This is a genomic window from Actinoplanes sp. NPDC051411 (genome assembly GCF_040682075.1).
Lineage (GTDB): Bacteria > Actinomycetota > Actinomycetes > Mycobacteriales > Micromonosporaceae > Actinoplanes.
The window spans coordinates 1-50732 of sequence record NZ_JBFBAD010000075.1; the positions used below are offsets into that span (position 1 = coordinate 1).

The 50732-nt window shown below is 72.1% G+C and carries 44 protein-coding genes and 2 pseudogenes; 16 read left to right on the forward strand and 30 right to left on the reverse strand.

The genetic code is table 11. From position 1 onward, the window contains the following. Nucleotides 1–1464: 1464 nt before the first annotated feature. Nucleotides 1465–1869: a winged helix-turn-helix domain-containing protein gene (locus AB0M88_RS33715; RefSeq protein WP_364109650.1), complete on the forward strand. Its 405-nt coding sequence runs from the start codon at nt 1465–1467 to the stop codon at nt 1867–1869. 44 nt (nt 1870–1913) lie between these two features. Here the strand turns inward: AB0M88_RS33715 and AB0M88_RS33720 are convergent, their stop codons facing one another. Further along, complete coding sequence (locus AB0M88_RS33720; protein ID WP_364109652.1) at nt 1914–2324, reverse strand: DUF6636 domain-containing protein; 411 nt, start codon at nt 2322–2324, stop codon at nt 1914–1916. A gap of 207 nt (nt 2325–2531) precedes the next feature. On the opposite strand from AB0M88_RS33720, the gene AB0M88_RS33725 reads away from it, so the two are divergent. Then, a complete protein-coding gene (locus AB0M88_RS33725; RefSeq protein WP_364109655.1) occupies nt 2532–3467 on the forward strand; it encodes a tyrosine recombinase XerC in 936 nt (311 codons plus the stop codon). 17 nt (nt 3468–3484) lie between these two features. Then, nucleotides 3485–4654, forward strand: coding sequence for an aminotransferase class V-fold PLP-dependent enzyme (locus tag AB0M88_RS33730; RefSeq protein ID WP_364109657.1), 1170 nt, complete (start codon nt 3485–3487; stop codon nt 4652–4654). A 120-nt stretch (nt 4655–4774) separates the two neighbouring features. Here the strand turns inward: AB0M88_RS33730 and AB0M88_RS33735 are convergent. The 13 genes and pseudogenes from AB0M88_RS33735 to proS all read right to left on the reverse strand — a co-directional run. Then, nucleotides 4775–5143, reverse strand: a pseudogene (locus tag AB0M88_RS33735) (M23 family metallopeptidase); the annotation flags it as partial. Between the two features lie 275 nt (nt 5144–5418). Further along, nucleotides 5419–5742: a DUF2469 domain-containing protein gene (locus AB0M88_RS33740; RefSeq protein ID WP_020517955.1), complete on the reverse strand. Its 324-nt coding sequence runs from the start codon at nt 5740–5742 to the stop codon at nt 5419–5421. Beyond that, nucleotides 5739–6578 (reverse strand): ribonuclease HII, encoded by an 840-nt coding sequence (locus tag AB0M88_RS33745; RefSeq protein WP_364109661.1) that lies wholly within the window; start codon nt 6576–6578, stop codon nt 5739–5741. The genes AB0M88_RS33740 and AB0M88_RS33745 overlap by 4 nt, the downstream gene beginning before the upstream one ends. Continuing rightward, nucleotides 6578–7030 (reverse strand): NUDIX domain-containing protein, encoded by a 453-nt coding sequence (locus AB0M88_RS33750; protein ID WP_364109663.1) that lies wholly within the window; start codon nt 7028–7030, stop codon nt 6578–6580. Before AB0M88_RS33750 ends, AB0M88_RS33745 begins: the two co-directional genes overlap by 1 nt. A 48-nt stretch (nt 7031–7078) precedes the next feature. Beyond that, nucleotides 7079–7732, reverse strand: coding sequence for a signal peptidase I (gene lepB / locus AB0M88_RS33755; protein ID WP_364109665.1), 654 nt, complete (start codon nt 7730–7732; stop codon nt 7079–7081). Next, nucleotides 7729–8604, reverse strand: a complete 876-nt coding sequence (lepB, locus tag AB0M88_RS33760; RefSeq protein WP_364109738.1) for a signal peptidase I — start codon at nt 8602–8604, stop codon at nt 7729–7731. Before lepB (AB0M88_RS33760) ends, lepB (AB0M88_RS33755) begins: the two co-directional genes overlap by 4 nt. A gap of 171 nt (nt 8605–8775) precedes the next feature. Further along, nucleotides 8776–9132, reverse strand: coding sequence for a 50S ribosomal protein L19 (gene rplS / locus AB0M88_RS33765; RefSeq protein ID WP_364109667.1), 357 nt, complete (start codon nt 9130–9132; stop codon nt 8776–8778). A gap of 137 nt (nt 9133–9269) precedes the next feature. Continuing rightward, complete coding sequence (gene trmD / locus AB0M88_RS33770) at nt 9270–10028, reverse strand: tRNA (guanosine(37)-N1)-methyltransferase TrmD (RefSeq protein ID WP_364109669.1); 759 nt, start codon at nt 10026–10028, stop codon at nt 9270–9272. 2 nt (nt 10029–10030) lie between these two features. After that, nucleotides 10031–10600, reverse strand: coding sequence for a ribosome maturation factor RimM (gene rimM, locus AB0M88_RS33775; RefSeq protein WP_364109740.1), 570 nt, complete (start codon nt 10598–10600; stop codon nt 10031–10033). A gap of 6 nt (nt 10601–10606) precedes the next feature. Further along, nucleotides 10607–10864 carry an RNA-binding protein gene (locus AB0M88_RS33780; protein WP_014447131.1) on the reverse strand — a complete coding sequence of 86 codons (258 nt, stop codon included), beginning with the start codon at nt 10862–10864 and terminating at the stop codon, nt 10607–10609. After that, nucleotides 10842–11390 carry a 30S ribosomal protein S16 gene (gene rpsP, locus AB0M88_RS33785; protein WP_364109671.1) on the reverse strand — a complete coding sequence of 183 codons (549 nt, stop codon included), beginning with the start codon at nt 11388–11390 and terminating at the stop codon, nt 10842–10844. The genes AB0M88_RS33780 and rpsP overlap by 23 nt, the downstream gene beginning before the upstream one ends. Before the next feature lie 203 nt (nt 11391–11593). Continuing rightward, the gene (locus AB0M88_RS33790) at nt 11594–12247 is read right to left on the reverse strand and encodes a DUF402 domain-containing protein (RefSeq protein WP_364109673.1); all 654 of its coding nucleotides are present in this window, start codon (nt 12245–12247) and stop codon (nt 11594–11596) included. 2 nt (nt 12248–12249) lie between these two features. Next, entirely contained in the window at nt 12250–13656 is a 1407-nt protein-coding gene (gene proS / locus AB0M88_RS33795; RefSeq protein WP_364109675.1) for a proline--tRNA ligase, read from the reverse strand. A 79-nt stretch (nt 13657–13735) separates the two neighbouring features. On the opposite strand from proS, the gene AB0M88_RS33800 reads away from it, so the two are divergent. Together AB0M88_RS33800 and AB0M88_RS33805 are read left to right on the forward strand one after the other, a co-directional pair. After that, nucleotides 13736–14227, forward strand: a complete 492-nt coding sequence (locus tag AB0M88_RS33800; protein ID WP_364109677.1) for a SigE family RNA polymerase sigma factor — start codon at nt 13736–13738, stop codon at nt 14225–14227. Then, nucleotides 14217–15650 (forward strand): hypothetical protein, encoded by a 1434-nt coding sequence (locus AB0M88_RS33805; RefSeq protein WP_364109679.1) that lies wholly within the window; start codon nt 14217–14219, stop codon nt 15648–15650. Before AB0M88_RS33800 ends, AB0M88_RS33805 begins: the two co-directional genes overlap by 11 nt. Nucleotides 15651–15654: 4 nt before the next feature. Here AB0M88_RS33805 and AB0M88_RS33810 read toward each other — a convergent pair whose 3' ends face one another. The 4 genes from AB0M88_RS33810 to AB0M88_RS33825 form a co-directional block, all read right to left on the reverse strand. Continuing rightward, nucleotides 15655–16731 (reverse strand): amidohydrolase family protein, encoded by a 1077-nt coding sequence (locus AB0M88_RS33810; RefSeq protein ID WP_364109681.1) that lies wholly within the window; start codon nt 16729–16731, stop codon nt 15655–15657. A gap of 25 nt (nt 16732–16756) precedes the next feature. After that, nucleotides 16757–17386: a Uma2 family endonuclease gene (locus AB0M88_RS33815; RefSeq protein ID WP_364109683.1), complete on the reverse strand. Its 630-nt coding sequence runs from the start codon at nt 17384–17386 to the stop codon at nt 16757–16759. A 102-nt stretch (nt 17387–17488) separates the two neighbouring features. Continuing rightward, nucleotides 17489–19048 carry a signal recognition particle protein gene (gene ffh / locus AB0M88_RS33820; protein ID WP_364109685.1) on the reverse strand — a complete coding sequence of 520 codons (1560 nt, stop codon included), beginning with the start codon at nt 19046–19048 and terminating at the stop codon, nt 17489–17491. A 63-nt stretch (nt 19049–19111) separates the two neighbouring features. Then, entirely contained in the window at nt 19112–19342 is a 231-nt protein-coding gene (locus tag AB0M88_RS33825; protein ID WP_364109687.1) for a hypothetical protein, read from the reverse strand. 275 nt (nt 19343–19617) lie between these two features. Between AB0M88_RS33825 and AB0M88_RS33830 the strand changes: the two genes are divergently transcribed. Together AB0M88_RS33830 and AB0M88_RS33835 are read left to right on the forward strand one after the other, a co-directional pair. Then, nucleotides 19618–21453, forward strand: a complete 1836-nt coding sequence (locus tag AB0M88_RS33830) for a stealth family protein (protein WP_364109689.1) — start codon at nt 19618–19620, stop codon at nt 21451–21453. 45 nt (nt 21454–21498) lie between these two features. Beyond that, on the forward strand, nt 21499–22761 hold the full coding sequence (locus AB0M88_RS33835; RefSeq protein ID WP_364109692.1) for a nucleotide sugar dehydrogenase: 1263 nt from the start codon (nt 21499–21501) through the stop codon (nt 22759–22761). Between the two features lie 10 nt (nt 22762–22771). Here the strand turns inward: AB0M88_RS33835 and AB0M88_RS33840 are convergent, their stop codons facing one another. Further along, nucleotides 22772–23728, reverse strand: a complete 957-nt coding sequence (locus AB0M88_RS33840; RefSeq protein ID WP_364109694.1) for a glycosyltransferase family 2 protein — start codon at nt 23726–23728, stop codon at nt 22772–22774. After that, complete coding sequence (locus AB0M88_RS33845) at nt 23725–25296, reverse strand: hypothetical protein (RefSeq protein WP_364109696.1); 1572 nt, start codon at nt 25294–25296, stop codon at nt 23725–23727. The genes AB0M88_RS33840 and AB0M88_RS33845 overlap by 4 nt, the downstream gene beginning before the upstream one ends. Nucleotides 25297–25371: 75 nt before the next feature. Here AB0M88_RS33845 and AB0M88_RS33850 point away from each other — a divergent pair, with 75 nt between their 5' ends. Then, nucleotides 25372–27486, forward strand: a complete 2115-nt coding sequence (locus tag AB0M88_RS33850) for an acyltransferase family protein (protein ID WP_364109698.1) — start codon at nt 25372–25374, stop codon at nt 27484–27486. A 5-nt stretch (nt 27487–27491) separates the two neighbouring features. On the opposite strand, the gene AB0M88_RS33855 is transcribed toward AB0M88_RS33850, so the two are convergent. Both AB0M88_RS33855 and AB0M88_RS33860 read right to left on the reverse strand, forming a co-directional pair. Further along, a complete protein-coding gene (locus tag AB0M88_RS33855) occupies nt 27492–28166 on the reverse strand; it encodes a hypothetical protein (protein WP_364109700.1) in 675 nt (224 codons plus the stop codon). A gap of 1 nt (nt 28167) precedes the next feature. Then, entirely contained in the window at nt 28168–30381 is a 2214-nt protein-coding gene (locus tag AB0M88_RS33860) for a glycosyltransferase (RefSeq protein ID WP_364109702.1), read from the reverse strand. A gap of 207 nt (nt 30382–30588) precedes the next feature. Here AB0M88_RS33860 and AB0M88_RS33865 point away from each other — a divergent pair, with 207 nt between their 5' ends. Next, a complete protein-coding gene (locus tag AB0M88_RS33865) occupies nt 30589–31071 on the forward strand; it encodes a CAP domain-containing protein (protein ID WP_364109704.1) in 483 nt (160 codons plus the stop codon). Here the strand turns inward: AB0M88_RS33865 and AB0M88_RS33870 are convergent. Next, nucleotides 31031–32053, reverse strand: coding sequence for a class I SAM-dependent methyltransferase (locus tag AB0M88_RS33870; protein ID WP_364109706.1), 1023 nt, complete (start codon nt 32051–32053; stop codon nt 31031–31033). The genes AB0M88_RS33865 and AB0M88_RS33870 overlap by 41 nt on opposite strands. Before the next feature lie 86 nt (nt 32054–32139). On the opposite strand from AB0M88_RS33870, the gene AB0M88_RS33875 reads away from it, so the two are divergent. Together AB0M88_RS33875 and AB0M88_RS33880 are read left to right on the forward strand one after the other, a co-directional pair. After that, the gene (locus tag AB0M88_RS33875) at nt 32140–32553 is read left to right on the forward strand and encodes an AraC family transcriptional regulator (RefSeq protein WP_364109708.1); all 414 of its coding nucleotides are present in this window, start codon (nt 32140–32142) and stop codon (nt 32551–32553) included. 4 nt (nt 32554–32557) lie between these two features. After that, the gene (locus AB0M88_RS33880) at nt 32558–32962 is read left to right on the forward strand and encodes a VOC family protein (protein ID WP_364109710.1); all 405 of its coding nucleotides are present in this window, start codon (nt 32558–32560) and stop codon (nt 32960–32962) included. Here AB0M88_RS33880 and AB0M88_RS33885 read toward each other — a convergent pair. From AB0M88_RS33885 to AB0M88_RS33895, 3 genes are read right to left on the reverse strand one after another with little or no spacing between them, the layout of a single operon-like run. Next, entirely contained in the window at nt 32937–34565 is a 1629-nt protein-coding gene (locus tag AB0M88_RS33885) for a hypothetical protein (RefSeq protein ID WP_364109712.1), read from the reverse strand. The genes AB0M88_RS33880 and AB0M88_RS33885 overlap by 26 nt on opposite strands. 12 nt (nt 34566–34577) lie before the next feature. Further along, entirely contained in the window at nt 34578–35195 is a 618-nt protein-coding gene (locus AB0M88_RS33890; RefSeq protein WP_364109714.1) for a hypothetical protein, read from the reverse strand. Next, nucleotides 35179–37197 (reverse strand): glycosyltransferase, encoded by a 2019-nt coding sequence (locus tag AB0M88_RS33895; RefSeq protein WP_364109716.1) that lies wholly within the window; start codon nt 37195–37197, stop codon nt 35179–35181. The genes AB0M88_RS33890 and AB0M88_RS33895 overlap by 17 nt, the downstream gene beginning before the upstream one ends. A 142-nt stretch (nt 37198–37339) precedes the next feature. On the opposite strand from AB0M88_RS33895, the gene AB0M88_RS33900 reads away from it, so the two are divergent. From AB0M88_RS33900 to AB0M88_RS33920, 5 genes are all read left to right on the forward strand, one after another. After that, complete coding sequence (locus AB0M88_RS33900; protein ID WP_364109718.1) at nt 37340–39616, forward strand: glycosyltransferase; 2277 nt, start codon at nt 37340–37342, stop codon at nt 39614–39616. 264 nt (nt 39617–39880) lie between these two features. After that, a complete protein-coding gene (locus AB0M88_RS33905) occupies nt 39881–40195 on the forward strand; it encodes a hypothetical protein (RefSeq protein ID WP_364109720.1) in 315 nt (104 codons plus the stop codon). Then, nucleotides 40192–41295: a hypothetical protein gene (locus AB0M88_RS33910; RefSeq protein ID WP_364109722.1), complete on the forward strand. Its 1104-nt coding sequence runs from the start codon at nt 40192–40194 to the stop codon at nt 41293–41295. The genes AB0M88_RS33905 and AB0M88_RS33910 overlap by 4 nt, the downstream gene beginning before the upstream one ends. Next, nucleotides 41295–42035 carry a hypothetical protein gene (locus tag AB0M88_RS33915; protein WP_364109724.1) on the forward strand — a complete coding sequence of 247 codons (741 nt, stop codon included), beginning with the start codon at nt 41295–41297 and terminating at the stop codon, nt 42033–42035. The genes AB0M88_RS33910 and AB0M88_RS33915 overlap by 1 nt, the downstream gene beginning before the upstream one ends. Further along, nucleotides 42032–42718, forward strand: a complete 687-nt coding sequence (locus tag AB0M88_RS33920; protein WP_364109726.1) for a hypothetical protein — start codon at nt 42032–42034, stop codon at nt 42716–42718. Before AB0M88_RS33915 ends, AB0M88_RS33920 begins: the two co-directional genes overlap by 4 nt. Here the strand turns inward: AB0M88_RS33920 and AB0M88_RS33925 are convergent, their stop codons facing one another. The 4 genes and pseudogenes from AB0M88_RS33925 to AB0M88_RS33940 all read right to left on the reverse strand — a co-directional run. Then, nucleotides 42719–43723, reverse strand: a complete 1005-nt coding sequence (locus AB0M88_RS33925; protein WP_364109729.1) for a class I SAM-dependent methyltransferase — start codon at nt 43721–43723, stop codon at nt 42719–42721. It lies immediately after the preceding gene. Nucleotides 43724–43777: 54 nt separating this feature from the next. Next, entirely contained in the window at nt 43778–45916 is a 2139-nt protein-coding gene (locus tag AB0M88_RS33930) for an acyltransferase family protein (RefSeq protein WP_364109731.1), read from the reverse strand. After that, on the reverse strand, nt 45913–48372 hold the full coding sequence (locus tag AB0M88_RS33935; protein ID WP_364109735.1) for a glycosyltransferase family A protein: 2460 nt from the start codon (nt 48370–48372) through the stop codon (nt 45913–45915). Before AB0M88_RS33935 ends, AB0M88_RS33930 begins: the two co-directional genes overlap by 4 nt. Nucleotides 48373–48410: 38 nt before the next feature. After that, nucleotides 48411–50594 (reverse strand): annotated as a pseudogene (locus AB0M88_RS33940) ([protein-PII] uridylyltransferase); the annotation flags it as partial. Between the last annotated feature and the right edge of the window lie 138 nt (nt 50595–50732).

Below are 50732 nucleotides of genomic sequence, written 5' to 3' on the forward strand. Positions count from 1 at the left end.
CCCCTGGCGAAGGCGCCGCACCACAGCCCTTGGCGGCCGGGCGACCACCCGGGCACGGCTTTGCGACCGATGAGCGGCCTGGGTCTGGCCGCCGGAGCACGCACGGCCAGTTCAGCAAGGCGACGCGGATCGAGAAGCAGAGTTGAGCGGCACGGCACGGCTTGCCGGACCGACCCGGCCCCTGGTCGGTCCGGCCGAGCTGGCTGGCTCGGCCGGCCCTGAGCTGGTTCGGCGGCGCAAGTCGGTGCTGGCCCGGCCCGGGCTGGCTCGGCTTGGCCAGACTCGGCCCGGCGGCCCGGCCCGGCGGCCCGGCTCGACTCGGGGGCTTGGCTCGGCGGCTTGGCTCAGCCCGGGTTGGTGCGGGCTCGGCGCCCCGGCAAGGCTCGGCTCAGCTCGGTGCGGGCTCGGCTCGGCCCGGCTCGGCCCGGCCCGGCTCGGCGCGGCCCGGCTCGGCTTGGTGCGGCTCGGCTTGGCCCGGCTCGGCCCGGCCCGGCTCGGCCCGGCTCGGCCCGGCCCGGCTCGGCTTGGTGCGGCTCGGCCCGGCCCGGCTCGGCTTGGTACGGCTCGGCTTGGTGCGGCTCGGCTTGGCCCGGCTCGGCCCGGCCCGGCTCGGCTTGGTGCGGCTCGGCCCGGCCCGGCCCGGCTTGGTACGGCTCGGCTTGGTGCGGCTCGGCTTGGTGCGGCTCGGCCCGGCCCGGCCCGGCTCGGCTCGGCTTGGCCCGGCTCGGCTCGGCTTGGCCCGGCCCGGCCCGGCTCGGCTCGGCTTGGCCCGGCCCGGCTCGGCTTGGTGCGGCTCGGCTTGGTACGGCTCGGCTTGGTGCGGCTCGGCTTGGTGCGGCTCGGCTTGGTGCGGCTCGGCTTGGCTCGGTGCGCGGCTCGGCCGGGCTCGGTGCGGGCTCGGCCCGGCTCGGCTCGGTGTCGGCCCGGCCCGGCTCGGTGCGGACCGGCGGCCCGGTTCAGCCGGCGGGACCGGCTCGGCGAGCAGGCTCGGCTCGGCGGCTTGGCCCAGCCCGGCTTTGTGCGGGCTTGGCGGCCCGCGCCAGCAGAGCGGCCTGGGCCTGACGGCCGGAGCACGCATGGCCGGTTCGGCGAGGGCCGCACGGAACCGGGAACCAAGGGTTGAGCGGCGCGCAACCCGTTCGAAGCGACGTCGCAGCAACGACATTCGAGACAATCGCGGCCGGCGCCCTGCGGGAAATGCCAAGCACACCAAACGAGAAAGGCACGCAGTCTCCACCGTGGAGAGATCCGCGCGAGCCGCCAACGGGACGTTGACGCTCCGGAGGGTGGCCCTCCGGAGCGGAAGAACGGGCGACGACCAGGCCGCAAAGCGACCCTCAAAGGTCGCCGCCCGCCCTGCCGCCCGATCAAGTCTTGGCCTTCTCAGTGCGGCAGGTACATCATACCGACATGACGCTGTACGGACAATGCGATGGAGCATCGTGGCCACGTAAAGTGGGCTGCATGATCGATCCTTCCGCGGACCGTGCGGTGTTCCGCCAGCTGGCCGATCTGCTGCGCAACCAGATCGAGTCGGGCGAGCTCGGTCCCGGGGAAGCGCTGCCCAGCGAGCTGCGACTCGCGCAGGAATATGGCATCAGCCGCACCACCGTGCGCCAGGCGATCGGGCAGCTCCGCACCGAAGGTCTGGTCACGGTCGACCGGCCGCGCGGCACCTTCGTGCGGGTGCCGGAGGCGACCGAACTGGTCACGCTGGCGCGGGGCGAGCGGGCGAGCGCCCGCATGCCGACCGACGCCGAGCGGCGCAAATATCGCCTCGGCGAGGGCGTGCCGGTGCTGGTCGTGACCGCGGCCGACGGCACCGAGACCGTCCACCCGGCCGACCGTGTGCGGCTCACCCGCCCCTGACCGACTCATGCCGGAAGGCTACGGCGGGGGTATGACAAGAATTCTCAGAACAGGTTGTAGTCGGCGACGGCCAGCGTGAACCCGTGCTGCGACGTCTCGTCGATGCAGCGCATGGCCGCGTTGCCGCTGTAGCACTGCACGCTTCCGGCTCGCAGCGCCGACCCGTACGGCAGCACCTCCGACGCCGTCCCGATCACGGTGTCGCCGGCGCAGACGAAGTCGGCCTTGCCGTTCGCGATGGACATGCCGTGGCCCCAGCCGAGCTGACAGCTCGCGGGTCTCGGCGGCGGCTGCCAGTCGCGCTTGACGATCTCGCAGCGTACGGCGCCGGTCGTCAGATCGCAGGTGATGTTCTTGGACGGCGACTGGAAGTTCGCTTCGGTAACGACGCTCACCGGCTCGGTGGGGCTCGGCGCCGCGCCCAACCCGACCTCGGAGGCGGGGGTGGACGACATCCGGACATCGGCTGATGAATCAGGCGAACCGCACCCGGTTAACACCGCGACCAGCACCAAAACCGTGAGCTTGGGGTTGACCGCCATAGTGAGCGGTAGTCTAGGTGCCGACGGCAAGGCCGACGACACAGCCGCCGCCAGCAAGGGGCGGCGACACACCGGGCCGAGACTTGACCCGGGCAGCCGCAGCGATGACCGTCGACGACGATGGACACCCGGGAGATGCACGAACGACTGCCACTCGCGATACGGCAGGCGGTGGACGACTTCGGCGATCATCTCGCGCGCGTCGACAATCGGTCGGCCCACACCGTACGCGCGTACGTCGGCGACGTCGTCTCCCTCCTCGACCACGCCGCGCGGGCCGGCTGCGCCACTCCGGAAGACCTCGACCTGGGAGTCCTGCGGTCCTGGCTGGCCGCGAAGCAGCGGGAGGGCGCCGCCCGTACGTCTCAAGCCCGCCGCGCCGCGGCGGCCCGCACCTTCACCGGGTGGGCCCATCGCACCGGCCGGGTCGCGGCCGACCCGGGCGCCCACCTGGCCAGCCCGCGCGCCCACCGCGAGCTGCCGACCGTGCTCCGCGCCGACCAGGCCGCCGACCTGGTGACCAGCCCGGCCGGCGACCGCCCGGGCCATGACCCGGAGGCGCTGCGCGACCGGGCGGTGCTCGAACTGCTCTATGCCACCGGCGTACGCGTCAGTGAGCTCTGCGGCCTCGACCGCGCCGACGTCGACGAGGCGCGGCGGCTCGTCCGTGTCTTCGGCAAAGGCGCGAAGGAGCGGGCCGTCCCCTACGGCGTCCCCGCCCAGCGCGCGCTCGACGACTGGGTGCGCCACGGGCGGCCGGCGATGATCAAGGACGGAAGGGCGGACGCCCTCTTCGTCGGCGTCAAAGGCGGACGTCTTCAGCCAACCGTCGTCCGCCGGATCGTCCGCAACGCCGCGCTCGCCGCCGGCCTGCCGCACACCAGCCCGCACGACCTGCGCCATTCGGCCGCCACCCATCTGCTCGACGGCGGCGCCGACCTGCGCGCGGTGCAGGATCTGCTCGGCCACGCCGCGCTGTCGAGCACGCAGATCTACACCCACGTGTCGACCGAGCGTCTCCGGGCCGCTTTCAAACAGGCCCACCCGCGAGCCTGACCCCTTACGATCTAAAAGTGCCGCAGTTTCCAGGCGCTCGCCTGCTGTTCTCCATCGACCCCGCGGTGTCCTTTCTCAACCACGGCTCGTTCGGTGCCGTCCCGGTCGCCGTGCAGCGCGCCCAGCAGCGCATCCGCGAAGAGATCGAGTCCAATCCGGTCCGCTTCTACGGCCAGGGCGTCGTCGATCGCATCATCCACACCCGACGCCATCTGGCCGGATTCCTCGGCGCCGACCCCGAGGGCAGCGCGCTCCTGGCCAACACCACCACCGGCGTCTCGCTCGTGCTCCAGTCGCTGCGGCTGGAGTCGGCCGACGAGGTGCTGCTGACCGATCACGTCTACGGCGCGGTCGATCTCGCCGTGCGCCGCCGCTGCCGCCGGGCCGGCGCGACCGTGCGGTCGGTTCCGCTGCCGCTCGGCGCCTCCGACGGCGAGATCGTCGCCCGCCTGCGGTCGGCCTTGCGGCCGGGCAAGACCAAACTGCTGATCATCGAACATCTGAGCTCGGCGACGGCCAAGCTCTTTCCCGTACGCGAGGTGGTCGCGGCCGCCCACGAGCACGAGATCCCGGTCCTGGTCGACGCGGCTCACGTGCCGGGGATGCTGCCGGTCGACGTGAGTGGTCTGGGCGCCGATTTCTGGGTCGGCAACCTGCACAAGTGGGCCTATGCCCCGCGCGGCACCGCGTTGCTGTCGGTCGCCCCGCCGTGGCGCCGCAAGATCGAGCCGCTGGTCGTCTCGTGGGAGCAGGAGGAGGGCTTCCCGCTCTCGGTCGAATATCAGGGCACGATCGACTACACGCCCTGGCTGGCCGCGCCGATCGGCCTCTTCACGCTGCGCACCCTGGGCTGGGAGGCGGTGCGGGAGCACAACGGGACGCTGGCCGCCTATGGGCAACGGGTCGTCGGGGCGGCGCTGGGCGTTGACCCGGCCGACCTGCCGGAGCCGGGCGATCCCGAGATCTCGATGCGGGTGGTCCCGCTGCCGGCCGGGCTGGCCACGAATTCGGCCGAGGCGATCACGCTGCGGCAGTACTTCGCCGACAAGCTCGCCACCGAGGTGCAGGTGAGCGGCTGGAACGGGCGCGGCCTGCTGCGGTTGAGCGCCCAGGTCTACAACCGGGCCGAGGAATACGACCGGCTGGCCGAGCGGCTCCCGGGCGCCCTGAGCGCCTACCGCCCCTGACGCCTGGCCGCCGGGAGACGTGGAGAGCCGGCCCGGCGGAGAGACCCGGCCCGGCGCCGAAGGCCGCCCGGACCGAGAAAGCCGACCCGACCCCTCAGAAAGCCGGGGCGGCGGCTCCTGCAGCGGCAGCAGCCTGACCCGGCCGAGGCCGAGCAGCGCCAGCGGATCAAGGTAGAGGTCGCCCCGCCGGAGTCCCCAGTGCAGGCAGTCGGCCGCCGGGCATCCCGGGTGGCCCGGCTCCAGCAAGCCGAGCGGGCTGCCCGATTCGACCTGGTCTCCGGCCGCGACCGAGGGCGTCACCGGCTCGTAGGTCGTCCGCAGCCCATCCGGATGCTGCACGCTGACCACCCCGCGCCCGGCCAGGTCGCCGGCATAGACCACGCGCCCCGCCCCGGCGGCCCGGACCACGGCATCCGGCGCGGCAGCAAGGTCAACCCCGCGGTGCCCCGGCAACCACGGCGCGGCCGGCGGATCGAACGCCCGCACCACACGCGCCGGCGCGATCGGCCACCCGAACGACCCCCGCACAAAACCGATCGGGCCCCCGAAGCGGCCTGGCGCAAACGCGACCGGCCATCCAGGAGACGCAGGCGCGAGGAGCCACCCGGAAGACACAGGCGCGAGAGGCCACTCGGAAGACGCCCGTGCAGGCGCCACCAACCCCAGGATGATCAGCAACAACATCAGAAACGGCATGCCGACCAGGCTGCCGATTTCTCACCGCCCCCGCGACCACCCCTGTGGACAACCGGGACGGTGGATAACTAGCTGCCGAATCCGGCGTCATCCGGTAGCGAGATGTCGGGTTTCTCGAGCTCTTCGACGTTGACGTCCTTGAAGGTCATCACGCGCACGTTCTTGACGAACCGGGCCGGGCGATACATGTCCCAGACCCAGGCGTCGTGCATCTCGACCTCGAAATAGACTTCGCCGTCCGAGTTACGCACGTGCAGGTCGACCTGGTTGGCCAGGTAGAACCGGCGCTCGGTCTCCACCACGTAGGAGAACTGGCGGACGATGTCGCGGTACTCCCGGTAGAGCTGCAGCTCCATCTCGGTCTCGTACTTCTCGAGATCCTCTGCGCTCATCGCTTTTCGCCCTCCATGGCCTCATCTTCCCCCACCGACGGCGACGGCTGAGGCTGCTCGCCCGACGCCACGCCGACGGTACCCTCCGCTGCGCCCGGAAGCACCGTCGGCACGGGCGAAGATGCGTCGTCGAACAGCGACGGAGCCGGGATCACCGCCGGGCGGCGGGCTCTCGGCGGCCGGTTGCCGCGGCCGGAGACCGCGGCGACGTTCACGTAAGAGAACCGGTGCTCGGCGCATGCCCCGTGTCGCAGGAGCGCCGCGCTGTGCTCGTCGGTGATGTAGCCCTTGTGCACCGCGAACCCGTAGCCGGGGAACTGGCCGTCGAGCTCCACCATGATGCGGTCCCGCGTCACCTTGGCGAGCACGCTGGCCGCCGCCACGCACGCCGCGATGCGGTCGCCCTTCCAGACCGCGAGACCGGGCACGCCCAGGCCGTCGACCGGGAACCCGTCGGTCAACACGTACTCCGGGCGGGTTTCGAGGGATGCGAGCGCGCGGCGCATCGCCGCGAGGTTGCAGACGTGGAGCCCGCGGGCGTCGACCTCGGTGGCCGGGATGATCATGACGGACCAGGCGAGGGCGCGGGCGACGACCTCTTCGTAGACCCGTTCGCGGGCGGCCGGGGTGAGCAGTTTGGAGTCGGCCAGCTCGTCGATCTCGCCGCGCTTGCCTTCGGGGAGGATGGCGGCGGCGGCCACGAGCGGGCCCGCGCAGGCGCCCCGGCCGGCCTCGTCGGCCCCGGCGACGTGCCGGAAGCCCCGGCGCTGCAGAGCGCGCTCGAGGGCGTAGATGCCGCTCTCGCGGCGGATCACGGTGCGGGTGGGCGCGAGCATCACTGGCCCCCGTGCCGGCGCAGCAGCGCCGCGATGTCCTCGGGGAAGATCTGCTCCTCGCTGGCCTCGAGCTCGGCCGCCGACCACCACCGGTGCTCGGTGATCGTCTCCTGCTCGTCGGCGTCCATGCCGGCCGTGTCGACCTGCCACTCGGCGACCCGCAGGAGGTAGAACTCCTGATCCTGCCGGTAGTCGCGGCGGTCGTAGCTGAACTCGGTGACCTGGTGCCAGATCGGCTCGCCGAGGTCGGCCGGCTCGACCCGCAGGCCGGTCTCCTCGAACAGCTCGCGGGCGGCGCCCTGTGCCGGGGTCTCGCCGTCGTGCAGGCCGCCTCCGGGGGTGAACCACCAGCGCTGCTCGGGCCGGGCCGGATCGCCGCCGTGGAGCAGCAGCGTGCGCCCGGCCGCGTCGACGAGCAACACCCGCGCGGCGCGGCGGTCGATTACGGTCACCGGACAAGCCTATTGCGCCCGGCGTGGATCTTTCGACCGCCCCTGGCGCTACTTGGTCGTCGGGGCGTCGGGGATGTCGTCGTAGCCGTCCGGCACCGAGAGCCAGTGAGCCCGGCCGACCGGCCAGAAGATCGTGAAGGCGCGGCCGATGACCGAATCCTCCGGGATCGTCGACTTCTGGATGTCTCCGCTGGTGTCCTTGTAGTTTTCGAGCGAGTCACCCGAGGCCGACCGGTGGTCACCCATCACCCAGAGCCGGCCGGGCGGCACGGTGATGTTGAAATCCATGTCGGCGGCCGGGTCCTGCGTGCCGTCGGCGTTGCGATAGATATACGGCTCGTCGAGCGAGTGCCCGTTGATCGTCAGGCGGTGCTGGGGGTCGCAGCAGACCACGTTGTCGCCCGGCACGCCGATGATCCGCTTGATGAAGTCTTCGCCCTCTTCGCCGTGCTGCCACAGCGTCGGGGCCTTGAAGACGATGATCTCGCCGCGATGCGGGTCGCGGAAGTCGTAGACGAGCTTGTTGACGAGCACCCGGTCCCAGACGTTGAGCGTGTGCTCCATCGACTCGGACGGGATGTAGAACGTCTGCAGCACGAACGCGCGCACCAGGACGGCGACCAGGATCGCGACACTCACCAGGATGGGAAGCTCGCGCCAGAACGAACTGCGGCGGGGCTTTTCGGTCTGCTCGTCAATCACGAGGGGAGCCTACGACGCCGGGTCACCAACGGCAGTCCGGAACGCGCGGATAACGCGGCACTTAGTAGAAACGGAAGGACGAAAAAGTCAGTGCCCGGAGTGCCGCCGCCGGTGCGCAGTGTGTGCTCGGACGACGCGCTGGGATGGTCGGCGGCATAGGTCTTCCAGACGTCGGGCACGGAGAGGCTGGTAAATCGGCTGCTCGGCCAGACGATGACGAATGCGCGGCCGATGATGTTCTTGATCGGCACAGGCCCCTGACATCGGGCGTCCTGTGAGACGGCCCGGTGGTCGCCCATGACGAACATCTCACCCGGTGGGATGGTCACCGTGGTGAAACGGCGACTCGTGCACTGGGACGGATTGGGCGGCTGATTGAGGTCGGAGTTGTATCCGTCGGCGATATAGGGCTCGTCAATGCCGACTCCGTTGACCGTGATTCGACCTTTGTCGTCACAGCAGGCGACTTTGTCGCCCGGAAGGCCGATCACCCGTTTGATGAAATCGCGCTCGCCGGGCCGGCTCACCCCGACCAGGTCGCCGACGGTGCGGCCGAGCTTGGCCCCGAACGCGTTGCTCACCGGCTCGGTGACCTCGGGCGCCCAGTTGTCGGTGCCGCGGAACACCACGATCTCGCCCCGCAGCGGGTCGCGCATGTCGTAGACGACCTTGTTGACCAGCACCCGGTCCTTGATCTCCAGGGTCTTCTGCATCGACCCGCTGGGGATGTAGAACGCCTGCACCAGGAACGTGCGGATCAGCACGGCCAGGCAGAACGCCACCACCAGCAGCAGCGGCAGCTCCTGCCACAGCGGCATCTCCTTGCGCCGGATCAACGATCGCCGCCGCTCGGAAGGTCGATAGCCTTGCATCGGTTCCACGCTTCACATCTCCCGCCGCCGACCGGCCGAACTGCCCCGGATACAGCACTACCGCCCGAGTACCCTCGCGAGGTCTTACGGGCGGTAGTGCTGGAAGGGTTCACACTGATCCCATCCGGCACTCCGGCAAGCCTAGTGCGCCGGTTGCCGGATCGATGTGGATCAGACGGTCTGCCGCTCCCGCAGCTCCTTGATCTTGGCCTTCTTGCCGCGGAGCTCGCGGAGGTAGTAGAGCTTGGCGCGCCGCACGTCGCCGCGGGTCACGACCTCGAGCCGGTCGATCTGCGGGCTGTTGAGCGGGTAGGTTCGCTCGACACCGACGCCGAAGCTGATCTTCCGGACCTTGAAGGTCTCCCGGAGTCCGGAGCCATGCCGGGCGATCACGACGCCCTGGAAGACCTGGACGCGGGAACGGTTGCCCTCGACGACCCGGGCGTGCACCTTGACGGTGTCGCCGGCCCGGAAATCGGGGAGGTCGGTGCGCTGCGACTGGGCGTCGAGAGCGTCCAGCGTGTTCATCGCTGCATCCTCGGTGCTAAAGCACACCGTGTGTTCGGTGTGCGGTCGATAATTCTGATCTTCCACACTGAGTCTGCTTCAATCCAGTCAGAAGATCCTCGCTTCTCCCCCGCGGCGCGGGGGAAAACGGCAACTACCTACTCTGCCACACCCGACCCCGGGATCCGAAATCCGGCCTCCTCGATCGCTGCGCGATCTCGCTTGTCGAGCCGGTCCGGCGGATAGGCCGCGAAGAGATCAGGCCGGCGCGAGGCCGTCCGCAGCAACGATTCCGTACGCCGCCAGCGCGCGATCCGCCCATGATCGCCCGACCGGAGCACCTCGGGCACCTCCCGACCGCGCCACGACGCCGGCTTGGTGTACACCGGGGCCTCGAGCAGGCCGGCCGCGTGCGACTCCTCGGTCAGCGACTCGGAGTTGCCGAGCACCCCGGGCAGCAGCCGCGTGACCGCCTCCAGGATCACCAGGACCGCCACCTCGCCGCCGAACAGCACGTAGTCGCCGAGCGAGACCTCGCGGACGGGCATCCGGTCGGCGGCGTCGTCGATCACCCGCTGGTCGATGCCCTCGTAGCGGCCGCAGGCGAAGATCAGGTGGTCGAGCGCGGCCAGTTCGTGGGCGTCGGCCTGGGTGAACGGCTTCCCGACCGGAGACGGGACGACCAGCGTGCCCGGGCCGACCGCGTCCAGGGCCTGCGACCACGGCTCGGGGCGCATCACCATGCCGGGGCCACCGCCGTACGGGCTGTCGTCGACCGTGCGGTGCACATCGCTGGTCCACGTCCGCAGGTCGTGCACGGCCAGCTCGAGCGTGCCGGTGGCGCGCGCCTTGCCGATCAGCGAGAGGTCGAGCGGCGCGAAGTAGTCGGGGAAGATCGAGATGACGTCGACGCGCATGGTCAGAGATCCAGCAGACCCTCGGGCAGATCGACCAGGATGCGGCCGCCGCCCAGGTCGACGGTCGGGACGATCTGGCTGACGAACGGGATCAGCGCGGTGCCGCCGGCCGCCTTCTTGAGCACGATCAGATCGGACGCCGCCGCGTGGTCGATGCGCTCGACCGTGCCGAGCGCGGAGCCGTCCAGCGACTCGACGCGCAGGCCGACCAGCTGGTGGTCGCGGAACTCGTCCGGGTCGTCGGGCGGGGTCAGACCGGCGCTGTCGACCTGGAGCAGGACGCCGCGCAGCGCCTCGGCGACGTTGCGGTCGTGGACGCCCTCGAACTGGACGATGGCCCGGCCCTGATGCCAGCGGACCGACTCGATGACCAGCTCGGCGGGAACCTTGTAGGGCGCACCGGGAGCCGGAGTGGCCGTCGCCGGCCCGGTGCTCACCCGGCGGTTCCGGGGGACCTCCGTGGTGAACGCCGAACCGGCGACGAAACGCTCTTCGGGCTCGTCGGTGCGCACGGCGACCGAGACTTCGCCCCGGATCCCGTGCGGCTTACCGATCTGGCCGACGACGAGCAGCATCGATCAGTACGCGTCGACGATGTCGACGCGGATGCCGCGCCCACCGATCGACCCGATGACCTGCCGCAGGGCCTTGGCCGTCCGCCCGCCGCGCCCGATGACCGTTCCCAGGTCCTCCGGGTGCACGCGGACCTCGAGCCGCTTGCCGCGGCGCGAGTCGACCAGCCGGACCCGGACGTCGTCCGGGTTGTCGACGATGCCCTTGACGAGGTGCTCCAGCGCCGGCCGGAGCGCCCCGTCAGCTCGCGTCGGCGCCGGCACCGGTGGTTCCCTCGGTGTTGGCAGCGCCGGCACCGGCCGGGTCGGCTGCGGTCTCGGCAACGGCCTCGCGGTTGGGCTCGGCCGGGTCGACGGGCTTGGTCTGCTCGGGCTTGGCCGCGGCAGCCTGCGGCGCCGCGGCGGCCTTCGCGCCCTTCTTCGGGGTGGCCGGCTTGGTGTCGGCAACGCCCGCGGCGGCCTTGGCCTCGGCCTCGTAGATCTCGATGCGGCTCTTCTTCTCCTCGGCCACGAGCAGCGGCGGCGGGGCCGGCAGGCCCTTGAACTGCTGCCAGTCGCCGGTCTTCTCCAGGATGCGCTGAACGGCCCCGCTCGGCTGAGCGCCGACGGAGAGCCAGTACTGCACGCGCTCGGACTTCACCTGGATGACCGAAGGGTGTTCCTTCGGCTGGTAGATACCGACGTACTCGATGGCGCGGCCGTCGCGCTTGGTGCGCGAGTCGGCGACGACGATGCGGTACTGCGGGTTGCGGATCTTGCCCATCCGCAGAAGCCGGATCTTTACGGCCACGGTTCTCTTCGCTCCTGATGACTACGTGGGTCGAGTCTGTTCGGAACCCACGTGGGGTTGCGGGACCGAAGCCTCGTGGACTGGCCTGGGGCGAGGGGTTAGAGGGCGCCTCGCGACAAGCCGGATACCAGTCGTTCATTCTGCCAGATGAGAGGGCCCGGCTCCCAATCGGGCGGCAGGTCCCGGTGAAAACCGGCAAATCGCTACCAGCGGGACACCACGGGCCGGTCCCAGCCGGGCGGCAACTCGGCCGGGACGGGCCAGGACGGGTCGGGCCGGAAATCGGTCCACGTGCCGTCGAACGGGAACTCCCCCGCCTCGATCAACTTGATCACCTTGCGCCCCTCGGCCCACACCGCGGCCTCGTCGGGCACCCAGTAGTGCTCCGGGAAGGCCAGGCGCTCGGCGAACTCGTCCTCGTCCTTCCACTCCCAGCGCCGATCGAGCGTGGCGACGATGTCGAGGTCCTGGTCGATCACGTCGATGCCGATGACATCGCCGTCGTCCCAGCGGACCGCGCCTTCCTCGAGGTTGACGTAGTACCTCGTGAAGTCGCCCTCGCCGTCGCGGAAGAACCAGACCGAATGGTCGGCGCCGGCCGGGAAGAAACGCAGCACCCCCGGCCCGCGCCAGCTCGTCGTCCGCAGCCGCTTGCCCGCCGCCACCCAGTCGGGGAACGGCATGTCACGCGGGCCGCGGTCGTCCAGCGTCCGCTCGATCGCGACGACCGAGTCGCGAGCCAGCCAGACGAGCAGCCCGCGGTCGTCGTCGGAGATCACCCGGGTCGGGTGCACGAACGCGATCCGGCCGTGATGGGTGTCGCGGTGGAGCAGAAGCCGGCCCGGTGCGAAGGTCACGATCAGTAGGAACGAGCGAGCACCGCGATCAGGTTCGGCTCGTCGTCGGAGTCCGGCATCGTGCCGTCCTCGCGGGTCAGGCAGCGGACGGTGACCGCCTTGCCGTTCGCCTCCTTCTCGCCCGCCTCGCCGACCGCCGACCACGCCACCCGGGCCCAGCCGGTCTGCGCCGCCTCGATCGCGTCGCCGAGCGTCTTGACGTCGACCGTGTTCTCCTCGCGGAAGGCCAGCGCGTCGTCGAACAGCCGCTGCTGGTCGGCCTTGAGCGCGGCGACCACGTCGGCCACCACGTCGTCGATCGCGGCCGGGGCCTTGGAACCGTCGACCCGGCGGGCCACCACCACGTTGCCGGTGGCCAGGTCACGGGGCCCGACCTCGATGCGGATCGGGATGCCCTGGAGTTCGGCGTCGACAGCCCGCCGCCCGAACGGGATGTCGGCGCGGTCGTCGAGCCTCACGCGTACGCCCGCGGCCTTGAGCGAATCGCGCAGCTTGGCCGCCGCCTCGACGACGCCCTCGCCCGCCTTCACCACCATGACCTGCACCTGGATCGGCGCGAGCCGCGGCGGCAGCCGCAGGCCGTTGTCGTCGCCGTGCACCATGATCAGGCCGCCGACCATGCGGGTCGAGGTGCCCCACGACGTGGTCCAGGCGTGCTCGACCGAGCCGGCGGCCGACGAGTAGGTGATGTCGAACGCCTTGGCGAAGTTTTGCCCCAGCTCGTGCGAGGTGCCCATCTGGAGCGCCTTGGTGTCGCCCATCATGGCCTCGACGGTCATCGTGTTGGTCGCACCGGCGAACCGCTCGCCCTTGGTCTTGCGGCCCGGCACCACCGGGATCGCCAGGATCTCCTCGATGAACGCCTGGTAGACGTTTTTGTGGATGTCGCGGGCGTGCTCGCGGGCGTCGGCCTCGGAGGCGTGGGCGGTGTGCCCCTCCTGCCACAGGAACTCGGTGGTGCGCAGGAACGTGCGCGGCCGCAGCTCCCACCGCACCACGTTGGCCCACTGGTTGAGCAGCAGCGGCAGGTCGCGGTAGGAGTCGACCCACTTGGCCATGAACTCGCCGATCACCGTCTCGCTGGTCGGGCGCACGACCAGCGGCTCGGCCAGCTGCTTGCCGCCGGCGTGGGTGACCACCGCCAGCTCGGGCGAGAAGCCCTCGACGTGGTTGGCCTCGCGGCGCAGGTAACTCTCCGGGATGAAGAGCGGGAAGTAGGCGTTCTGCACGCCCGCCTCCTTGATGCGCGCGTCCATGTCGGCCTGCATGCGCTCCCAGATCGCGTAGCCGACCGGGCGGATCACCATCGTGCCGCGCACCGGGCCGTTGTCGGCCAGCTGCGCCTTCGAGATGACGTCCTGGTACCAGCGGGGGAAGTCTTCCGCACGGGGTGTGAGCACGCGAGCCATGAGACGGCATCCTAGTCGCGGCTCCGTGCAACCCACCGGCCGGGCAGCACGTGTCTCTACGCGAAGGGTGGTGCGGGGGATGGACTTCGACACGTTCTACCGGGACACGTCCCGGCGGCTGCTGCGCTACGCCTACGGGCTCACCGGGGACGCGGCCGAGGCTCAGGACCTCGTCCAGGAGGCGTACGCCCGGGCCTGGCAGCGCCGGCGCCGGCTGGCCGGCTACGACGATCCCGAGGCGTGGTTGCGCCTGGTGGTCAACCGGCTGGCCACCGACCGGTGGCGCCATCTGGGCGTACGCGGAAAGCGTGCCGCGGCGGCTCCGCCGCCGGATCCGGTGCCCCCGCCCTCGGACGACGTCGTGTTGCTGGTCCACGCGATGCGTGCCCTGCCCGTGGTGCAACGCCGCGCGCTCGCCCTGCACTACCTGCTCGACCGCTCGGTGGCCGAGATCGCCGCGGAGACCGGTGCCGCCACCGGCACCGTGAAGTCCTGGCTGTCCCGTGGCCGGGCGGCGCTGGCCGCCCAGCTGGGCGACACCGCACCGGAGGGAGCCGGTCATGCCCGTTGACCTCGACGAACTGTTCGACGCGATGCGCCGCCGGGCCGACACGGTTCCGCTCCGCGGCGCCGCGCACGCCCGGGCGCGCGGCCGGCACCGCGACCGGGTGCGGGCGGTGATGACCGTCGCCGTGGTCGTCGCCGTGGTCGCGGTCGGTACCGGTTTCGCGGTGCGCGGACCGGCCGTCCGGCACGACCAGCCGGCCATGCCGGCGGTCGGATCCCCGCTTCTCCTGGACGGCGTGCCCACCGACGCCCGGATCGTGACCGACGGCGACCGGGCCTACGTGGCCTGGACGCGCCCGGACAACGACTCGGTGTGGGTGGCCGCGACCGACCTGAGGACCGGCGCGGTGGCCTGGGCGCCCCAGCGGCTCTCCCAGCCGGACGCGTCGGAGGCGTTGGCGGAGGTGCTTCTCACGCCGTCCGCGGTCGTGGTGGTCACCAAGCCCCGCGTCGACCCGCCCAACGGCTTCATGTTCTACCTGCTCGACCGCGCTACCGGCGCCCTGGACGACGCCGTCGCCGGCGACAACAGCCCGGAAGGCGGCAGCGACCAGGGCAAGGAGGACTGGGTCTTCGCCGGCGATCAGATGGTCACCATGCAGCCGAGCGGTCAGATCTTCTTCAGCGGCGTCGCGGGAGAGGGATACAACGGCTACACGAGCGGGGACCCGTTGTACGCGCGGCTGCTCGGCTGGGGCACGACCGCGGACGAGAAGACGGTGAGCCAGTCCGGCCCGTCGGCCGCCTTCACCGACTCCCGGGTCGTGCTGGTCACCGTCGACGGCACCGCCGACGTGTTCGACGCCCGCCGGGGGAAGAAGCTACGGACGGTGCGGCTCGGGCTGGTCTCCGGGAAGCAGATGGCGGTCTTCGACGGTGTGCTGTCCATGGTCGACCCCCACGACTCCCCGACCGGGCCGCAGCGTCTCCGGTTCGTCGATGTGAGCGGCGGAAACGGCGGCGCCTGGGAGACCGCCCCGATACCGGGCGCGGTGGTCGCCATGAGCGGGTGCGGACCGGGCCGGGTCTGCGCGGTCACGTCGGTGGCCGGCCGGAAAGATCAGATCACCGCCTTCGACGTGCGGCAGCGGCGCGTCGCCTGGCAGGCCACCACCGAGGTCACCGGGGCCGCGCAGCTGTCGGTGGCGAACGGCCGCGCCCTGGTCGCCGGCACCGGCGGTTTCGACCTCTACGACCCGGACGGCCGGCGGACCGTCACCGGCTCGACCGCCTTCCACGGCGTCTGGCTGGACCCGCAACAACTGCTGGTCGAGCGTCCGGAGGGCGTGTTGGCCCGCCTGCCGATCGGCGACCGCGAGCCGACGCCGATCGGCCGGGTCCCGGCGGGCACTCGGAGCTGCGCCTCGACGAGCACCCGCCTCGTCTGCCTCGCCGCAACCACCGTCACCACGTGGGAGGTGCGCTGACCCGTCACCTGACCACCCGGCCGCGAAGCACGATGCGGCTCGGGTGGCGGGTGACGGCCAGGGTGCGGCGCGGGTCCTCGGAGTAGACGACCAGGTCGGCCAGACCGCCCTCGACCAGGCCCGGGAAGCCCAGCCACTCCCGGGCCTTCCAGGACGCACCGGCCAGGATGTCGGCCGCGGGCAGCCCCGCCTCCTGCATGATCAGCATCTCCTCGGCCACCAGCCCGTGCTGGACGCCACCCCCGGCGTCGGTGCCGATGTAGATCGGGACGCCGGCCTCGTGCGCGGCCCGCACCACCTCGGGAAACCCGTCCCGCAGGGCGACCATGTGGTCGGCGTACCCGGCGAACTTCTCCCGCGCCCGGTCGGCGATCCCCCCGAACGTCCGGATGTTGATCATCGTGGGCACCAGCGCGGTCCCCCGGCGGGCCATCTCGTCGATCAGGTCGAGCGACAGCCCGGTGCCGTGCTCGACCGAGTCGACCCCCGCCCGCACCATGATGTCGACGCCCTCCTCGGAGAACGTGTGCACGGCCGCGCGGGCGCCGGCCGCGTGCGCCGCCTCGACCGCCGCGGCCATGGTCGCCGCGTCCCACGACGGCGCCAGGTCACGGGCGTCGCGGTCGATCCAGTCGCCGACCAGCTTGACCCAGCCGTTGCCGGCCTTGGCCTGCTCGGTCACGGCCGCCGCGACATCGGCCGCCACCACCTCGACGCCGATGTCACGCAGGTAGCGCCGGGGCGCGGCCACGTGCCGGCCGGCCCGGGCGAGGCGCGGCACGCCCGGTTCGTCATCAAGTTCCGCGTACGGGTAGGGCGAGCCGGCGTCCCGCAGCGCGAGCACCCCCGCGTCCCGGTCGATCGTGGCCAGCTCCCGAGCCTGGTCGAGCCCGGTGATCGGCGTAGCCCCGTACGCGATCCCGAGGTGACAGTGCGCGTCGACCAGCCCCGGCACCACAAACCCACCGTCACTGATCGTCTCGGCCCCACCCACCGGCTCGAACGTCACCCGGTCCCCGACCAGCCACAGATCCCGAACGTCCCCTTCGGGCAGCACCGCCCCACGCACATGCAAAGCCATGCGTAAGTCCTACCCGATCGCCGCGTCACACGTCAGCCGACGCCGCCGCCCGAAGCCGATCCCGCTTCCGGGTCCACGCCGGCAGGTCGAGCGTCACCTTCCACGGCTCGTCGAGTGTGACCAGTTGATCGGTCTCGAGGACCTGGCGGTAGCCGCCCGTGTCCAGGCGCAGCTCAGACAGGGTCACCCGTTCGCGCAAGGGATCAATGATCCAGTAATGCGGTATGCCCAGGCTCGCGTAGCTCCCGGCTTTGTCGCTTCGGTCAGTGCTCTCGGACGACTTGGACACGACCTCGACGACCAGCAACACGTCCGATGGGAGCACCGGCGACCTGTTCGCACCCTCGGCGCGGAGAATCATCACGTCGGGAACGAACTCGTTACGCAGGTTCACAAGAACTGCTTGTTCGTTGTCGGAGACGAATTCCTCCGGACTGAACTCGTCGATGGCGTTGGCCGTCTGCCGGCCGATGAAGTTATGGATAGTCAGGGCGCGCGGGGTCAAGACGAGCCTTCCGTCGATCAACTCATAGCGGAGATCCTCGGGAAGGTCCACCAGGTCGTCGACGGTCAGGTCGTCTCGCTCAAGCAGGGCGGGGTCAACCGGGAGCATCACAGCGGTCATCGATTCCTCCTCGATGGGATCGCCGCTCATGCTACTAGCTCCTTGACTAGACGCTCAATGCCAGCTTGTCGCTCGTCAAGCCTACTTCGCTACCCGTCGCCGAATTGGCGTGCGACCAGATCAAGGCGCCGCTCAGCTCTTGTCGCCGTCGTTGCGCTTTGGCTTGTTGAGCTTGCTGAAGTCGAGGTTGGGGAGCTTGAAGCCCGGCGGCAGGCCCGGCGCGCCGCCGCCCAGGGCGCCCGGGTCCATGCCCGGCGGGAGCTGGGGCATGCCGCCCGGGAAGCCGGCCGGCAGGCCGCCGGCGCGGGGGCGCGACGAGCCGCCCTTGCCGCCCTTGCGCTTGTTCTTCGGGCTCTTCGTCGCCTTGCGGCGGCCGCCCGGCAGGCCCATCATGCCGCTCATCTGCTTCATCATCTTCTGCGCGTCGACGAAGCGGTTGAGCAGCTGGTTGACGTCCATGACCGTGACGCCGGAGCCGTTGGCGATGCGGACGCGGCGGGAGCCGTTGATGATTTTGGGGTTGGTGCGTTCCTGCGGGGTCATCGAGCGGATGATCGCCGTGATGCGGTCGAAGTGGCTGTCGTCGAGCTCGGCCAGCTGGTCCTTCATCTGGCCCATGCCCGGCATCATGCCGAGGATGTTGGCGATCGGGCCCATGCGCCGCACGGCGATCAGCTGGTCGAGGAAGTCTTCCAGCGTGAACTGCTCACCGGCGAGCAGCTTGCCGGTCATCTTCTCCTTCTGATCCTCGTCGAAGGCCTGCTCGGCCTGCTCGATGAGGGTCAGAACGTCGCCCATGCCGAGGATGCGGCTGGCCATGCGGTCGGGGTGGAAGAGGTCGAAGTCTTCGAGCTTCTCACCGGTCGACGCGAACAGGATGGGCTCGCCGGTCACGTGGCGCACGCTCAGCGCGGCGCCGCCGCGGGCGTCGCCGTCGAGTTTGGAGAGGACCACGCCGCTGATGCCGACGCCGTCGCGGAACGCCTCGGCGGTCTGCACCGCGTCCTGGCCGACCATCGCGTCGATGACGAAGATGGTCTCGTCGGGGTCGACCGCGTCGCGGATGTCGCGGGCCTGCTGCATCATCTCCTCGTCGATGCCGAGGCGGCCGGCGGTGTCGACGATGACGATGTCTTTGGCGGTGCGCTTGGCGACCTCGATCGAGTCTTTGGCGACCTGCACCGGGTTGCCGACGCCGCTGCCCGGCTCGGGCGCGTAGATGTCGACGCCGGCCCGGCCCGCGATGACCTGCAGCTGGTTGACCGCGTTGGGGCGCTGGAGGTCGGCCGCGACCAGCATCGGCTGGTGGCCCTGGGCCTTGAGCCAGCGGGCCAGCTTGCCGGCGAGCGTGGTCTTGCCGGCGCCCTGGAGGCCGGCCAGCATGATCACGGTCGGGGGCTGCTTGGCGAACTGGAGCCGCCGGCCCTCGCCACCGAGGATGTTGATCAGTTCCTCGTGGACGATCTTGATGATCTGCTGGGCCGGGTTGAGGGCCTGCGACACCTCGGCGCCGCGGGCCCGCTCCTTCAGATTGTTGATGAACGCCCTGACCACGGGCAGCGCGACATCCGCCTCCAGCAGGGCGAGACGGATCTCGCGCGCGGTGGCGTCGATGTCGGCATCGGTGAGCTTGCCCTTGCCGCGGAGCTTGGTGAAGATTCCGGACAACCGGTCACTCAGTGCGTCAAACACAGTAAAACTTCCCGTTGGTCAGAGGGAGTTTGATGACGCAAGCCTAACCGGCCGGGCGAAGCCTTACCGGTTGCGCATGCGGTAGGTCTCCTTGGCGGCCTCGATCCGGTTGTGATTGCGGCTGCCCGGCGCCACCGCCCTCTTGGCTTTGGCATAGAGCAGGGCACCACCGGCGACCACGATCGCGCCGATGACCAAGTAGAACAACACGGGCCCGATGATCGAGACGAAGAGCCATCCGACCAGGACCACGCCCACCACACCGGCGAGCAGTACTGCCAACGCCTTACCCATCGGAGCCTCCTGCGCGAGGGAAGAGTTCGACCTCAACCATGCCTCAGCGAAGCAACCCCGCCCATCGGCCGAACCCCTGAAGCGCACCCGTAGGGGTCGAGCCGCGCCGTTCGAGTCCGCCACCCCCGCAAACCGCGTATACCGGCGATAGGTGACACAAAAGGCGGTACGGGACGCAACCTCCGGTATACGGACGCCGTTGAGGGATCAGTGACTACGGCGGTCGCCGGACGAAGCCGCGGTCGTGCCCACGGAACCGGCGGAAGGACGACGGCGTGCCCCTGCGGCGGATCCTGCGCTTAGCACCCTGGCCGGTCCGGCGGCGGATGCTCGCCGGAGCCCAGAAACGGCTGCTCCCCCGCGTGGCCCCGGAGCGCCGGCTGCGGACGGCGCGCCTGCTGGTGCCCCTGGGGGCCCGGCCCCGGCCCGGCCTGGCGGCCGACGCCACGATCATCGGAGTCCGCACGGCCGGCGGCCGGATGCCGGCCCGGCGTGCCACTCGGGTCACGCCCGCGGGGGTACGCCGCGACAACCTCGACCGGGTCGTGGCCGCCCTCGACACGGCCGGAATCGACTGGTTCCGCGTGCCGGTCGAGTCGTTGACCGGGACGGCTCTCGCCGTACGGGAAAGCGACCGTAACCGGACCGTGAGCGTGCTCGAGGCACTCAGCGCGAGCGACGCCGGGCGTCTGGAGATCGTGCTGCCGAGGCGAAGCCGGCAGCCGCGGCGGGCCCGGCGCGCCGCGAAGGTCCTCCGGGTGAGCTGGCCGGTGACCGACCGGCTCGGCAGCCTGGTGTTCGGGACCGCGTTCGGCTGCGAGATCGAGTTCTGGCGGGAGGCCGGCGGCACGCTGACCGGGCCGCGCAGCAACCCGGTCGCCGACGTCGTGGCCGCCGACGAGCCGGCGGTGTTCGCGCCGGAGCACGTCTTCGGGCCGTTCTGCGTGCCCGGGGAGACCGCCCACTACCGCACCCGCGACGTGTTCACGATGGTCAGTCCGGACCGCGTGAGCTTCCCGATCGACGTCGTCTACACCTGGGTGGACGGCAACGATCCGGCCTGGCGGGAGCGCAAGGCGCGGGCGCTGCGCGAGAACGGCTGGGTGACCGAGGTCAGCGATCAGGCGGCCAACGACTCGCGGTACGTGTCGCGGGACGAGCTGTGCTATTCGATGCGGGCGCTGCACGCCTTCGCCCCCTGGGTACGCCACGTGTTCCTGGTCACCGACGGGCAGGTGCCGGCCTGGCTGGACACCGGCCACCCGCGGATCACCGTGGTGCCGCACGAGGTGATCTTCGGCGACACCGGGCGGTTGCCGACCTTCAACTCGCAGGCCATCGAGTCGCGGCTGCACCGGATCCCGGGGCTGGCCGAGCACTTCCTCTATCTGAACGACGACGTCTTCCTGGGCCGGCCGGTGGCGCCCGAGATGTTCTTCACCCCCGGCGGGCTGACCCGGTTCTTCCCGTCGACCGCGCTGGTCGACTCGGCGCCCCGGCTGCCCAGCGACCCGCCGGCCAACTCGGCCGGGAAGAACAACCGGCGGCTCATCCAGGAGGCGTTCGGGCGGGTGCTGACCCGCAAGATGAAGCACACCCCGCACCCGTCGCGGCGCAGCGTGCTGGCCGAGATCGAGCTGCGGTTCGCCGAGCAGGTGGAGGCGACCGCGGGGCACCAGTTCCGGCATCCGGACGACATCTCGCTGCTCTCCTCGCTTCAGCAGTACTACGCGTACCTGACCGGGCGGGCCGCGCCGGGCGAGATCAAGTACATGTACACCGACCTGGCCGACCCGTCGACGCCGTTCCGGCTCAGCCGGTTGCTGCACGACCGGCATCTCGACGCGTTCTGCCTCAACGACACCGACTCCGACCCGGCGGCCGCGGCCGAGCAGGCGGCGCTGCTGGCCGACTTCCTGCCGGCGTACCTGCCGTTCCCGGCGCCGTTCGAGCTGTCGACGCCGCGGGACGGTACGACCGTGCTGGAGCCGCCGCGTACGCCCGTGCTGGCGCGGCAGGCGACGCGGCCGGCCGCCGCCGGCCCGATCCATCCGGACATCGCCCTGCCGGCTCAGCCGGCTTCGCCGTCCTCCGATTCCTCCGTCGCCTGACCACCCGTCCCGCGGCAGTCCGCGTCTTTTTGAAGGGGAAATTTCGTGACTTATGACGTTGTCATCCTGGGGCTGGGGTATGTGGGACTGCCGCTCGCCCAGCAGGCCACCCGCGCGGGACTCAAGGTTCTCGGCTTCGACGTGAACGCCGGTGTGGTCGGCGCACTCGGCGAAGGCCGGTCGCACGTGGACGACCTGAGCGACGCCGACGTGGCCGAGATGCTGGCCCACGGCTTCCACACCACCACCGACGAGCGCCTGATCGCGACCGCCCGGACCGCGGTGATCTGCGTGCCGACCCCGCTCGCCGAGGGCGACGGGCCCGACCTGCGCGCGGTGGTCGGGGCGACCGAGGCGGTCGGGCGCAACCTGCGGGCCGACATGCTGGTCGTGCTGGAATCGACGACCTACCCGGGCACCACCGACGAGGTCGTGCGGCCGCTGCTCGAGAAGCTCTCCGGGCTGACCGCGGGCATCGACTTCCACCTCGCCTTCTCCCCCGAGCGGATCGACCCGGGCAACGAGAAGTTCGGGGCCCGCAACACGCCCAAGGTGGTCGGCGGGTACACGCCGGACTGCACCGACCGGGTGGCCGCGTTCTACGGGCGGTTCATCGAGACGGTCGTGCGGACCAAGGGCACGCGCGAGGCGGAGACGGCCAAGCTGCTCGAGAACACCTACCGGCACGTGAACATCGCGCTGGTCAACGAGATGGCGCGGTTCTGCCACGAGCTCGGCATCGACCTGTGGGACGTGATCCACGCGGCGTCGACCAAGCCGTTCGGCTTCCAGCCGTTCTATCCCGGGCCGGGCGTCGGCGGGCACTGCATCCCGATCGACCCCAACTACCTTTCGCACAACGTCCGCACCAAGCTCGGCTATCCGTTCCGCTTCGTCGAGCTGGCCCAGGAGATCAACGCGACGATGCCCGACTACGTGGCCCGGCGCGCGCAGAACCTGCTCAACGCCGACGGCCAGGCCGTGCACGGGGCGACGATTCTGCTGCTCGGGGTCACGTACAAGGCGAACATCGCCGACCAGCGGGAGTCGCCGGCGACCCCGCTCGCCCGCCTGCTGACCGCTCTCGGGGCGACGGTGCAGTATCACGACCCGCACGTGACGTCGTGGACCGTGGGCGAGGTCGAGGTGGCGCGGACCGACGACCTGGAGGGTGCCACCGCGGCGGCCGACCTCGTGATCCTCGTGCAGCACCACCGGGAGTACGACGCCGACCGTCTGGCCGGGGTGGCCAAGCGGTTCTTCGACACGCGCGGCGTGACCACCACGCACGAGGCGCACCGCCTCTGAAGGAACGTCGTCAGGGGCGCTCGGACCGCTGGCCGATGACCACCGGCCTGGGCGCCTCGGACTTCTCCTGCACCAGATAGCGCGGCCGGGCCCGGACCTCCTCGTGGATGCGGGCCAGGTATTCCCCGATCACGCCCAGTCCGAGCAGGATGAACGTGCCCAGCACGAGCAGCAGCAGGATGACGGTCGGGAAGCCGGCGACCGAGCCGCCGCGCACCCAGCGGATCAGGGTCTGAGCGCCCAGCAGCACCGCGAACGCGGCGAAGGCCAGCCCGACGAAGGTCACCAGGTGCAGCGGCGCCGAGGTGAACGAGGTGAGCCCGTTGACCGCGAGCCGGAACAGCGAGCGGAAGGTCCAGCGGGACGCGCCGCCCTCCCGGTGGTCGATGTCGACCTCGATCGTGGTGCGCCGGAACCCGATCCAGTTGCTGGTGCCCCGAAAGAACGACGAATGCTCGGGCAGCCGCAGCAGCGCGTCCAGAGCCGTACGGCTGAGCAGCCGGAAATCGGTGGCGTCGACCAGGTCGACCTGGGTCAGCCCGGTGAACGCGCGGTTGAACAGCTTGCCGCCGAGCCGCCCGATCAGGCCCTGGCCGGTGCGGTTGCGTTTGACCGCCTCGACCACCTGGAAGCCGTCCTGCCAGAGCCGCAGCATGGCCGGGATGGCCGACGGCGGGTGCTGGAGGTCGGAGTCGATGACCACGACCGCGTCGCCCTCGGCGTGCTCGAGACCGGCCAGCACGGCCGCCTCCTTGCCGAAGTTGCGGGACAACTGGATGCCGCGGACCCGCTCGTCGGCCGCCGCCCGCGTGCGGATGCGGTCCCAGGAGTCGTCGGACGAGCCGTCGTCGACGAGGACGAGCTCGAATTCCTCATCGCGGAGAACCTGGGAAAGGCGCTCCACGAAGCGGTCCACGCCCGGGCCCTCGTTGTAGATCGGCGTGACCACCGAGACGAGCGGGCTCACCGGGGTGCCTTGGCGCAGAAGCGGTGCCCGTCCAGTTGCCGAGTCGCCCGGTTCAGGCTCACGTCGATGCGCTCCAGTTCCGGCTGATCCACGCGGCCGTGATGGTTGGCGATGGAGGTCTTGACGAACAGCGCGCGCAGCTCGCACCGGCGGGCGTCACCGGCCGCCGTCGGGTCGAAGTCGGCGATCTCCTGCGCGATCCGGTCGTGCAGATAGGGGTAACTCCCGGCCGAACTCCCGTCGTGCACCGCCTTGTTGGCCGCGACCGCGATCGTCCCGGCCACCACCAGCGGCACCAGCGTCGCCGCCGCCCACGTGCGGCACCGGCCGGCGACCAGCGCCGCGACCAGGACGCCGCCGGCCGCGCCGGTCAGGCCGCTCTCGCGCCACCCCTGGCCCCAGACGCCCTGCCGGGCCAGCTCCTGCAGGTCGGAGTTGAGCGCGGACAGGACCGCGCCGAGAAGCAGGGCCGCGGCGGCGACCCCGGCGAGCCCGAACGACTGCCGCCGGTCCAAAGCGGCCAGTCGGGCCAGTTGCCGCGTCGCCCGCCAGGCCAGCAGGGCCAGGGCGAGCAGCGCGAGCGCCGGCAGGACGCCGATCAGCCGCAGGTGGGTGCCGTCGGCCGCCCGGTGCCACATCAGCGGGGGCAGCCACGCGGCGAGGCGGTTGGGCAGGGCCGCCGGGGCGCCGGGCAGGGCGACGTCGGAACCGGTGTAGCAGGCACCGTGGGCGCAGATCGAGTAGATGATCACGCGTACGGGAAGAAAGACCGGCAGAAAGCCGAGCCAGAGCAGAATGGCCGCGTTGACGCCGGGTCGTCTCCAGCCGTGACCCAGCACGACCCGCTCGCGCACCACGACCGCCACGGTCGTCAGCGGCAGGGCCAGGGCGGCCAGCTCGTTGAACGAGGCCAGCGCGGCCCCGGCCAACACGATCAGCAGGGCCAGCGGCCAGTTCAGGCGGGTGATCCGGCAGACGAACGCGGCGACGCCGAGAACCAGCGCCGCGGACAGGAAATAGAGGCCCCCGAACAGGACCGTCGTGCTGGTGCGGCCGGCCGCCACGAAACCCATGCCGACCGCGAACGGCACGGTCGCGACCAGAACCGACGGGGTGCTCGCGAAAAGGCGCCCGCGCGAGGTCACCGCCTCGGCGAAGACCACGGCGGCCAGCGTGAGCACGATCGCGGCGGCGAACGAGACCAGACGCAGAGCGATGTTGGCCGGCACGCCGAGCAGCCCGGTCAGCCCGAACGCCAGCAGATCGAGCGACCACTCGACGATCCGGCCGAGCGGGCGGAAGTTGCCGAGCCGCAGGAACTGCGGGACCGACTCGACCGCGGTGACGACCATCCGCCACGGGCGGCCGGCGTAGAGGCCACCGTTCGAATAGACGTTGAACCGGTGGTCGGCCGACGGAGTCAGGGCGACCAGTGGAATCAGCACGATCAGCGGCACCAGGACGCAGTTCCGGACGACCGCTCGCCACGGGCGCGCCACCACGACCGCCGGCGGTTGCGCCCGGGCCGGACGGGCCGGCGACGGCGGCGGAGCGGTCTCGACGGTCACGATGGACCAACGACAGCCCGGCGGGCGAAGTTGCGAGAGCACGCGTCCAAGCGCGGCCGGGGACGTTGGGCAAGCGTGCGCAACTTCGTCACCGCCGAACGGACCCCGGTCGCCGGCCTGCCGAGCCAGCGAACTCTCCCCGGCGGCCACCCGGACCGGGGAACGGGCGGCTTCCGGGCCGACATCGAAGGCCTGCGGGCCGTCGCCGTGCTGCTGGTCGTGCTCGGGCACGTCGGGGTGCGGTTGGTGCCCGGCGGCTTCGTCGGGGTCGACGTCTTCTTCGTGATCTCCGGCTTCCTCATCACGTCGCTGCTGGTGCGGGAGGCCTCCACCGGACGGCTGTCGATCGCGCGGTTCTATGCGCGGCGGGCGGTGCGGTTGTTGCCGGCGGCCGTTCTGGTACTGGTCGTCACGTTGGTGGCGGCGCGGTTCCTGTTGCCGGTGGTGCGCCTCGGATCGTTCGCGAAGGATGCGCTGTCGGCGACCGGTTATGTGGCGAACTTTCGATTCGCCTGGACCGGGACCGACTATCTGAGTGCCGATCAGTCGCCGTCGCCGTTCCAGCATTTCTGGTCGCTGGCCGTGGAGGAGCAGTTCTACCTGTTCTGGCCGTTGCTGATTCTGGCGCTGAGCCGCTGGAAGCGGATCCTGGCCGTGGTCCTCACTCTTCTGGTTCTGTCCTCGTTCGCGCTCAGCGTGACCGAGACGGCCCGGTCGGCGCCCTGGGCGTATTTCGGGCCGCACACCCGGGTTTGGGAGTTGGGTGTGGGGGCGCTGCTGGGCCTGTGGACAACCGCGAGAAAACGTCAGGGGGGTGTGGTTGACTCGGCCCCACCCAGAGGGCGGGGGTGGCTCGTGGAACACGGCCCATTACTCCTCGGCTGGACCGGCCTGGCCGCGATCCTCTTGGCCGCGATCCGATTCGACGACGCCACGGCGTACCCCGGCTGGCGCGCCGCCCTCCCGGTCGGCGGCGCGGCGCTCCTCCTGGCCGCCGACGGCGCCGGCGTCGGCCGCCTCCTGACCCTCGCCCCGATGCAGACCATCGGCCGCCTCTCCTACAGCTGGTACCTCTGGCACTGGCCGGTCCTGGTCATCGCCCCCGCCCACACCACCACGCAACGCCTCTTGGCCGCTGCCGGCGCCCTCGGCTTGGCCGCCCTCACCTACCGCTTCGTCGAGAGCCCGATCCGCCGCCTGCGCGACCGTCCGCGACAAGCTCTGACCCTCGGCGCCGGCCTGTCGGCGACCGCGGCCATCGTCGCGTGCGCCCTGGTGCTGCTCCCCCACGCGATTCCGGTCGGCGCGAAACAGCCCGACCTGCGGACAGCCCTCGCCGGGGCGGCCGATCCCGGCACCGCGCTGGCCGCTCTCATCGAGCAGAGCCGCGGCCTCGACATCCTCCCGGCCAACCTGCAACCCAGGCTCAGCCGGGCCGCCCGCGACCGCGCCGTCGTCTGGGACAACGGCTGCCACGTCGACGTACCGGTCACCGCGGCCCCGGACGGCTGCGTCTTCGGCGATCCGAACTCCACCACGACGGTCGTGCTGTTCGGCGATTCCCATGCCGCGCAATGGTTTCCGGCCCTCGACCTGATCGCCCAGCAGAACCACTGGCGGCTCGTCTCGCTGAGCAAGAGCTCGTGCTCGGCTGCCGATCTCCCGCTCTGGCACGACACGTTGAAGCGGCCCTACACCGAATGCGCGGCCTTCCACCGCTCGGCGGTCGCCCGGATCACCGCCCTCAAGCCGGCCCTCGTGGTCATCGGATCGAGCTTCAACTACCGCCCGGCCTACCCCGAGCCCGACGAGGGCAAGCAGTGGAAAACGGCCTGGGACCGCACATTCAGCGAGCTCAGCGCGACCGGCTCGAAGGTGGCGGCGATCGCCGACACCCCGTACATGAGCCAGTCGGTGCCCGAATGCCTCGGCCGGCCCGAGAATCAGAAGCACGCGACCAACTGCCGGCGCAGCCTGCATTCCGCGCTGCGCGGCCCGGTGCAACGACAGGTGTTCCTTTCGTACGCGACGAGCGGGGCGGCCAGAATCATCGACCCCATCACGTGGTTCTGCACCGACGCTTGCCCCACGGTGGTCGGCAACACCCTGGTCTACCGCGACTCCAACCACATGACCACGACGTACGCGAAAGCGCTGGCGCCGCTGCTGGCCGCCGCGCTCCCGCGCTAGGCCGTCTACCGCAACAGGTCGGCCAGGGTCGGCGGCTGGGTGCGGTCGACGATGATGGTGCGGGCCGTGTCGTGGTCGCGGTAGAGCTGGGCCAGGCGCCGGGTGAGCACGTCGTTCCACGACTCGTCCGGGCGGTGGCGGTCCCACGTCTCGCGGTCGGGCAGATATTCGAGCAGGACGCCCAGGTCGCGCAGCAGGCTGAAGGACGGGCTGTCGGTGACCACGACCGGGCGGTGGTCGGGGTTGACCAGCAGGCGCTGCCGCAACGTCAGCACGAACTCGCGCAGGCCGTCCTCGTCGAGGCCGATCAGCACGTACAGGTGGACCGGCGGCCGCTGGGCCGCGACCGGCGCCCTGGTCTTGACCGGCGGGGTGGTGCGGCGGCGGTCGCGCAGGCGGCGCAGCACCGCCCGGGCCAGCCGGGGCACCGTGTGCACCGGGTCTTTCACCAGCGAGACCAGGCCGAAGCCGAGCCGGTAGGACTCGCTGCCGAGGAGCCGGTCGGCCCGGCGCCGCTCGCGGGCGGCCTCCTTGCGGGACTCCTCGGCGTTCTGCTGCTCCTCGGCCAGCCGGCCCTCGATGGTGCGCAGGCGGCCGGCCATCGCGGCGAGTTCCCAGCGGGCCCGCTCCAGCGCGTGCCGGTTCCAGTCGACCTCGGGGATCGTCTTCTGCTTGTGCATCTCAGGCGTTTGCCCTCACCCGGGCGGTCAGCCCGCTCAGCCAGGCGGCGGCTTCGCCACCGCCGCTCCGGAACGCCAGCGCCCGGCAGCGCCGGATCAGTGCTTCCCGTACGGCCGGGCTCACCGCCTGGGCGAGTACGCGTTCCAGCTCGTCCGACGACGGGTCCTCGACGATCAGCGCCGCCCCGGCGGTCGCCGCGAACCGGGCCCGGCCGACCTGATCGTCCAGTTTGGTCTGCCGGTTGGGCAGGAACACCGTCGGCACCGCGAAGCCGATCTGCTCGTGGTACGAGTTGTAGCCGGCCGCGCTGACCGTCAGGTCGAACGCCCGCAGATAGCGGCTGACCGGATAGAGCTTGACCACCTTGGCCCCGGGCAGGGGCAGCAGCGGGCCGGTCGCGATCGCCGACTCGGCCATCACCAGCTGGAAGCCGTGGTCGACCAGGAACGTGCCGGCGCGCACAGCCGGCGACGAGATGTCGTCGATGTTTCCGGCCCCCAGCTGCAGCAGGGCCGCCGGACGCTCGTCCAGGCCGAGTTCCCGGCGCGCGGTCTCCCGGTCGAGCAGTTCCGGCTCGTCGAGGAAGGTGACCGGCCCGAACCGGTGCGCGGTCGCCCGTTCGGCCACGGTCGGGCCCTCGTCGGCGGCCTCGGCGAACTCGCCCGGCTCCAGCACGTAGTCGAAGACCTTGCCGGCCGCGATCCACTCGTCGCCGACGCCGCGCTGCCACATCGCCCGGCGCACCCAGACCCAGGTGACGCCCGGGTGGTCCTCGACCGCGGCGACGATGCCGTCGTGGGGCACGCTGTCGACCGCCACGATCTCGGGCCGGTGCAGCTCGATGAGGTGGGCCAGGCGTTCCCGCAGCAGCCGGGTCCAGCGCGGGCGGCCGGCGTCGAGCACCTTGCGGGACGGGATGTACTCGGTGAGGAAGCCTTCCCGGATCGCGACCGGGGCGGCGTACGACTGGGTGGCGATGACCGCCTCGAAGTCGCCGGGGAGCCGGCGGGCGATCGCCATCAGCCGGGAGAGGTGGCCCATGCCGGCGCCGTTGTCGCTCAGCATGAGGATCCGGTGCTTTTCGAACACCGGCCCCGGCTTCCGGCGCGGGGCCGGCACCGCGATCTTGGAACCGATGCCGAGGGCGGTCAGCCGGGTCAGGTGGGACTGGTGGCCGTAGCGGCGTTCGGCGAACTCGCGGGCCTTCCGCACGATCTCCTGATAGCGGTCGCGGTCGGCATAAAGCTCCTTCACCAGGCCGGGCGCCTCGGCGGGCGCGCAATAGAGGGCGGCGTCCTCGAAGCTCGGGCGGAAGTGCTCGCCCAGGATCACCGGCACGCCGCTGGCCATCGCCTCGAGGATCGTGCGGCCGAACGCCTCCAGCCACTCCGGGTCGTGGAAGTAGACGAAGAAGTCGATGGTGCGCAGGAACTCGTCCGGCCGCTCGGCGCCGAACCGGACGATGTCCCAGTTGCCGGGCTGCCGCCCGAGGCGCTTGACCGCGATCTCGCCGCCGCCGAGCACCCGCACCCGCAGGTCGTCGGTCTCCGGGTAGGCGGCCAGGATCTGCTCGGGGTCGCGCGGCCACTTCACCGGGTCGGCGCGGCCGTGGCGGCCGATCACCGGCACGTCGCCGACGAACGAGTCCCGGTCACGCCACCAGTGCGCCACGTCGATGATCTCGTGCCAGTCCCGGTCGGCCAGGCGGGCGTCCGGGGCGACCTCGAGCACCTGGTCGCGTACCTGGTCGCTGATCGGGGCCCACACCACGTCGTCGCCGAAGTAGCGGTGCACCCGTTCCCGGACGGCCGCGAAGTCGTAGTAGCGGTACGGGTTCTCGGCGTCTCCCGGCGGTTGGTTGATCACCATGACCGTACGGTCGGCGCGCACCCGGGGCGGGGTCAGCAGGTCCTCGGTGAAGATGCGCGGCTGCCGGATCAGCAGCAGGCGGGCGCTGACCGGCTCGTCCTCGCGGGCCAGCGTCGCCACCCCGTCGCGGATCAGGTCGCTGATGCGGGGGCTGAACGGCAGGGCCCGGGGCTGGTGCGGCGACGGCACATGCACCAGGACCGTGGACAGCGCCGCCTCGGCCTGCGCGTGCACCTCGGCGGCGATGCTCGCCGAGGTGCCGCCGGGATAGCGGAAGTCGGACAGGATCGCCACGTCGTACACGATGGTGGGCTCCTCGATCGTGGGCAGGTCCGTTCGGAACAAGTCGTGGGCAGGTCCGTTCGGAACAACGAGACCGCACCCGCTTCGCAACGGCTCCGCACCCGGCGTCCGGTAGTCAACCGGGCCGCAACCGAAGGGCCCCGCCAAGGCACCCGGGGAGGCGTCAGGCGGCCTCGCCCGGCGCCGAACTTGGTCGGTGAACCCGGCGGTAGCAGCCGGGCCGACCACCGCGGAAAGGCTCCGGAAAATATGCGTACCTCGATCATCAAGCGTCTGGCCCTGATCGCCACGATCCCCGCCACCCTGCTCAGCCTGGTCCTGGTCGCATCCCCGGCGCAGGCCGCGGACTCGCCGGCGAAGATCGCCGGCGACATCGCCTACCTGACCAACAAGCAGCGCGCGCTGCACGGGTGCAAGGCGCTCCGAAACGACGCCCGCCTGGCCGCGGCCAGCACCGGGCACTCGGCGTACATGGCGCAGACCGGCGCGTTCAGCCACACCGGCCGGGGCGGCTCGGACTTCGTCTACCGCGACAAGGTGGCGCACTACCCGCACCCGCTGGCCGAGAACATCGCCTACGGCTACCGCACCGGCGTCGATGTCGTGAAGGCGTGGCTGGCCAGCCCGCCGCACCGGGCCAACCTGCTCAACTGCAAGGCGACCACGGTCGGCGTCGGCGCGGTGTTCTCCGCTAGCGGGACGCCGTACTACACGCAGGATTTCGGCTTCTGAGCCGGTCGTAGGACAGCACGGCGTGTCTTCCGAGGGCCTCACCTTCCTGGGTGAGGCCCTCGATCGTCTCCACCCACTTGAGCAGCGCGGCCTGCTCGGCGGCCCGGTTCGCGTCGTCGAACAGGATCGTCGCCCGGTCGGCCAGCCGGCTCTCGAGCACCCGCATGGCCGGGTAGCGCGCGTCCGGGCCGGTCTTCTCCGGCGGGCCGTCGATGACGAGCAGGTCGACGTCGGTGAGGTCGGCGCAGGCGTCGACGTCGTACCAGGGGAAGGTGCGGCCGTCGAGGACGACCGGGCGCAGCGGGGCGTCGCGGACCTCGGCCACGTCGGTGAGGCCGTGCTGCTCCAGGGCCTCCCGCGTCTTCTGCGCGTAGCCGGTCTCGTGGTCGAGCGACACCAGCTTGCCGCCGGTCTGCTGCAGCACGTACGCCATCCACACTGTCGACGTCCCGCTGCCCAGCTCGAGCACCAGCCGGGGCTTGCGCGTACGCACCAGGTGCAGCAGGCCGAGCAGGTCGGTCGGGTTGAGCGCGAACCCGCCCGAGGACGGCATCGGCGCCCGCGCGGTGAAGTCCTGGAACAGCTGGAACAGCCCCTCGATCTCCCGGGTCTGCGCGCGCAGCAGGTGGTCGGTGCCGTGCGCGGCCGACTTCTGCTGGGCGGCCAGTTTGTCGGTCAGCTCGCGGTGCCGGTCGCCGGCGTTCAGCAGCAGCTCTTCGACCGCGCCGAGCACGCGCCGTTGCGTCTGCTCGAGGATCGTGCGGACGTCCTGCTGGGCCTTGCGATGCGCGGTGGCCAGGCCGGTCAGCCGGCGGGCGATCAGCAGCAGCCCGGCCAGCAGCCCGGCGAAGAACACGCCGAGCACCGTCAGCGCGGCGCCGAAGTGCCCGGTCAGCGCGGTGCCGGCGACCGCGGCACAGAGCACGGCGGCCCCGGCGACCAGCACCAGCTGACGACGGGTGAGGGTGCGCAGGCGCCCCATCAGCAACCTCCACGATCGGTCCGACACACCTCGTCAACGCCGAGGTGGAGAACCGGTTACGGACCAGGGCTGCCTAGCATGGCGATGTGAGCCGAAAGGTCGAGGAACTGAACCGGCGCCTGCTCCGGGCGCGGGACGCCATCGACCGCGCCTACGCCGAGCCGCTCGACGTCCCGGCCATCGCGGCCGTCGCCCACATCTCGCCGGCCCACTTCAGCCGCTGCTTCCGCGACGTGTTCGGGGAGACGCCTCACCGCTACCTCCAGCGGCGGCGGGTGGAGCGCTCGATGTTCCTGCTGCGCGAGACCGACCGCAGCGTCACCGACATCTGTTACGCGGTCGGTTTCTCCAGTCTCGGCTCGTTCAGCCGGACGTTCCGGGAGATCGTCGGGGAGCCGCCGTCGGCCTACCGGGCCGGCAACGGGCCGGTCGTGGTGCCGGGGTGCGTCCAGATGGCGCAGTTTCGGATAAGCGAGCAGGTCGCCGGGCGCCTAACCTGAGGTAATGATCACGAAACTGAACGTCGCCTCGATCTACGTCCTCGACAAGGACGAGGCGCTCGACTTCTACGTCGGCAAGCTCGGGCTCGAGAAGGGCAACGACGTCCGGCAGGGCGAGTACCGCTGGCTGACCGTCCGCGTCCCCGGCGCCGAGACCGAGATCCAGCTGGAGACTCCGGGCGCTCCGCTGCACGACGAGGCGACCGCGGCGCAGATCCGCGAACTGGTCTCCAAGGGCGCCCTGAACGGCCTGGTGCTCATCTGCGACGACGTGCGTGGCCTCTACGAGTCACTCCGGAAACAGGGCGTCACCGACTTCACCCAGGAGCCGGCCGACCACTTCTACGGCACCGACATGGGCCTGCGCGACCCGTTCGGCAACGCTATCCGCGTCCTCGAGCAGAAGTAGCGGAAGTAGGACAGAACCGCTGCCCGGCCCGCTGTTCGGCCGCCGTGTCGAAGGCCTGGTCGAAGCGTCGCAGCGAGAACGGCGTCGACGCGAACATCGCGAAGAACTCGTCCCGCAGCTCGCATCGGCGGGCCTGCCCGGCCGGGGTCGGGTCGAAGTCGGCCATCGCCTGGGCGAGCCGGTCGTCGAGGCGGGCCGCGGGCGTGTTCATCACGGTGTCGCGGAAGCGTTTGTTGGCTGCCGCCGACACGGTGCCGCCGAGGGCGAGCACGCCGATCAGCCCGGTCAGCAGCCACCGCTTCGGTGACATCAGGTGGGCGGCCGCCGCGATCAGCAGGGCGCCGGCCGGGGCGGTGGACGCGGTGTCCCGCCAGCCCTGGCCCCAGCGGTGAGCGGCGACGATCTGCTGCACGTCGGCGTTGAGCGCCCCGAGCGCGGCGCCGAGCACGAGCAGCGCGGCCGCGGTGACGGCCAGGCTCGCCGCTCCCCTTGCGTCCACAGGGGACAGTCGGGGAAGGTCGCGGACCGCGTGCACCGCCAGCGCGGCGAGCACCACCAGGGCCAGGATGAGTACCACACCGGCGATCCAGTGGTGATGACCCTGCACCGCGCTCTGCCACATCAGCGGCGGAAACCAGGCGGCCATCCGCTCGGGCAGGGTGGCCGCGACCGCGCCGCTCAGGTGCACGTCGGAGCCGCGATAGCAGGCGCCGGCCGCGCAGTCGCGGGCGATCACCACCCGGACGGCCACGAAGACCGGCAGGAACCCGAGCCAGAGCAGGGCGAGCAGCCTCGCGGACCCGCCCTGGGCGAGGCGGCGCCACGGTACGCCGAGCACGTACCGCCCCCGGGCCGCCGCCGCGACGGTCGCCAGCGGCAGGGCGAAGTACGCGATCTCGTTGAAGCTCGCGAGCGCCGCCCCGCCCAGCAGGAGGGGAACGATCCAGCGTCGGCGCACCGCCCGGTCCGGCGCTTTCCGGGCCACGGCCGCCGCCACCGCGAACACCAGCGCGGACGAGGTGAAGTAGAGCCCGCCGAACAGCACGACCGGACTCGACCGCCCGGCCGCCACGAACCCGGCCCCGACCGCGAACGGCAGCAGCGCGGCCACTGTGGACGGTGGGCGGCGCAAGACCGGCCCGGATGCGAGCACGCTCTCGGCCAGCACCAGCACGGCCAGGCTGAGCAGCACCGCGCCGACCATCTCGACCAGCCGGAACGCCACGTTGGCCGGAATCCCGAAGACGTCGGCCAGCACGTACGCGGCCAGATCGACCAGCTTCTCGAGCATCCGCCCCAGCGGCCGGAAGTTGCCCGCCTTCAGATAGCCGGGCAGCGAGTGGACGGTGTCGGGCACGATCCGCAGCGGGTCGTCCCGGAACAGCGCCCCGTGCCAGTAGATGTTGAACCGGTGGTCGGCGGTCGGCGCCAGCGCCACGATCGGCGACAGCACCACCAGTGGCACCGTCACGGCCCGCAGCACCGTACGCCGCCACACCGCCCCGACCTGCGGCCTCGCGACCAGAATCGGCTCGGTGCGCAGCGGAAGCGGAACGTCGACGATCGGTGCGGCCACGTTGCAGCCCAACGACCCCGCGACCACCCCGGTGACGGTCTACAGCAAGCGGGCCAGGGTCGGCGGATCGCGGGGATCGACCACCACGGCCCGGTTCGCGCCGTGGTCGCGGCACAGCTGAGCGACCCGCCCGGCCAGCAGCGACTCCCAGTCCTCGCCCGGGTCGTGCCGGGACCAGGTCTCCGGGTCGGGCACGTACTCCAGCACCACGCCCGGCACCTGCAGGCCGCGCAGCGCCGGCTGGTCGGTCACCACGACCGGGAGGTGGTCGCCGTCGACGACGATCCGCTGGCGCAGGGCCCGGACCAGGGCCTGCGAGTCGCTGCGGGACAGCCCGACCGCCACGTATAAGCGGGCCGAGGCCGGGGCCGGGTGCGCGGCCCGCCGGGTGCGCGACGGCGCGGCGGGCGGGCGCCGGCGCACCCGGCGGGCGGCCCGGCACACCAGCGCCGGCCCGTGGCGGACCGGGTCGCGGGCCAGCTCGGTCAGGAGGCGCCCGATCCGGTACGAGCGGCTGCGTCGCAGGCGCAGCACCAGGTCGTGCGTACGGTCCCGGTCCCGGACCGCCGCGTCGCGTTCGTCCTCGACGCAGCGCAACCGCCCGGTGAGCGTGGCCACCTGCCATCGAGCGACCGCGAGATCATCGGTGTCCAGCAAGGTCGGCCTCCCGTTCTTCCGATCGTCCGCGGCAGTGTCCGGCCAGCCAGAGAGCCGCGTCGGCGGCGCCGTTGCCGAACGCCAGCTCCGTGCACCGCCGCCGCAGCGCCGCCCGCACCGAAGGCTCGGTCAGGCGGTCCAGGGCGGCGGCCAGTTCGTCGTCGTCGGTGGCGCACAGGGAAACCCCGGCCGCATCGGCGAACCGGGCCCGGGCCAGCTCGTCGTCGTGCGCCGCGGCCGAGGGGACGAAGACCGTCGGCACCCGCGCCCCGATCAGCTCGTGGAACGACGCGTAGTCGGCCCGCGCGACGGCCAGGGTCGCGTCGCTCAGATCGGTGGTCGGCCGGAACCCGGGCAGCGACACCTCCAGACCCCGGCACAGGATCGTGTGCGCGTCCCGGGACCGGCGCGGCAGGCGCGACGGCAGGTTGGTGATCGGCGCGACCGTCGCCACCCCGGCCCGGCTGGTCGTGGTCCAGCCCTCGTCGCCGCCGGCCGCGAACTCGCCCGGCTCGAGGATGCCGTGGAACGAGGGCCCGCGCGCCGCCCAGCCGGATCCGGTGCCCCGCTTCCACATCGCCGGGCGCAGCCAGAGCCAGCGGGTGGCCGGGCAGTCGTCGAGCGCGGCCATGATGCCGTCGTGCGGCAGGCCACCGACCAGCACCGCGCGCGGGCCGTACAACGAGACCAGGTGCCGCAGGCGGTCCCGCACGAACGCGGTCCACCGGGCCGCCGGCACGCCCAGATCGGCCGCCGACGGGAGGTATTCGGTCAGCAGGCCGGCCTCGTGCGCGTCCGGCAGGCACGCCGATCCGGCCACGACGACCGGTTCCAGTTCGGGCGGCAGGTGGGCGGCGATCGCCCGGAACCGGTCCACGTCGTCGCCGACGAACAGCACCCGGCGGGGCTGCCGCGCGACGAGCGGGGCCGGCGGAACCAGGGGCCGCCGCCGGGCCACCACTCCGAGCGAGGCCAGGCGGGCCACATGGGACGCGCTGCCGTAGCGCTGGGTCACGAACGAACGGGCCCGGGCGACCAGGGCCTCGTACGCCGGCCGGTCCGCGTGCAGGCGGCGGACCAGATCCCGGACGCCCGCCGGGTCGGTGTAGAGCGCCGCCTCCCCGAACATGGCCCGGAAGTGCGGCGCCACGATGACCGGCACCCCGCTGGCCATCGCCTCGAGGATGGTCCGCCCGAACGCCTCGACCCAGTCCGGGTCGTGGAAGTAGACGAAGAAGTCGAGCGAGCCGAGGAACTCCTGCGGGGTCTCGGCCCCGAACTCGACGACGTCCCACGACGACGGGCGACGGCCCAGCCGGCGTACGCCGATCTCGCCGCCGCCGAGAAAGCGGACCTTGAGTTCCGTGGTGTCCGGGTAAGCCTGCAGCAGCTCACTCGGATCCCGCGGCCATTTCACCGGGTCGGGGCGCCCGTGGCGGCCGATGACCGGCGGCGAGCCGGGCGTGCGGCGCCGGTCGACCGCCCAGGCGGCGACGTCGATGATCTCGTGCCAGTCGGTGTCCGGCAGCGTCGTGCGCGGGGCCACCCGCAGCACGTTCTCCCGCACCTGGGGGCTGATCGGCGCCCAGACCACGTCAGGGCCGAAATACTTCTCGACCCGCTCCCGCACCGACGAGAACACGTAGTACCGCTCGTCGCCGGTCTCGTCGCCCGGCGGCTGGTTGAGCACGACGATCGTGTGCCCGGCGCGGATCGACGGGACGCGGGCCAGATCCTCGGTGAAGATGCGCGGCTGCCGGATCAGCAGGACCGCCGCGGTGATCTCCTCGTCGTCGTGGGCCAGGTCGGCCAGCCCGTCGCGCAGGCAGGCGACGATCTCGGCCTGGAACGGGCGGGCGTGCCGCAGGTGCGGGGACGGCACGTGGATCAGCACGGTGGTCAGACCGGCCGCGGCCTGGGCGCGGACCTCCGCGACGATGCTCGCCGAGTTGCCGCCCGGATATCGCAGGTCGGACAGGATGGCGACGTCGTAGGAGGTCATGGTCGGTCAAACGAGAGGAACCAAGGGGGCGATACGGACAATTCACCCGAGCGCTTGCCTCGTTGAACTCTCCGAGCATCAGTTCCGAGCGAGAGGCCGACCAACGTCCATGAGCGAACCGACAGCGCCGCACCCTCTCGCCGTGGCGGCCCTGCATGCCCGGTCGATCGCGGCCCGCGGACCACTGGCCCGCGCGGCCGGAGCGGCCTCACCGGCCGACATCGTCTCGGGAAGCGGAGTCGCCGACGCCGACCCGTGGGTGGCCGGCGAACTGGCCCGGGTCATCGCGCTGCAGGACCTGCGGGCCGACGACCAGGCGGACGCGCTGGCCATCCTGGCCCGGCTCCGGCGCAACGCCACGATCGGCCCGTCACACCAGGGCCTGCACGCCCAACTCGCGTTCACGGCCGGAGACCGCACGCTCGCGGCCACGCTGCTGGCCGAATACGCGGACGTCGCCGAGCCGATCCGAACCGCGCTCGAACTCGACCTGCGCAACCCCCACGCCGGCTACGCCGACGACAACCCCGGGTGGGGCGCGGGCTTCGCGAGACTGCTTCCGGCTCCGGGCGTACGCGTGGAAGACGGCCCCGGCGAAGCAATCGACCGTCTGACCACGGGCGGCGCGCAACGCATCGGACACCCGCGCCGCATCACCACCATCGTCACCACGTGGCGGCCCGACGCTTCGCTCCTCACCGCCGTACGCTCCCTGGTCGCCCAGACCTGGACCAACCACGAGATCCTGGTCGTCGACGACGGCTCGCCGGCCGAATTCGACGCCGTACTGCGGGCCGCCGCCGCGCTCGACCCGCGCGTCAAAGTGATCCGGATGGTCACCAACGGCGGCACCTACGTGGCCCGCAACGCCGGCCTCGACGCGGCGACCGGCGAATTCGTCACCTTCCAGGACTCCGACGACTGGTCCCACCCGCTGCGCCTGGAACGCCAGGTCGCCCCGCTGCTGGCCGACGAGACGGTCTTCTCCACCACCTCGGCCGGCATGCGGGTCACCCCCGACCTGCTGGTGACCCGGCCCGGCGTCCCGGCGACCCGGTCGTACAACCTCTCCTCGCTGATGATCCGGCGGGTGCGGGCGCTGACCGAGGTCGGCTACCTCGACCCGGTCCGCAAGGGCGCCGACGCCGAATACGTCGAACGGGCCCGCGCGGTCTTCGGCCGGCCCGCGACCCGGCACCTCGGAGGCGCCCCGCTCGCGCTGATCCGGCTCTCGGCGGGCTCGCTCTCCAGCGCCGACTACCGGGTCGGCTGGATGCACCCGGCCCGCCGCTCCTACCTGTCGGCCTTCCAGGCCTGGCACACCCGGATCACCTCCGGCGAAGCGAGGCCATTGCAACCCCGGGCGTTCGCGGCGCCGCGCCGGCTTCGCGGCGAGACCGGCGCCCGGGCGTACGACGTGATCCTCGCCGGCGACTGGACAACCGCCGGAGGCGCCGGAGCCGCGGGAACCGGGCAGTTGCGGGCCCTGACCGCGCGCGGCCAGCGGGCCGCCCTGATGCAACTGGACGCGCTGACCAACCTGCGCGACGGCCCCCGCAACCTGGACCCGGCCGTCCAGGACCTGATCAACGAGGGTGAGCTGACCCAGGTCGAACTGACCGACGACGTCCGCGCCCGGCTCGTCGTGGTCCGCTCCTCCCGCGTCCTCCAGCACGCCCCCGACCTGGCCGGCGGCGTACGCGCCCAGCGCGTCGTCATCGAGTCGTCGACGGCGTCCCGCTCAGCCGCGGCCGCCGCCCGCCGCCTGTTCGGCCGCCGGCCGCTGTGGGCCCCGGCCGGCCCGGACGGCCGCCGCCGCCTCACCGGCACCCTGGACACCGACCAGATCACCGGCGTCGACCTGCCCGGCACCGTCGACGCCACCCAGTGGCGGCTCGACCGGCGCGGCCCCCGAGCCGACCGGCCGGTGATCGGACGCCACTGCCGGGGCGGCCGGGCCGAGTGGCGCCGGCTACGGGAAGAACTGCCCGACACCGGCCGCCTCGACGTACGCCTGCTCGACGGCGCCGGATCGGCGCCGGGAGCCTTCGGAAGATTCGGCCCCCCGCGCAGCTGGCTGGTCTACGGGCCGGCCGAGGTCAGCCTGCGCTCGTTCCTCTACCAGGTCGACTTCTACCTGCACCTGCCCGAATCGGACGCCCCCGCCGACCCCGACCCGGACCTGCTGGCCGCCCTGGCCGCCGGCTGCGTGCTGGTCCTCCCCTACCGGTACGCGGCGACGTTCGGCGAGGCGGCGGTCTACTGCGAACCCGACGAGGTGGCCCAGACCGTGGGATCGCTACACGTCGACCGGAAGGCGCTGCGGGAGCAGAGCGCGCGCGGGCCGCGCTTCGTGCACCGCCACCACGGCCACGACCTGTACGCCGCCCGCGTAGCCCGTTTGGCAACCCGAGGATGACCGGCGTACTCCCGTTCTAAGAGTCATGCCGGGCGGCCCGCGTCCGATCTATCTGGGCACAACACCAGAGAGTTCGGACCGGCCCCCGCCGGTCCGATTGTCGCGGGAAGCCTCCCCTGCACCCCGCGACATATTGGCCCCTGCCGTCCCCCGCGGCAGGGGCCATTTGGCTGTGCCGCAACCCCTTCTATATCGACGTTCGTCTAGTCAAAAGGGGTGGTGACCTGCCTGTACGGTGGCAGTGAGTGCGAGGGGAGGCACTTCGTGAGCAGCACTGTCGGTGTCCATCACGAACAACTCGGCGCCGCCGCCGGGTCCTGGGGAAAGCTCGGCCCGGACGCGGTCGCGCTGGCCCAGCGCGTCGCCGAGGCGCTGACTGGCATGGCCACCGCGGCCGGGCACAGCGGGTTCGCGGTCGCGCTGGGGCGGGTCAACCAGCTCAACGCGCAGCGGTTGACCGAGCTGGACGCGCTCTACCAGCACATCCAGGACTCACTGGCGGCGACGGCGACCGAATACGCGACCAGCGACGGCAACGCCGCGCAGCGCGTCTCCGCAGCGGGGCGGCCACCGTCGTGAACGACACCGACGGAGGCGGCACCTACACGCTGCCAGCGCCGCCCGCGGGCGACCCGGCTGCCCTCTACCGGTACGCCGACGAGTTGGACGCGTGCGCGGCCGACTTCGACGGCCTGGCCGGCTCGACCCGCAGCACTACGGCGGACGTCCGCGACCGGGCGCAGTGGAGCGGGGACGCGGCCGAGGCGTACACGTCGTTCAGCACCGCGGTGGGCCGCCCGGTGGGCGAGGCGTCGGCCCGGTTGCGGGCGCTGGCCGCGGCCGCCCGCCGGCACGCCGCGGTGCTGTCGGCCGCGCAGCAGAAGGTCGCCGCGGCCAACCAGGCCGCGATGGCGGCCACCCCGCAGGAGGTGCCGACCGCGGCGGTCACCGCTACGACCGCCGCCGAACTCGCCCAGCGGGAGGTGGACGGGAGCGGCACGGCCGAGACGGCCGAGGCCGAGGAGACCGAGGCCTGGTACAAGACCTGGTGGGAAGAGAGCGAACCGGTCCGCGCGGCCATCGAGAAGGTGCTCGCGCCGCTCGATCTCGTCCTGGCCGACAAATGGCTGAGCGTGTTGCGGGAACACGCGGCCCAGCCGGGCGAATGGCTCGAGGACATCGACGACGGCCTGAAGGAAGTCGAGGAGCTTCAGTCCGAGGGAAAGCTGAGCGAAGCCGGCGCCAAGTTGATCGCCATGGCCAACCAGACCGAGAAGGCCGGCGACGACTTCGCCGATCTCAGTGGGCTGGTGCGGACGGCCTCGGGCAACCTCGGCGCGGTCCGGGGCATCTCGACGGGGCTGGGGGCGCTGGGGCTGGTCGCCGACGTCGGCATCGAGATCGAGCCGCCGGACCAGGGTGCCCGGGGCACGGTCGACCGGGTCGTCGCCGGGGCGAACGCGGCCGGCATCACGACGGCGCTGATCGCGGCGAACGCTTCGGCCGACTGGATTCCGGGGGTCGGGGAGGTGGTGGCCGGCGCCACCGGCCTCTATCTGGCCGGCGACTTCGTCTATGACCATCGCCAGCAGATCGCGCACGTCGCATCGGCGGCCGGGCACGCCACCGTCAGCGTGGCCAAGGGCATCGGGCACGCCATCGTGAAAGGTCTGTTCTGATGAGCGACATCCGGTGGTCCGGGGCCGACGTCCGCACCGACGAGGCGCAGCAGCTGATCGACCGGTCGGCCACCGACGTCGTGCCGCTGGCGATCGTCTCGGCGATGCACCTCTGCCTGGTGGGCGCTCAGGCGTACTCGATGTTCGACGAGGTTCCGGCCCGGGCGTACGGGAAGATGTCGCGCCGGAGACGGCGGCAGTTCGTAGAGGCCGGAATCCCCAGCCTGCTCGGGCGCGGGCTGCTGCTTCCGCCCGAGGACGGCGGCGACGAATATCCGGTGTCGCCCGAGTTCGGCCTGGTGCTGGCGGCGATGGCTGGGCCGCCGTTCGTAGCGGTGGCTCCGGCGGGCAACGGCCGGAGCCTCAAGGTCTTCCCGATCGCCGGCCCGGCCGAGCCGGTCCGGGCGATGGTGGTCGAGGTGCCGACGTCGGTGCCGCATCCCAAGCGCGACTTCGGGCCGTTGGGCGCGCTGTACGACTACCAGCTCATGTCCCCCCCGATGGCCGCGCAGTTGCTGGCCGAGTTCGTGATCCGCCCGGCCGCGGCTCCCAGGACGGTGATCGTCGTCCGCCCCGGCCGGGAGCCGCTCCAGCAGACCGTGACCGTCCGCGGGGACGGAACCACCGCCGGCCTGCTCGGCCCCGACGGGCAACCGGCCGGTGCACCGGTCGACAAGGCCGGCCTGGCCGAGGTCATCGGCGCCGCGTTCGCCACCGGCCCGGGAGATGCGGCTCGGTGAGCTACATCGAGAAGTACTGCGCGTTCAACGGCCGCTTCGTCGCCTGGTTTCTCGTCGTGCCGAACACGGCGTTGGTGCTGCTGCTTCTGCTCGGTGTCCGGAGCCATCTCTGGGCGGTCGCCGCGCCACTGCTCGGCATCGTCGGCTACCTCCTGGTCATCACGTGGACGATGGTCTACCGCAACTGGCCGACCGGCATCCGGGTCGACGCCGAGGGCGTACGGATCGGGGCGGTTTTGTCCAGGCGGGCGCGCCGGATCAGCGCGGTGCATGAGGCGTGGGGCCTGTTCAGCTGCCCGTGGGACGGCGTCGTCAGCATCACCGTGGCCGCCGAAAAGGCCGAGCTGGATCGGATCCGGCACGCTGTCGCGCTGGTGGCACCGACCAACCGGTGGGGCAAGCCGATGAATTCCCGGCTGCACAAGGGAGTGCTCACCGCCCCGTTCATGCGGGCGGCACTGGTCGTGCAGGTCGACCCCGCCCGGGCCACGGTGCCGGCCACCTCGGCGTCGCGGTTCTACGGCGGCCGGCGACACCTCGACTCCGGCGTCGAGAGTGCGATCTGGATAGTGCCGACGCGGCGTCCGCGGGAGCTCCGGCAGGCCGTCCAGCGGTCGCCCGCGTTCCGTTCCACCGCGCCCACGCTGCCCGAACAGCACCACCCGCGCCGTTATCACCTCTGATCAGCCCGAACGACCGGCCGGGACCGCCGTCCCGTAGGTCAGCGTCGTCCAGCGCCCGGCGAGCCGCCGCTGAGCGGTCAACGGAAACCCTCCGCCCTGTCGCGGCGCGACTGAAGGCGCCGGCACCTCGTCGACGACGACCGCCGCTCCGGACGCCAGGCGGCGTCCGAGCACGTGCAACGCGGGCGCCAGAGCGTCCGCCCCGGGCGCGACGGTCCCGTCGACCACGAGCAGATCGATGTCCTGCAGCCCGTCGAGGGCGTCCACGTCGTACCAGTCGACCGGTTTGCCGTCGACCCGCAGCTCGGCCAGCGCGGCATGCCGCACCTCCACCGCGGTCAGGCCGTGCGCGGCCAGCGTCGCCCGCGTCCCGGCGGCTCGCGCCTCGTCGTGGTCGACCGCGATCAGCCGCCGGTCCCCCCCTTCGAGTGCATAGCCGAGCCAGATCGTCGACGGCCCGCTGCCCAGCACCACGGTCAGACCGGGCTGCCGGGTCGCCGCCACGTGCACCAGGCCGAGCAGGTCGGTCGGCTGCAGGGCCGCGCCGGCCGGCATCGGCGCCCGCGGGGTCACCCGCTGGAACAGCTGGACCAGCGCCTCGATCTCCCGGCTCTGCTCGCGCAGCAGCAGTTCGGCGCCCCGGCCGGTGAGCCGTTCGGTGCGGGCCAGGGCCTCGGTCAGCTCCAAGTGCCGGTCGCCGGCGGCCAGCCGTTCGCGTTCGACCGAGGCGAGCACGCGGCGTTGCACCTGTTCGACGACGAGGCGCAGGTCGCGTACCGAATCCTGGGTCGCCCGCTGCACCCCGCCGATCCGCCGGGACAGGTGGATCACCCCGGCCACCGCGCCGGCCAGCAGCAGGGCGAGCAGGCAGGTGGCGACGGCCGCCTGCCCGATCATCGCGGCCACCGCGACGCCGGCGCAGATCACCACGCCGCCCAGCAGGCCCGCCAGCTGCCGCACGGACAGGCCGGAAAGCCGCTTCGCGTACCTCAGCGCCCGCCTCATGTTGATCTCTCCGATGGCGTCACAACTTCGCTAACGCGAAGGTCACCGACGTCGTTACGGCAGGTGGGGGAGGCTTGCGCCGAGCACGGGGCTGAGCATTTCGGCGTATGCACCGGTCAGGTGATTCGTGTCGCGATAGACGAGCAGGTTGCCGACGACCAGCGGGCAGTTGCGGCCGCACAGCCACGGCGTCGGGTCGACCACCGGCACCCCGTCCTTGCGGGCCGCGTCCCGCACCTCGGCCCGCCACGCCGGGTCGCGCAGCACGGTCGCGGCCGGCTCGGTGCAGGCCGTGATGTCGTGGCCGTTGCTGCCCAGGCAGTCGAGCGGATCGGTGCTCAGCGTCGGGGTGTCGGCGAGCAGCACCACGTGCTTGGTCGCTGCCTTGAGGCGCGTGAACAGCCGCGCCCAGGCGTCGGACCAGAGCCGGTCCGGGTCGGCCGGGTGCCCGACCAGCATTCCCGGATAGTTGGTGTCGGTGGCGATGACGACCATGTCCGGCCGGAGCGTGTCGATGCGGCCGAGCGCCCACGTGCGCCAGTCCTCGCATTCGGTGTAGCGGCGCTTCATCCAGGCGTTGCGGATCGTCAGGTCGGCGGGCAGGCACGAGCTGCGGGTCAGCGAGACCAGTCGCCAGTTGTCGCGCTCGGCCAGGTTCTCGAACGCGGGGAACCATTGCAGCGCGTGCGAGTCGCCGACCACGACGACGGTTCTGGTCGCCCCGGCCGGCCCGTAGGTGCAGGCCGGCTGCCGTACGGCGCTCGCCACGCTCTGATGGCAGCCGTCGGCCTGCGGTGTGAGCTGTTGGCGGGGTGCGGCGGTGAGCGTGGGCACGAGGTTGTCGGGCACCCGGCGTACGCCCTCGGCCGTATCGATGAGATGGCCCAGTTCGGCCGTCGGGTTGGTGGCGGTGCGCAGCGCCGCCCGGGTGTCCGGCGCGATGCCGCCGGTCGGCACCGCGGGCGGAAAGGCCAGCGCCAGTGCGGCAATGCCCGCGGTGGCCCCGGAGAGTCCGAGCCCGGTTCCGAGCCCGCGGGTCGGCTTCGCGGTGAGCGCCCGGCGATGCCGCACCGGGTTTTCCACCAGGTGGTAGGTCAGCGCGGCGAGCCCGAGTGCGGCGGTGCAGAGCCCGAGTCGTTCGCCGAGTCCGAGGTCGTGGCCGACCGCCGCCGGCCCGATGATCAGCAGCGGCCAGTGCCAGAGGTAGAGGCTGTACGAGTAGTCACCGATGCGGGTGAGCGGGCGCAGGCTGAGCAGCCTGCCCGGGCCGCCGGCGGCGATGACGAGGGCCGCGCCGAGCACCGGTGGGAGCGCCGCGAGCCCGGGGAACGGGGAGTCGTCGCCGAGCATGACGGCCGACGCGACGATCGCCGCCAGCCCGGCCCATCCGAGCGCTGCCTTGATCATTTGATGGTGTTCGGGGCGCGCCACAGACCACCCCCACCCCGTCTCGGGTGGGGCCGACTCTCCTCCCGGGGTCTGACGTTTTCTCGCGGTTGTCCACAGGGCGACCAGCGCCCCCACCCCGAGTTCCCAGGCCCGGCTGGGCAACCCGAAATAGGCCGCCGGGGCGTCCCGCGTCAACTCGAACGCGCTGTAGACCAGCGACCCGGCCACGAGCACCGACAGGACACCGGCCAGCGCCCGCAACCGCCCGAAGAACAGAACGACGACGATCAGCAACGGCCAGCCGAGATAGAACTGTTCCTCCACCGCCAGCGACCAGAAATGCTGAAACGGCGACGGCGCCGGATTGGCGAAGTAGTCGGTGGCCACCGCGGCCAGCCGCAAATTGACGGCATAGCCCGCCGCCGAGAGCGCGTCATAGGCCAGCCCGGCGATCCGGGCCGGCGGCAGCCAATGCCACGACGCCGCCAGCGTCACCACGGAGACCAGCGCCGAGGCCGGCAGCAGCCGGACCGCCCGCCGCGCATAGAACCGCGCCAACGACAGGCGCCCGGCGGCCAGCCGCTCCCGGAGCAGCAGGCCGGTGATCAGGAAGCCGGAGATCACGAAGAAGACGTCGACCCCGACATAGCCGCCGGCCAGCCCCGGCACCCCGGCGTGCGAGAGCACCACGAGCAGCACCGCGACGGCCCGCAGCCCTTGGATATCGGGCCGGTGCCGGGCCGGCGAGGCGATCGGCCCGGCCTTCGAGGCCGGTCGGGCGGGCCGTACGAGGGTGCCGATCACACCATCGGTAACGGGCGCCCGGCAGCCGTCGTTACGGGAATCCGCTCGACCACCGCGGCCGGGTCATGCGCCCGCGCGACCACCGCCCGGGCGCGACGGCTCTGCTCGGCGAAGAGCACCGGATCGGCCCGGTAGCGCGCGACCAGGTGCGGCACCTCGTCCGGCGTGCAATAGACCGCCGCGTCGCCGTAGAGGTCGGCGAATCGCTCCAGGGTCACCACCACACATCCCATCGCGGCCGCCTCGAGGGCCGGCCGCGAGTAGTGCTCGGCCGCTCCGGGCGGCGGGAAATGCAGATAGAAGTCGAGCTGGTGCAGGAACGGCCGCGCCCCGATGTCGGACGCCTCGTAGCCGAGCCATCCGCGGGCCAGGGCGATGTTCAGCATGTCGCGGGGCCGGTCGGGCAGCCGCACCCGGATGTCAGCCTCGGGCAGCCGGCGGCACACGGCCAGGGTTTCGGCGACGTCGGAGGGCCAGTTCGCGGCGTCACACAGATCGACTCCGGCCAGTACCGGCCCGCGCGAGGCGCCGGACCGCTCCTCGACCCAACCCGGTGGGATCAGCACGGTGGGCCAGTCGCGCTCGTTTTCCGTACGCGATCGGGCCCGCACCCCGGCGTCCTGAGTGACCCATTCGGGGTCGGTTCCGAAAAGCCGTCGCGCGGCGGCGGAACAGGTCGCGGGCTCGTAGCGCCGATCGGTCCCGTCGGCCCGGGCCGGGGCGCGATCGGCCACCACGATGACCCGGCCGGCCGTGATCCCGCTCCGCATCCCGTCCGTGAACTGCAGCACCGCCGCCTGCCGGACCAGTGCCACCTCCGCCCGCACCGGGTCACCGGCCGCGACCTGGGCGATCGTGCCGTCGTTGATCATGTCCTGCACCGGCGCGGCCAGCGGGATCCGCTTGAGGTGGACCGCCCGGTACGACTCCAGCTGCAGCACCGCCACCCGGAGCCCGGCCGCCGCGCACGTGCGCATCTCGTCGATCGCGGTCCGCTGGGCGCTCTCCAGAAAGCGCCAGTCCGCGACCACCACGAGGTCGAACTCGAAGTCGGCCGGAGAAGAGCCGAGCAGATGGGCCGGGGCCGCGAACGGCCGCTCGCCGCCGTCGGCCGGCCGGTAGGGCGAGACCGCACCCGCACCGATCAGCTGGTGCCAGCGCAGGTAGGCCGAGCTGTAGGCGGTCCGCCCGGGGTGCATCCAGTGCGGCTTGATCTCGGAGCGGGACAGCGACCCGGCCGACAGGCGGATCAGCGCGAGCGGGGACGCCGACTCCAGGTGGCGTACGGCTCGCGGGCCGAAAGTGGCCTGCATGCGCCCGATGTATTCGGAGTCGGCGGCCTTGCGCACCCGGTCGAAGTAGCCGATCTGGTTCATCACCACCGAGCGCCGGAACAGCAACGAGGACGGGTTGAACCGCCCGCTGCGCACTCCGGGCCGGGTGAGCAGCAGCTGGTCGGTGACGGCCAGACCGTCCGAGGTGGTCGCGACCAGCCGCCGGTCGGCGAGCAGCGGCTTGACCTGCAACTCGAGCCGCCGCGGGTGGGACCAGTCGTCGCTGTCCTGGAACGCCACGAACTCGCCGCCGGCCGCGTCGAGGCCGGCGTTGCGGGCGGCGTAGGTGCCGCTGTTCCCGGGCAGCCTGACCAACCGGATCCGCTCGCCCATCGCGACCGCCCGGGCCAGCACCTCGTCGTACTCCCCTCCCGAGGCGTCGTCGACGATGACGATCTCCACGTTGGCCCAGCTCTGGGCCCGGATCGACGACACCGCGGTGAGCAGCCCCTGGTCGGGCCGGTACGCGGTCACCACGACCGACACCCGGTGCGGCGTCTCGATCTTCTCCACCGGCGCCGCGGTCAACCGGTCGAACGGCTCGTGCTGCCGCTGCTCGCTCAGTTCGATGACCGGGGGCGGCAGCAGCCGCCGGAAGGCGTCCAGCCACGGCCCGGCCGGCCGGTCCCCGGCGAACGGGTTGAGCAGGTCGATCTCGAGCCCGGTCCGGGCCGGGTCGCGGATCTCCCGGTAGTCCCGCAGCAGCCGCCGGGCCGCCTCGGGCCCGCGGTAGGCGAGCGTCAGCTGGGCGTGCAGGGCCTGGTTGGCCGGGGTCAGCGCGCGCCCGCCGAGCGCCCGCCGGATCAGCTCGTAGAGGGCGAGCGCGTCGTCCCGGTCCTCCGGCAGCTGTTCCTGCAGCGCGATCGTCTGCGCGACCGCGGCGAGCAACCCCGAGTCGGTGCTGCGCCGGATCCGGCGCAGCCACCGGCGGTCGCCGGCCCGAGCCGCGGCCAGCAGTTCCTCCAGCGTGCCGGCGTCGCCCGATCCGGGCTGACCCAGCGCCGCCCGGGCAAGCAGCCGGCGGGCGTCCAGCGACCGGTTGCGGGACGCGGTGGCGGTCAGCGCCAGTCGCAGGCCGGAGCCGATCACCCGGATGTGGTCGTCGAGCAACCCGTCGGACATGCCCGGCTCAACGCCCGCGCCGCGTCTTCGGTGACGCTCTATACGGCCGCCAGGACCGCGGCGCCCACCCGCTCCCGTTCGTCCGCGTCGGCCCACGAGCCGACGAGGTAGAACGCGTCGACCACGTCGCCGCCCAGCGTGGAGATGCGAGCCGCCCGCACCTCGGCCCCCGCCTCGTCGAGCGCGGTCGCGACCCGGTAGAGCAGCCCGGCCGAGTCGGCCGCCCGCAGTTCGAGCACGGCCGCGTCGGTCGCCGCGTCACGCTGCCAGACCACCCGCGGCGAGGCGGTGCCGCCGCGGGCGCTCATCGCCCGGGCCCGCACGCGCTGGGTGACCGAGACGTCGCCGGCCGCCACCCGGCGCAGGTCGGCCGCGAGCGCCACCGGTTCGTACGCCGACCCGTAGCGCGGCTCGGTGTAGAACTCGACGATCGCCCGGCCGTCGACCGTGGACGTGTTCGCCCCGACCACGTCCAGCCGGTGCATGGCCAGGCAGGCCGCGATCGCCCCGAGCAGGCCGCGCCGGTCGGCCGCCGCCACCGCCACCCGGTCGCCGTCCAGGTGCACGGCCGGCAGGTCGCCGGTGAGCAGCTCCGGGTCGGGGTCGGGCGGCGACGGTGGCCGGCCCGTGTCGAGCAGGGTGTGCACGCGGCTCACCAGCTCGGCCATCAGCCGGCCCTTCCAGTCCGACCAGGCGGCCGGCCCGGTGGCCCGCGAGTCGGCCCGGGCCAGCGCGTGCAGCAGGTCGAGCGTGGCGGTGTCGCCGACCGCCCCGGCGACCGTCGTGATCGTCACCGGGTCGCTCAGGTCGCGCCGGGTCGCCACATCGGGCAGCAACAGGTGCAGCCGCACCAGCTTCTCGACCGTCGCCACGTCGGCCGGGGGCAGGCCGATCCGGCGCGCGATCTCGGCCGCGACCGGGGCGCCGACGATGCTGTGGTCGCCCGGCAACCCCTTGCCGACGTCGTGCAGGAAGGCGCCGATCAGCAGCAGGTCGGGGCGGTCCACCTCGCGGGTGTACGCGGTCGCCTCGTACGCCGCCTGCACCAGGTGGCGGTCGAGGGTGAAGCGGTGCACCGGGTGGTGCTGGGGCAGGCTGCGCATCCGGGCCCACTCCGGCAGCCAGGCGTCGATCAGCCCGTACCGGTCGCAGGTCTCCCAGGCCGGCAGCAGGCCGGGACCGGAGCCGAGCAGCGAGACCAGGGAGGCCCGGGCGGCCGGCGGCCACGGGTTGGGCAGCGGGGGCGAGAACGCGGCCAGCCACTCGCTGGTGGCCCGCGCGATCGGCAGGCCGGTGGTGGCGGCCGCGGCGGCCACCCGCAGCGACAGGCTGGGGTCGGGCACCGGGCCGATGGCCGTGCGCGCGAGCACCAGTTCGCCGTCCTGCTCGACCACGTCCCGCGCGACCGGGCGCCTCTTGCCGGGTGACTGGCTGCTCGGTGACTGGCTGCTCGGTGAGTGGGCGCCGCGGCGACGGCCGCTCCGGAGCCGGTCGACGGCCCGCCAGGCGTCGTCGACCGCGTGCGCGATCGTGCGGGCGTCACCGGCGACCCGGCGCAGCAGCGCATCGCCGTCGTCGAGTTCGAGCAGCTCCGCCACCGCGTCACGCTCCTGGGCGACCAGCCGGTCGACCCGGCGGCCGACGGCGAGGTGCAGCGCGTCCCGTGTATCGAGGAGGCGGAGGTTGGCCGCACGGACCACCGGGCGCAGGGTGTCGGCGATGCCGGCCCGGCCGATGCCGCGCAGGATGGTCACGTCACGCAGGCCGCCGGCCGCCTCCTTGAGGTCGCCCTCGAGGAGGAAGGCGAGCTCACCGTGCGAGGCCCACCGGGCCGCCGTCAGCTCGCGCAGCTGCGGCATCAGGCGTACGGCGGTGCGCCTCCACTGGTCGGCCGCGGCCGAGATCAGCTCCCCCGACAGGGCCGGGTCGCCGGCCACGTGCCGCGCGTCGAGCAGCCCGAGCGCGACCTTGACGTCGTCGTGGGCGACCGAGAGCGCCTCCGGCAGCGTGCGCACGGAGTGGTCGAGGGCGACCTTGGCGTCCCAGATCGGGTACCACATCGCGGACGCGATCCGGTCGATCCCGGCCGTCCCGTTGTGCAGCAGCACCAGGTCGACGTCGCTGTAGGGGGCGCAGTCGCGCCGGCCGAGCCCGCCCACCGCCAGCAGGCTGACGCCGGGCAGGTGGCTCGGGAAGAGCCGGGCCAGCCACGAGTCGAGCGCCCCCCCCCCGGTTGGGCCGGCGGGGGCGGCCCAGTGGGTGGGGAGTGTTTGGTACCAGCCGCCGGCCCCGCGGGGCGGGGGCGCGGGGGGGGGTCCCCCCCCCCCCGCCCCCCACGGCATTACAACGAGGAGGGCGGG

Bases quoted from the DNA above. Each gene is read 5' to 3' on its own strand.
- AB0M88_RS33825 (WP_364109687.1), bottom strand. From the start codon at position 19,342: ATGGGTAAGGCGTTGGCAGTACTGCTCGCCGGTGTGGTGGGCGTGGTC.
- trmD (WP_364109669.1), bottom strand. From the start codon at position 10,028: ATGCGCGTCGACGTCATCTCGATCTTCCCCGACTACTTCGCGCCGCTC.
- AB0M88_RS33895 (WP_364109716.1), bottom strand. From the start codon at position 37,197: ATGACCTCCTACGACGTCGCCATCCTGTCCGACCTGCGATATCCGGGC.
- AB0M88_RS33865 (WP_364109704.1), top strand. From the start codon at position 30,589: ATGCGTACCTCGATCATCAAGCGTCTGGCCCTGATCGCCACGATCCCC.
- AB0M88_RS33915 (WP_364109724.1), top strand. From the start codon at position 41,295: ATGAGCGACATCCGGTGGTCCGGGGCCGACGTCCGCACCGACGAGGCG.
- proS (WP_364109675.1), bottom strand. From the start codon at position 13,656: ATGGCTCGCGTGCTCACACCCCGTGCGGAAGACTTCCCCCGCTGGTAC.
- AB0M88_RS33880 (WP_364109710.1), top strand. From the start codon at position 32,558: ATGATCACGAAACTGAACGTCGCCTCGATCTACGTCCTCGACAAGGAC.
- AB0M88_RS33870 (WP_364109706.1), bottom strand. From the start codon at position 32,053: ATGGGGCGCCTGCGCACCCTCACCCGTCGTCAGCTGGTGCTGGTCGCC.
- rplS (WP_364109667.1), bottom strand. From the start codon at position 9,132: ATGAACACGCTGGACGCTCTCGACGCCCAGTCGCAGCGCACCGACCTC.
- AB0M88_RS33925 (WP_364109729.1), bottom strand. From the start codon at position 43,723: ATGAGGCGGGCGCTGAGGTACGCGAAGCGGCTTTCCGGCCTGTCCGTG.
- AB0M88_RS33740 (WP_020517955.1), bottom strand. From the start codon at position 5,742: ATGAGCGCAGAGGATCTCGAGAAGTACGAGACCGAGATGGAGCTGCAG.
- AB0M88_RS33800 (WP_364109677.1), top strand. From the start codon at position 13,736: ATGGACTTCGACACGTTCTACCGGGACACGTCCCGGCGGCTGCTGCGC.
- AB0M88_RS33855 (WP_364109700.1), bottom strand. From the start codon at position 28,166: ATGCACAAGCAGAAGACGATCCCCGAGGTCGACTGGAACCGGCACGCG.
- AB0M88_RS33745 (WP_364109661.1), bottom strand. From the start codon at position 6,578: ATGCTCGCGCCCACCCGCACCGTGATCCGCCGCGAGAGCGGCATCTAC.
- AB0M88_RS33815 (WP_364109683.1), bottom strand. From the start codon at position 17,386: ATGAGCGGCGATCCCATCGAGGAGGAATCGATGACCGCTGTGATGCTC.
- AB0M88_RS33720 (WP_364109652.1), bottom strand. From the start codon at position 2,324: ATGTCGTCCACCCCCGCCTCCGAGGTCGGGTTGGGCGCGGCGCCGAGC.
- lepB (WP_364109738.1), bottom strand. From the start codon at position 8,604: ATGCAAGGCTATCGACCTTCCGAGCGGCGGCGATCGTTGATCCGGCGC.
- AB0M88_RS33725 (WP_364109655.1), top strand. From the start codon at position 2,532: ATGGACACCCGGGAGATGCACGAACGACTGCCACTCGCGATACGGCAG.
- AB0M88_RS33715 (WP_364109650.1), top strand. From the start codon at position 1,465: ATGATCGATCCTTCCGCGGACCGTGCGGTGTTCCGCCAGCTGGCCGAT.
- AB0M88_RS33935 (WP_364109735.1), bottom strand. From the start codon at position 48,372: ATGTCCGACGGGTTGCTCGACGACCACATCCGGGTGATCGGCTCCGGC.
- AB0M88_RS33805 (WP_364109679.1), top strand. From the start codon at position 14,217: ATGCCCGTTGACCTCGACGAACTGTTCGACGCGATGCGCCGCCGGGCC.
- AB0M88_RS33810 (WP_364109681.1), bottom strand. From the start codon at position 16,731: ATGGCTTTGCATGTGCGTGGGGCGGTGCTGCCCGAAGGGGACGTTCGG.